At 73.6% G+C, this 57101-nt stretch carries 48 protein-coding genes and 3 tRNA genes (2 of these 51 only partly in view); 36 read left to right on the plus strand and 15 right to left on the minus strand.

Annotated features, from left to right (window positions below; genetic code table 11):
- The 3 genes from ABT263_RS13345 to ABT263_RS13355 all read right to left on the minus strand — a co-directional run.
- Positions 1-214: the 5' portion of an FmdB family zinc ribbon protein gene (locus tag ABT263_RS13345; protein WP_352290629.1), read on the minus strand. 125 nt of this gene lie to the left of the window's left edge; 214 of the gene's 339 nt are visible here — the first part of the coding sequence; the start codon lies at positions 212-214; its stop codon lies beyond the left edge, outside the window.
- Positions 215-485: 271 nt separating this feature from the next.
- Positions 486-1763, minus strand: coding sequence for an MFS transporter (locus ABT263_RS13350; RefSeq protein WP_352290675.1), 1278 nt, complete (start codon positions 1761-1763; stop codon positions 486-488).
- A 437-nt stretch (positions 1764-2200) separates the two neighbouring features.
- Positions 2201-3688 (minus strand): potassium/proton antiporter, encoded by a 1488-nt coding sequence (locus ABT263_RS13355; RefSeq protein ID WP_352290630.1) that lies wholly within the window; start codon positions 3686-3688, stop codon positions 2201-2203.
- Between the two features lie 304 nt (positions 3689-3992).
- Here ABT263_RS13355 and ABT263_RS13360 point away from each other — a divergent pair, with 304 nt between their 5' ends.
- A complete protein-coding gene (locus ABT263_RS13360) occupies positions 3993-6704 on the plus strand; it encodes a penicillin acylase family protein (protein WP_352290631.1) in 2712 nt (903 codons plus the stop codon).
- Positions 6705-6776: 72 nt separating this feature from the next.
- Here the strand turns inward: ABT263_RS13360 and ABT263_RS13365 are convergent, their stop codons facing one another.
- Entirely contained in the window at positions 6777-7352 is a 576-nt protein-coding gene (locus tag ABT263_RS13365) for a 5-formyltetrahydrofolate cyclo-ligase (RefSeq protein ID WP_329489278.1), read from the minus strand.
- A 60-nt stretch (positions 7353-7412) separates the two neighbouring features.
- On the opposite strand from ABT263_RS13365, the gene ABT263_RS13370 reads away from it, so the two are divergent.
- The 8 genes from ABT263_RS13370 (at position 7413) to ABT263_RS13405 (ending at position 13846) form a co-directional block, all read left to right on the plus strand.
- Positions 7413-8282, plus strand: a complete 870-nt coding sequence (locus tag ABT263_RS13370; RefSeq protein ID WP_352290632.1) for a GGDEF domain-containing protein — start codon at positions 7413-7415, stop codon at positions 8280-8282.
- A gap of 51 nt (positions 8283-8333) precedes the next feature.
- On the plus strand, positions 8334-9254 hold the full coding sequence (galU, locus tag ABT263_RS13375) for a UTP--glucose-1-phosphate uridylyltransferase GalU (RefSeq protein WP_352290633.1): 921 nt from the start codon (positions 8334-8336) through the stop codon (positions 9252-9254).
- Between the two features lie 26 nt (positions 9255-9280).
- On the plus strand, positions 9281-10627 hold the full coding sequence (gene glp, locus ABT263_RS13380; RefSeq protein WP_352290634.1) for a molybdotransferase-like divisome protein Glp: 1347 nt from the start codon (positions 9281-9283) through the stop codon (positions 10625-10627).
- A gap of 173 nt (positions 10628-10800) precedes the next feature.
- Positions 10801-11241 (plus strand): cyclic pyranopterin monophosphate synthase MoaC, encoded by a 441-nt coding sequence (moaC, locus tag ABT263_RS13385; RefSeq protein WP_380382281.1) that lies wholly within the window; start codon positions 10801-10803, stop codon positions 11239-11241.
- Positions 11238-11786 (plus strand): MogA/MoaB family molybdenum cofactor biosynthesis protein, encoded by a 549-nt coding sequence (locus tag ABT263_RS13390; RefSeq protein WP_352290635.1) that lies wholly within the window; start codon positions 11238-11240, stop codon positions 11784-11786. The genes moaC and ABT263_RS13390 overlap by 4 nt, the downstream gene beginning before the upstream one ends.
- Positions 11783-12409 (plus strand): GNAT family N-acetyltransferase, encoded by a 627-nt coding sequence (locus ABT263_RS13395; protein WP_329492222.1) that lies wholly within the window; start codon positions 11783-11785, stop codon positions 12407-12409. Before ABT263_RS13390 ends, ABT263_RS13395 begins: the two co-directional genes overlap by 4 nt.
- 150 nt (positions 12410-12559) lie before the next feature.
- Positions 12560-13681, plus strand: a complete 1122-nt coding sequence (gene sepX, locus ABT263_RS13400) for a divisome protein SepX/GlpR (protein ID WP_352290636.1) — start codon at positions 12560-12562, stop codon at positions 13679-13681.
- 91 nt (positions 13682-13772) lie between these two features.
- Positions 13773-13846 (plus strand) — tRNA-Ala (locus ABT263_RS13405).
- Between the two features lie 120 nt (positions 13847-13966).
- On the opposite strand, the gene ABT263_RS13410 is transcribed toward ABT263_RS13405, so the two are convergent.
- The 3 genes from ABT263_RS13410 to ABT263_RS13420 all read right to left on the minus strand — a co-directional run bounded on the left by ABT263_RS13410 (position 13967) and on the right by ABT263_RS13420 (position 16711).
- Positions 13967-14416, minus strand: coding sequence for a universal stress protein (locus ABT263_RS13410; RefSeq protein ID WP_352290637.1), 450 nt, complete (start codon positions 14414-14416; stop codon positions 13967-13969).
- A 94-nt stretch (positions 14417-14510) separates the two neighbouring features.
- A complete protein-coding gene (locus ABT263_RS13415) occupies positions 14511-15389 on the minus strand; it encodes a peptidase (RefSeq protein WP_352290638.1) in 879 nt (292 codons plus the stop codon).
- A gap of 2 nt (positions 15390-15391) precedes the next feature.
- Entirely contained in the window at positions 15392-16711 is a 1320-nt protein-coding gene (locus ABT263_RS13420; protein ID WP_352290639.1) for a VWA domain-containing protein, read from the minus strand.
- 337 nt (positions 16712-17048) lie between these two features.
- Between ABT263_RS13420 and ABT263_RS13425 the strand changes: the two genes are divergently transcribed.
- The 5 genes from ABT263_RS13425 (at position 17049) to ABT263_RS13445 (ending at position 23849) form a co-directional block, all read left to right on the plus strand.
- Positions 17049-17573: a DUF1269 domain-containing protein gene (locus tag ABT263_RS13425; RefSeq protein ID WP_352290640.1), complete on the plus strand. Its 525-nt coding sequence runs from the start codon at positions 17049-17051 to the stop codon at positions 17571-17573.
- 133 nt (positions 17574-17706) lie between these two features.
- The gene (locus tag ABT263_RS13430) at positions 17707-19038 is read left to right on the plus strand and encodes an FtsW/RodA/SpoVE family cell cycle protein (protein WP_329489288.1); all 1332 of its coding nucleotides are present in this window, start codon (positions 17707-17709) and stop codon (positions 19036-19038) included.
- Positions 19038-20546, plus strand: coding sequence for a penicillin-binding transpeptidase domain-containing protein (locus tag ABT263_RS13435; protein WP_352290641.1), 1509 nt, complete (start codon positions 19038-19040; stop codon positions 20544-20546). The genes ABT263_RS13430 and ABT263_RS13435 overlap by 1 nt, the downstream gene beginning before the upstream one ends.
- A gap of 267 nt (positions 20547-20813) precedes the next feature.
- A complete protein-coding gene (locus tag ABT263_RS13440) occupies positions 20814-22307 on the plus strand; it encodes an amino acid permease (RefSeq protein WP_352290642.1) in 1494 nt (497 codons plus the stop codon).
- Positions 22308-22439: 132 nt separating this feature from the next.
- Entirely contained in the window at positions 22440-23849 is a 1410-nt protein-coding gene (locus ABT263_RS13445; RefSeq protein WP_352290643.1) for a glycosyltransferase 87 family protein, read from the plus strand.
- 24 nt (positions 23850-23873) lie between these two features.
- Here the strand turns inward: ABT263_RS13445 and ABT263_RS13450 are convergent, their stop codons facing one another.
- Positions 23874-25640 carry a penicillin-binding transpeptidase domain-containing protein gene (locus ABT263_RS13450; protein ID WP_352290644.1) on the minus strand — a complete coding sequence of 589 codons (1767 nt, stop codon included), beginning with the start codon at positions 25638-25640 and terminating at the stop codon, positions 23874-23876.
- Positions 25641-25811: 171 nt separating this feature from the next.
- Positions 25812-27632, minus strand: a complete 1821-nt coding sequence (locus tag ABT263_RS13455) for a dolichyl-phosphate-mannose--protein mannosyltransferase (RefSeq protein ID WP_352290645.1) — start codon at positions 27630-27632, stop codon at positions 25812-25814.
- Between the two features lie 97 nt (positions 27633-27729).
- Between ABT263_RS13455 and rsmI the strand changes: the two genes are divergently transcribed.
- The 7 genes from rsmI to ABT263_RS13490 all read left to right on the plus strand — a co-directional run bounded on the left by rsmI (position 27730) and on the right by ABT263_RS13490 (position 35763).
- Complete coding sequence (gene rsmI, locus ABT263_RS13460) at positions 27730-28596, plus strand: 16S rRNA (cytidine(1402)-2'-O)-methyltransferase (protein ID WP_329489294.1); 867 nt, start codon at positions 27730-27732, stop codon at positions 28594-28596.
- Positions 28597-28831: 235 nt separating this feature from the next.
- Positions 28832-29257 carry a hypothetical protein gene (locus ABT263_RS13465; RefSeq protein WP_352290646.1) on the plus strand — a complete coding sequence of 142 codons (426 nt, stop codon included), beginning with the start codon at positions 28832-28834 and terminating at the stop codon, positions 29255-29257.
- Between the two features lie 165 nt (positions 29258-29422).
- Positions 29423-31045, plus strand: coding sequence for a methionine--tRNA ligase (gene metG, locus ABT263_RS13470; protein WP_352290647.1), 1623 nt, complete (start codon positions 29423-29425; stop codon positions 31043-31045).
- The gene (locus tag ABT263_RS13475) at positions 31045-31923 is read left to right on the plus strand and encodes a TatD family hydrolase (RefSeq protein ID WP_352290648.1); all 879 of its coding nucleotides are present in this window, start codon (positions 31045-31047) and stop codon (positions 31921-31923) included. Before metG ends, ABT263_RS13475 begins: the two co-directional genes overlap by 1 nt.
- Positions 31924-32035: 112 nt before the next feature.
- Entirely contained in the window at positions 32036-32920 is an 885-nt protein-coding gene (gene rsmA, locus ABT263_RS13480) for a 16S rRNA (adenine(1518)-N(6)/adenine(1519)-N(6))-dimethyltransferase RsmA (protein ID WP_329489298.1), read from the plus strand.
- Entirely contained in the window at positions 32917-33843 is a 927-nt protein-coding gene (locus ABT263_RS13485) for a 4-(cytidine 5'-diphospho)-2-C-methyl-D-erythritol kinase (RefSeq protein WP_352290649.1), read from the plus strand. The genes rsmA and ABT263_RS13485 overlap by 4 nt, the downstream gene beginning before the upstream one ends.
- A gap of 111 nt (positions 33844-33954) precedes the next feature.
- Positions 33955-35763 (plus strand): ABC-F family ATP-binding cassette domain-containing protein, encoded by a 1809-nt coding sequence (locus ABT263_RS13490; protein ID WP_352290650.1) that lies wholly within the window; start codon positions 33955-33957, stop codon positions 35761-35763.
- Between the two features lie 70 nt (positions 35764-35833).
- Here the strand turns inward: ABT263_RS13490 and ABT263_RS13495 are convergent, their stop codons facing one another.
- Entirely contained in the window at positions 35834-37834 is a 2001-nt protein-coding gene (locus ABT263_RS13495; RefSeq protein ID WP_352290651.1) for an FUSC family protein, read from the minus strand.
- A gap of 402 nt (positions 37835-38236) precedes the next feature.
- Here ABT263_RS13495 and ABT263_RS13500 point away from each other — a divergent pair, with 402 nt between their 5' ends.
- The 4 genes from ABT263_RS13500 to ABT263_RS13515 all read left to right on the plus strand — a co-directional run bounded on the left by ABT263_RS13500 (position 38237) and on the right by ABT263_RS13515 (position 43488).
- Positions 38237-38770 (plus strand): DUF2563 family protein, encoded by a 534-nt coding sequence (locus ABT263_RS13500; protein ID WP_352290652.1) that lies wholly within the window; start codon positions 38237-38239, stop codon positions 38768-38770.
- Positions 38771-38813: 43 nt separating this feature from the next.
- A complete protein-coding gene (locus ABT263_RS13505; RefSeq protein WP_352290653.1) occupies positions 38814-40454 on the plus strand; it encodes a WXG100 family type VII secretion target in 1641 nt (546 codons plus the stop codon).
- Positions 40455-40650: 196 nt separating this feature from the next.
- Complete coding sequence (gene mycP, locus ABT263_RS13510; RefSeq protein ID WP_352290654.1) at positions 40651-41985, plus strand: type VII secretion-associated serine protease mycosin; 1335 nt, start codon at positions 40651-40653, stop codon at positions 41983-41985.
- A gap of 162 nt (positions 41986-42147) precedes the next feature.
- Complete coding sequence (locus ABT263_RS13515; protein WP_352290655.1) at positions 42148-43488, plus strand: MFS transporter; 1341 nt, start codon at positions 42148-42150, stop codon at positions 43486-43488.
- A 61-nt stretch (positions 43489-43549) separates the two neighbouring features.
- Here the strand turns inward: ABT263_RS13515 and ABT263_RS13520 are convergent, their stop codons facing one another.
- Positions 43550-44155: a flavodoxin family protein gene (locus ABT263_RS13520; RefSeq protein ID WP_329489306.1), complete on the minus strand. Its 606-nt coding sequence runs from the start codon at positions 44153-44155 to the stop codon at positions 43550-43552.
- A 155-nt stretch (positions 44156-44310) separates the two neighbouring features.
- On the opposite strand from ABT263_RS13520, the gene ABT263_RS13525 reads away from it, so the two are divergent.
- The 4 genes from ABT263_RS13525 to galE all read left to right on the plus strand — a co-directional run bounded on the left by ABT263_RS13525 (position 44311) and on the right by galE (position 46849).
- Positions 44311-44721: a winged helix-turn-helix transcriptional regulator gene (locus ABT263_RS13525; RefSeq protein WP_329489307.1), complete on the plus strand. Its 411-nt coding sequence runs from the start codon at positions 44311-44313 to the stop codon at positions 44719-44721.
- 135 nt (positions 44722-44856) lie between these two features.
- Positions 44857-44929: transfer RNA gene (locus tag ABT263_RS13530), tRNA-Thr, on the plus strand.
- Between the two features lie 170 nt (positions 44930-45099).
- Positions 45100-45768: a LuxR C-terminal-related transcriptional regulator gene (locus tag ABT263_RS13535; RefSeq protein ID WP_352290656.1), complete on the plus strand. Its 669-nt coding sequence runs from the start codon at positions 45100-45102 to the stop codon at positions 45766-45768.
- Positions 45769-45886: 118 nt separating this feature from the next.
- Positions 45887-46849: a UDP-glucose 4-epimerase GalE gene (gene galE, locus ABT263_RS13540; RefSeq protein ID WP_352290657.1), complete on the plus strand. Its 963-nt coding sequence runs from the start codon at positions 45887-45889 to the stop codon at positions 46847-46849.
- Between the two features lie 147 nt (positions 46850-46996).
- On the opposite strand, the gene ABT263_RS13545 is transcribed toward galE, so the two are convergent.
- Complete coding sequence (locus ABT263_RS13545) at positions 46997-47656, minus strand: TetR/AcrR family transcriptional regulator (RefSeq protein ID WP_352290658.1); 660 nt, start codon at positions 47654-47656, stop codon at positions 46997-46999.
- A 118-nt stretch (positions 47657-47774) separates the two neighbouring features.
- On the opposite strand from ABT263_RS13545, the gene ABT263_RS13550 reads away from it, so the two are divergent.
- The 3 genes from ABT263_RS13550 (at position 47775) to ABT263_RS13560 (ending at position 51271) form a co-directional block, all read left to right on the plus strand.
- The gene (locus ABT263_RS13550; protein WP_329489311.1) at positions 47775-48356 is read left to right on the plus strand and encodes an NADPH-dependent FMN reductase; all 582 of its coding nucleotides are present in this window, start codon (positions 47775-47777) and stop codon (positions 48354-48356) included.
- A 313-nt stretch (positions 48357-48669) separates the two neighbouring features.
- A complete protein-coding gene (locus tag ABT263_RS13555) occupies positions 48670-49623 on the plus strand; it encodes a LuxR C-terminal-related transcriptional regulator (RefSeq protein WP_352290659.1) in 954 nt (317 codons plus the stop codon).
- A gap of 61 nt (positions 49624-49684) precedes the next feature.
- Positions 49685-51271 carry a polysaccharide biosynthesis protein gene (locus tag ABT263_RS13560; RefSeq protein WP_352290660.1) on the plus strand — a complete coding sequence of 529 codons (1587 nt, stop codon included), beginning with the start codon at positions 49685-49687 and terminating at the stop codon, positions 51269-51271.
- An 18-nt stretch (positions 51272-51289) separates the two neighbouring features.
- On the opposite strand, the gene ABT263_RS13565 is transcribed toward ABT263_RS13560, so the two are convergent.
- Positions 51290-51787, minus strand: a complete 498-nt coding sequence (locus ABT263_RS13565) for a MarR family winged helix-turn-helix transcriptional regulator (protein ID WP_352290661.1) — start codon at positions 51785-51787, stop codon at positions 51290-51292.
- 111 nt (positions 51788-51898) lie between these two features.
- Here ABT263_RS13565 and ABT263_RS13570 point away from each other — a divergent pair, with 111 nt between their 5' ends.
- A complete protein-coding gene (locus ABT263_RS13570) occupies positions 51899-52723 on the plus strand; it encodes a methyltransferase domain-containing protein (RefSeq protein ID WP_352290662.1) in 825 nt (274 codons plus the stop codon).
- A gap of 27 nt (positions 52724-52750) precedes the next feature.
- Here the strand turns inward: ABT263_RS13570 and ABT263_RS13575 are convergent, their stop codons facing one another.
- Complete coding sequence (locus ABT263_RS13575) at positions 52751-53431, minus strand: TetR family transcriptional regulator (RefSeq protein ID WP_352290676.1); 681 nt, start codon at positions 53429-53431, stop codon at positions 52751-52753.
- A 95-nt stretch (positions 53432-53526) separates the two neighbouring features.
- Positions 53527-54498, minus strand: coding sequence for an acyl-CoA desaturase (locus ABT263_RS13580; protein ID WP_352290663.1), 972 nt, complete (start codon positions 54496-54498; stop codon positions 53527-53529).
- Between the two features lie 237 nt (positions 54499-54735).
- On the opposite strand from ABT263_RS13580, the gene ABT263_RS13585 reads away from it, so the two are divergent.
- The 3 genes from ABT263_RS13585 to ABT263_RS13595 all read left to right on the plus strand — a co-directional run.
- Positions 54736-54809: transfer RNA gene (locus ABT263_RS13585), tRNA-Gln, on the plus strand.
- Positions 54810-54947: 138 nt separating this feature from the next.
- Positions 54948-56405, plus strand: a complete 1458-nt coding sequence (glmU, locus tag ABT263_RS13590; RefSeq protein ID WP_352290664.1) for a bifunctional UDP-N-acetylglucosamine diphosphorylase/glucosamine-1-phosphate N-acetyltransferase GlmU — start codon at positions 54948-54950, stop codon at positions 56403-56405.
- Positions 56406-56606: 201 nt separating this feature from the next.
- Positions 56607-57101: the 5' portion of a ribose-phosphate diphosphokinase gene (locus tag ABT263_RS13595; protein WP_329489318.1), read on the plus strand. It continues 483 nt past the right edge of the window; 495 of the gene's 978 nt are visible here — the first part of the coding sequence; its start codon is at positions 56607-56609; the stop codon falls past the right edge of the window.

A 57101-nucleotide genomic window follows, 5' to 3' on the forward strand; every position in this document is an offset into this window, starting at 1 on the left:
TCGACGACGAGCCGGTGCCCACCGAGCTGGTGGACGAGGATCGGCTGTCGGTCCGGTAGAAGCCGGAGCCCTTGAAGACCACACCCACGGCCGAGAAGACCTTGCGGAGCCGTCCCTGGCAGTCGGGGCACGTGGTCAGCGCCTCGTCGGTGAACTTCTGCACCGCCTCCAGGCCGTTGCCGCACTCGGTGCACTGGTACTGGTACGTGGGCACTTGTCTTCCTCCTGGCACTCTCGCCTGATGAGTGCTAACGATGGTCAATGATGCGGCATTCCGCTGGATCAGTCCAGCGACTCGAATGTGAGATGAGCCGGGGCGCGCCGAAGCACCCGTTCCCGCGCCCGCCGGAAGCCGGCCGCCGAGGGCTGCCGCCCCGGCCCGGACCCGCCGCCCGACGCGGCCCGCCCCCGAGCCGCCCGGGACCCCGAGCCGCCCGGGCCCCCGGGCCACCCCGACCCGGCCCGCCGCCCCCGAGCCCCGCCGCTCAGCCCTTCGCCGCCCCGACCAGCTGCGGAGCCGAGCTCCGGTCGTTCGCGCCCGCGACCACCGTGCTCGCCGCGCCCGGCGCGATCAGCAGGTGCCGCAGCGCGACCAGCGCGACCAGGCCGAGCCCGGCACCGGCCATCGGCACCAGGAACCCCGCCGACGGCCCGTGTCCGTCGATCAGCCGTCCGGCGACCGTGGACCCGGCCGCCAGGCCCAGCCCGATCGCACCGGTCAGCCAGGTGAAGGCCTCGGTCTTGGCGCCGTCCGCGACCAGCGTCTCGACCAGGGTGTACCCGGTGATCAGCGTCGGTGCGATGGCCAGGCCGCAGACCAGCCCGGCGACGGACAGCGCGACCAGGTTGGGCATCGCCCAGAGCGTGGAGCAGCCCACGACCAGCAGCGCGTAGCTGGCCAGCATCCGGTGCCGGGCGGCCCGGCGCCAGGCGACCATGCCGTACAGCACGCCGGCCAGCATCGAGCCGCCGGCGAAGATCCCGTACACGGTGCCGTTGGCGCCGGGCTGGCCGACCGACTCGGTGAACGCGGTGACCGACACCTGCATGGCGCCGAAGACGGTGCCGACGCCCAGGAACGCGCCGGCCAGCAGCCGGACGCCGGGGGAGGAGAGCGCGGAGACCCGGCGGACGCCGGGCTGGTGCGGGTGCCGGGCCGGCGCGGTGCGCCGCTGGGCGGCGAAGGCCAGTCCGCCGACCACGGTCAGCGCGGCCTCGGCGATCAGCCCGGCGGCGGGCGTGACCGAGGTGGCGATGGCGCCGGCGAGCACCGGGCCGATCACGAAGGTGAACTCGTCCGTCACGGACTCGAAGGCGAAGGCGGTGTTGAGCTTGGCGGCCGACAGCGCGGACGCCGAACGCCCGCCGGCCGCACCCTCGGCGGAGAGCTTGGCGACCCAGCGGGACCGGACCATCGCGCCGACCTGCGGCACGCTGGCGCCGGCCGGGGCGGCGGCGAGGAAGAGGGTCCAGACCGGGGCGTGGCCCAGGGCCAGCGCGATCAGCGCGCCGACCGAGACCGCGTGCACGATCACGGTCGGGACGAGCACGGCGGCCTGGCCGTAGCGGTCGGCCAGCCGGCCGGTCTGCGGGCCGATGAAGGCCTGGGCGACGGCGGAGACCGCCGCGACGCTGCCGGCCGTGCCGTAGGAGCCGTGGGTGTCCAGCACCAGCAGGACGATGCCCAGGCTGAGCATCGCGTACGGGAGCCGCGCGGCGAAGGCGGGGGCCAGGAACGTCCAGGCCCCGGGGGTGCGCAGCAGTGCGCCGTACCCGACGCGGGCGGGTGCGCCCTGGTCGGGGGTGGCCCCGGTGCCCGGCCGGGTGTCCGGGAGCGTGTCGGTGGCCAGGGCGGCGCGGGTGTCCGCGGTGTTCTCGACCGTTCGGCGGGCCGTCACGGTCGTCCTTCCTGCTGCCTGGTAGCGCGGAAGGGGCATGGGGTGGCCCCGACGGCGCCGAGAGTCGTCCTCTCGCGCGTCGACCGGGGTAGTTACCGGGCCCGCCCGGCGTGGTTGCCGGGATCCGGGCCGCGGCCGCCGAGCGGTCGCGCCAACTCTGCTTCAGGCAGATGCTGGGGTGTTTCGATCGTTCTGCATATACGCGCGTAGATGACGCGCTACCCCCACCATACAGAGGACATCCAGATCTGTCCCGTCCATCGGAGGTGAACGCTGGACGAACCCCCCCGTGGTCATCGCGGTCACCGCCGCCCGTACAGCCACCCCGCGAGCTTGCCGCCCTTGTCCACGGCCCGCAGCCGCCGCTCGGCGGCCTCGCTGACCTCGTCGGTGGTCACGACCAGCAGTTCGTCGCCGCCGCGCAGCACGGTGGCCTTGTCCGGGACGAAGCTGCTGCCCTCCCGGACCACCAGGGTCACCGCCGCGCCGGCCGGCAGCCGCAGCTCGCCGATCTCCACGCCGGACATCCTGGAACTCGGCGACAGCGCCACCGACAGCAGGTGTCCGTGCAGCTTCTCCAGGGGCGCGGACTCGATGCCGAGGTCCTGGCCCATCGAGCCCTCGGAGATCTTCAGCCACTTGGCGACCCAGGGCAGGGTCGGGCCCTGGAGCAGGGTGAAGACCACGACCAGGATGAAGACGATGTTGAAGACGTCGTGGGCCATCGGCGTGCCGGCCACCATCGGGATGGTCGCCAGCACGATGGGCACCGCCCCGCGCAGCCCGGCCCAGCTGAGCAGCGCCTGCTCGCGGCCGGGCAGCTTGAAGGGCGTCAGCGTGATCACCACCGACAGCGGCCTGGCCAGGAAGACCAGCACGGCGCCGATCACCAGCGCGGGCACCACGGCCGAGCCCATGGTCTCGGGGGTGCAGAGCAGGCCGAGCAGCACGAACATGCCGATCTGCCCGATCCAGGCCAGTCCGTCGGCGAAGCCGCGGACGGCGGGCCCGTGCGGCAGTTTGGCGTTCCCCAGGATGACCGCGCTGATGTAGACGGCGAGGAAGCCGGAGCCGTGCAGCAGCGCGCCGCCGGCGTAGGCGAGCACGGTGAGCGCCAGGACGGCGATCGGGTAGAGGCCGGAGGACGGCAGGGCGACGTGCTTGATCCCGAACGCGCCCAGCTTGCCGACCGTGAGGCCGACCGCGGCCCCGATGGCCAGCTCGGCGACGATCGTGCCGATCAGGACGTACCAGGAGTCGAGTTCACCGGTGGTGGCGAAGGCGACGACGAGGATCACCACGGGGGCGTCGTTGAAGCCCGACTCGGCCTCCAGGAGCCCGGTCAGCCGGTGCGGCAGCGGGACCATCCGCAGCACGGAGAAGACGGCGGCCGCGTCGGTCGAGGAGACGATCGCGCCGAGCAGCATGGACGTCCGCCAGTCCAGGCCGACCAGCCAGTGCGCGCCGGCCGCGGTCACGAAGACGCTGATCCCGACGCCGACCGTGGCGAGCACGGTGGCGGCCGGCATCACGGGTCTGACCTCGCGCCAGCTCGTCTTGAGGCCGCCCTCGGCCAGGATGACGACCAGTGCGGCGTAGCCGATCACCTGGGTCAGCGCGGCGTTGTTGAAGGCGAAGCCCAGGCCGTTCTGGCCGAGGGCGACGCCGATGCCGAGGTAGATCAGCAGGCTGGGCAGCCCCGACCGGGTCGAGATGCGCACGGCGACCACCGCGACCAGCAGGATCACGGAGAATTCGAGGAGCAGCCGGTTCAGGTGGTCGACATTCACGCAGGGGCACCTCGGGCAGGCTGGGGGCGGGCGGGGTGTCTGGTGGCGGTGAGGCCGGGGGGAGCCGACCGGCCGGGGGCGATTGCTCCGCTAGCGGATCGTTACTCAGTCTAACATTTTGCCATATCTTTAGCTTCACCGTTCACACGGGTCCCTTCCCGCCCTCCGCTGACCTCGTCCGATCCCACCGTGAGCGTCCCCCGTGCACGCCCGCCAGTGGACTCGGCCTAATGTGGTCCCCTGTCATGGCCGTGTGCCCTGGACATGCCCGCCCGTCCCCCAGTCGAGGACCGCAAGGACCCAGATGCCCCGCTCGAAGAAGTTCCGGCGCGCCCGTCTGATCGTGATCGTGCTGGTCGTGCTGCTGGTGGCCGGCGCCGGCTACGGCGGCTACCGGGGGGTGGCCGCGGTACGCGCGTCCTTCCCGGAGGTCGACGGCAGCGTCAAGGTGGCGGGCCTGAGCGCGCCGGTCGACGTGAAGCGGGATGCCAACGGCATCCCCCAGCTCTACGCCGACACCCCGGAGGACCTCTTCCGCGCCCAGGGCTACGTGCAGGCGCAGGACCGGTTCTGGGAGATGGACGTCCGACGGCACATCACCGCGGGCCGGCTCTCCGAGATGTTCGGCGACAGCCAGGTCGAGACCGACTCCTTCATCCGCACCATGGGCTGGCGCGACGTGGCGCAGAAGGAGATCGACTCCCAGCTGTCGCCCGAGACCAGGAAGAACCTCCAGGCGTACGCGGACGGCGTCAACGCCTGGCTCGGCGAGCACCCCGGCGGCGCGAGCGCCTCGCTGGAGTACAGCCTGCTCGGCGTGGTGAACGGCGACTACAAGCCGGAGCTGTGGGCCCCGGTCGACTCGGTCTCCTGGCTGAAGGCGATGGCCTGGAACCTCTCGGGGAACCTCCAGGAGGAGATCGACCGCTCGCTGCTCGCCCAGGACTTCAGCCCGGAGAAGATCGCCGAGCTGTACCCGGAGTACCCGTACGCGCGCAACGGCACCATCGTGAAGACCGGCACCGTCTCGGGCGACGCGTACCGCCCGGCGGACGGGGCCGCCCAGTCCGGCCCCACCGCGGGCACCGCGCAGGGCGCGGCCGCGACCAAGGCGATGTTCAAGGACGTCACCGACCGGATCGACGCGATGCCGCAGCTGCTCGGCCGGCAGGGCCAGGGCATCGGGTCCAACTCCTGGGTGGTCGCCGGCTCGCACACCACCACCGGCAAGCCGCTGCTGGCCAACGACCCGCACCTCGGCCCCGGCCTGCCGTCGGTCTGGTACCAGATGGGCCTGCACTGCCGCACCGCCTCGCCCGCCTGCCAGTACGACGTCTCCGGCTTCACCTTCGCCGGTATGCCGGGCGTGGTGATCGGCCACAACAAGGACATCGCCTGGGGCTTCACCAACCTCGGCGCCGACGTCACCGACCTCTTCCTGGAGAAGGTCACCGGCCCGGAGACCTACCTGGTGGACGGCAAGGAGGTGAAGTTCACGCTGCGCAAGGAGACCATCAAGGTGGCCGGCGGCGAGGACCGCACCATCACCGTCCGCACCACCCAGACCGGCGCCCCGCTGATCTCCGACCAGAGCACCGAGCAGCAGAACGTCGGCAAGTACGCGCCGAACGGCGCCTCCGCCCCGGACCGCTCGACCAGCGGCTACGGCGTGGCCCTGCAGTGGACGGCGCTGGAGCCGGGCAAGACCATGGACGCCGTCTTCGCGCTGGACCGCGCCAAGGGCTGGGACGACTTCCGGGCCGCCGCGAAGGACTTCGCCGTCCCCGCGCAGAACCTGATCTACGCCGACGCCGAGAACATCGGCTACCAGGCCCCGGGCAACATCCCGGTCCGCGGCAAGGGCGACGGCGGCTACCCGGCACCGGGCTGGGACTCCTCGTACCAGTGGAAGGGCGCCGTCCCCTTCACCGCCCTGCCCTACAGCCGCAACCCGGCCGCCGGCTACATCGTCACCGCCAACCAGGCCGTGGTCGACCCCTCGTACAAGTACCTGCTGACCAAGGACTGGGAGTACGGCACCCGGGCCAAGGAGATCACCGACCAGATCGAGGCCAAGCTCAGGAACAACGGCAAGATCTCGCCGGACGACATGCAGGAGATGCAGCTCGACAACACCAGCATCCTGGCCAAGACGCTGGTCCCGATGCTGCTGAAGGTGCAGATCGACGACCCGTACGTGCGCGAGGCGCAGGACCTGCTGAAGGACTGGAACTTCCACCAGGACGCCGACTCGGCCGCCGCCGCCTACTACAACGGCGTCTGGCGCCAGCTGCTCAGCCTCTCCTTCGGCCAGAAGTTCCCGGCCGACCTGCGCGCCGAGGACAACTGCCTGCTGGTCCGCCGGCAGACCGACCCGACCAAGCCCGACAGCCGCACCCAGATCGTCACCGAGTGCGGCACCCGTGACCCGGGCAAGGCCCAGCCGGACGGCGGCGACCGCTGGACCGAGGTGGTGCGCCAGCAGCTGGCGAAGCCCGACAGCAGCTGGTGGACGTACATCGACTCGGACCACCACGAGCAGAAGGGCCTCGACAACCTGCTCGCCGAGGCGATGAAGAACGCCCGTCAGGACCTCACGGCGCTGCTCAGCAAGGACGTCTCCACCTGGAGCTGGGGCCGTCTGCACACCCTGACGCTGCGCGAACAGACCCTGGGCAGCGACGACTCCTCGATCGCCTCCGGCTTCGTCCGGCGACTGCTCAACCGCGGCCCGTACCGCCTCTCCGGCGGCTCCGGCGCGGTCGACGCGGCGGGCTGGAACGCGGCGGCGGGCTACCAGGTGGACTGGATCCCGTCGATGCGGATGGTCGTCGACCTGAGCGACTTCGACGCCTCGCGCTGGGTGAACGTGGGCGGCGCCTCCGGGCACGCCTTCCACGACAACTACAACGACCAGACCGACCTCTGGCTCAAGGGCAAGCTGCTGACCTGGGCCTATTCACCCGACGCGGTCGAGAAGTCGGCCAAGCACAAGCTGGTGCTGACCACCGGCTGAGCCGGCCCGCACGGCACGGCGGCCCCGCCCCTCGGACCCCGAGGCGCGGGGCCGCCGTCGTCACCGCGGGCGTCACCCCAGCCGGTGCGGCCCGGACGGGGTGAGGGCGAGGTCCACCGGCAGGTCGTGCGGCTCGGCCGGCACGCTCGCCAGCAGCTCGTGCTCGTAGAGCAGCACCGCCAGCAGCGGTCGCGCCCCGGCCCGCCCGAGCCGGGCCAGCACCCGGTCGTACGAGCCGCCGCCGCGGCCCAGCCGCAGCCCCCGCCGGTCCACCGCCAGGCCGGGCAGCAGCACCAGCGACGCCGTGGTCACGGCCTCCGGCCCGAGCCGGCCGCCGACCGGCTCCAGCAGCCCGCGCCCGGCCGGCGCCAGCGCCTGCGGCCCCTCGTACTCGGCCCAGTCCAGGTCGTTGTCGGCCAGCAGCACCGGCAGCAGCACCCGGACCCCGCGCGCCAGCAGCGCGTCCAGCAGCGGCCGGGTGCCCGGCTCGCTGCCGACCGACACGTACGCGGCCACCGTGGCGCCCGGCTCGGCCAGCGCGCCGGCGTGCCCGGCCAGGGCGAGCGCCGCCCGCTCCCGCTCCACCGCCACCAGCGCCCGCCGTTCGGCCAGCAGCCGTGTCCTCAGCGCGCTCTTCTCGTTGTGCATGGGATCCTCCACAGCTCTGTGCCCGTGACGTCCAGAGCCTGACACGCGGAAGGCGCCCCGATGTCGACCCCGCTGCTGCTCCAGGCCCTGGCCGCGCTGAGCGCCCCGGCGCTGGCCGGCGCCGCCGTGTTCGGCCTGCGGCTGCGCCGGGCCGACGGCGCCGCCGCCGACCGCGAGGCCCGGCTGCGCGAGCGGGTCGCCGAGCTGGAGGCCCGCTGCGCCGAGCTGGAGCGCACCGCCTCCTGCGACCCGCTCACCGGGGTCTGGAACTACCGGCACCTGCAGCTCACCCTGGACCGGGAGATCGAGCGCGCCCGCCGTGCCGAGCAGGCCGACCAGCAGGACGGCCCGCACCCGCTGGCCGTCCTGCTGCTGGACATCGCGGGCTTCGACCGGGTGATCGCCGAACACGGCCGGGCCCGGGCCGACGCGATACTGCGCGACCTCGCCCAGCGGCTCGGCATGGAGATCCGCCGCTCCGACACCCTCGGCCGGTACAGCGGCGAGGTCTTCCTGATCGTGCTGCCGGACACCGGCGCCGCGGGCGCGGCGCACGTCGCCGAACGGCTGGTCTGGTCGGTCCGCCGCCACCTGCTGCTGGACTGGTCCTCCGGCCCGCGCGAGGGCCGCCGCCAGCAGGGCAACGGGCTCACCGCCGCGGTCGGCGTGGCCGTGCTGCCCGAGGACGGTACGCATGCCGCCGTCCTGCTCCGGGCCGCCGACCGGGCCCTGGCCGAGGCCCGCGACGCCGGCGGGGACTGCTGGCGCGAAGCCGCCTCCTCCCGGCCACTCAGCGGCTCCGCTGCCGAGCGTGACCGTTCGGAAAACCCGGGTAGTCTGTCGCCCTGTGCCGGAGAGGCCCCCCTCACCTCACCCGGCGCTTCCCCTTTGCCTGCCACCTTGGCCGGGCCCAGCGACGTGCTGTCATAGCCGGTCAACCGCGCTCGGCCGGGCGTAAACATGCCTTAGTAAGGTAAACGCATGACGACGATCAGCTCCCGAATTCCGGTAACCAAGGCCGTGGTCCCCGCGGCCGGACTGGGTACGCGCTTCCTCCCGGCCACCAAGGCCACTCCGAAGGAGATGCTGCCTGTCGTCGACAAGCCGGCGATCCAGTACGTCGTCGAGGAGGCGGCCTCCGCCGGGCTGTCCGACATACTGATGGTCACCGGCCGTAACAAGCGGGCGCTGGAGGACCACTTCGACCGCGCCTACGAGCTGGAGGAGCTGCTCGCCCGCAAGGGCGACCAGGACCGGCTGCGCCGGGTGCGCGAGTCCGTCGACCTGGCCAACATGCACTACGTCCGCCAGGGCGACCCGAAGGGTCTCGGCCACGCCGTCTCGGTCGCCGAGCAGCACGTCGCCGGCCAGCCCTTCGCCGTTCTGCTCGGCGACGACCTGATCGACCCGCGCGACCCGCTGCTCGCCCGCATGATCGAGGTCCAGCAGGAGCTCGGCGGCTCGGTCGTCGCCCTCATGGAGGTCGACCCCTCGCAGATCCACCTGTACGGCTGCGCGGCCGTCAAGGCCAACGGCTTCGGCGAGGACGTCTTCCAGGTGACCGACCTGATCGAGAAGCCCGAGACCGCCGACGCGCCGTCGAACTACGCCGTCATCGGCCGTTACGTGCTCGACCCCTCGGTCTTCGACGTGCTGCGCGAGACCCCGCCCGGCCGCGGCGGCGAGATCCAGCTCACCGACGCCCTGCGCGAGCTGACCACCCGCGACGCCGAGAGCGGCGGCCAGGTGCACGGCGTCCTCTTCAAGGGCCGCCGCTACGACACCGGTGACCGCGCGGACTACCTGCGCGCTATCGTCCGTCTGGCCTCCGAGCGCGAGGACCTGGGCCCGGAGTTCCGCTCCTGGCTCCGTGAGTTCGTCGCCTCCGAGCTGCAGGACTGACACGCCGACAGAGAGCGAGAGCGCCGATGACCGGGTCCACGGAGAACAGCCCCACCCCCGCCGCAGCCTGCTGCGACGGATCCGCGGACCCGGCACCGGCCGCCCGGCCGGCCCGGCTCTGGACCGTCGACGAGCACCTCGCCGACGTGCTGGCCGCAGTCGGCCCGCTGCCCGCGATCGAGCTCCAGCTGCTCGACGCCCAGGGCTGCCGGCTCGACGAGGACGTGCTCGCCGGCGGTGACCTGCCGCCCTTCGACAACAGCTCGATGGACGGCTACGCCCTGCGCACCGCCGACACCGCCGGAGCCACCGCCGAGTACCCCTCGGTGCTCTCGGTGGTCGGCGACATCGCCGCCGGCGCCGCCGAACTGCCCAGGGTCGGCCCCGGCCAGGCCGCCCGGATCATGACCGGCGCCCCCGTCCCGCCCGGTGCCCAGGCGGTCGCCCCGGTCGAGTGGACCGACGGCGGCAGCGGCACCGGCCGGGCCGCCGACGCGATGGGCGCCCCGGTCGAGGACGAGGAGGTCCGGGTGCTGCGCCCGGTCTCCGAGGGCGCCCACATCCGCCGCCGCGGCAGCGACGTCACCGCCGGCGACCGGGTCCTGGAAGCCGGTACCCGGCTCGGCCCCACCCAGATCGGCCTGCTCGCCGCGATCGGCCGGGGCACCGTCCGGGTCCGCCCCCGCCCGCGCGTGGTGGTGCTCTCCACCGGCAGCGAGCTGGTCCAGCCCGGCGAGCCGGTCGGCCCCGGGCAGATCGCCGACTCCAACAGCTTCACCCTCACCGCCGCCGCCCTGGACGCCGGCGCCATCGCCTACCGCGTCGGCGGGGTGCCGGACGACGCGGAACGGCTGCGCGCCGTCCTGGAGGACCAGCTCGGCCGGGCCGACCTGATCGTCACCAGCGGCGGCGTCAGCGTCGGCGCGTACGACGTGGTCAAGGAGGTCTTCGAGTCCTACGGCGGGGTCGACTTCCGCCGGCTGCGGATGCAGCCCGGCAAGCCGCAGGGCTTCGGCCGGATCGGCGACGGTGCCGGTGTCCCGCTGCTGGCCCTGCCCGGCAACCCGGTCAGCGCCTACATCTCCTTCGAGCTCTTCGTCCGCCCGGTGATCCGCACCATGCTCGGCGCCGCCGACGTCCACCGCCCGGTGGTCCGGGCGGTCTGCCCGGTCGCGCTGCGCTCGCCCGCCGGGCGGCGGCAGTTCCTGCGCGGCCGGTACGCGGCGGCCGACGGCGTGGTGGAGCCGGTCGGCGGCGCGGGCTCGCACCTGGTCGGCGCGCTGGCCAGGGCGGACTGCCTGATCACGGTGCCCGAGGAGGTCACCGAGCTCGCCGCCGGCAGCGAGGTGGACGTCGTCCTGCTCGGCGGCTGACCGGTCCCGGCGACCGGGCCGTCCCGTCCGCTGACACGGCCCGTCCCACGCCCCGGCCGGAGCGAGGAGTACGGTAGCGCGGTATTCGATCTGCGCGCCCCCTGGAGCCACCCGTGACCGCCTCACCCCCCGGCGACCGCCTCACCCATGTCGACGACCAGGGCGCGGCCCGGATGGTCGACGTCTCCGAGAAGGCCACCACCGCGCGCACCGCGGTCGCGGCCGGCCGGGTCAGGGTCGCCCCCCGCGTGGTCGAGCTGCTGCGCGGCGAGGGCGTGCCCAAGGGCGACGCCCTCGCGGTCGCCCGGATCGCCGGGATCATGGGCGCCAAGAAGACACCGGAGCTGATCCCGCTCTGCCACCCGATCGCGGTCTCCGGGGTGAAGGTCGAGCTCTCCGTCACCGACGACGCGGTCGAGATCACGGCCACCGTGAAGACCGCCGACCGGACCGGCGTCGAGATGGAGGCGCTCACCGCCGTCGCGGTGGCCGGGCTCACCGTGATCGACATGGTCAAGGCCGTCGACAAGGGCGCCGCCATCGAGTCCGTCCGGGTGCTCAGCAAGACCGGCGGCAAGAGCGGCGACTGGTTCGCCGCGGGGAGCCCGGAATGACCGCGCCGGGCGCGGGGGCGCCGGCCACGGGGGCGCCGGCGATGAGGGCGCTGGCCGTCACCGTCTCCAACCGCGCCTCGGCCGGCGTCTACGCGGACCGCGGCGGCCCGCTGCTGGCGGCCGGCCTGGTCGCGATGGGCTTCACCACCGACGGCCCCCGGGTGGTGCCGGACGGCGAGCCGGTCGAGGCGGCCCTGCGGGAGGCCGTCGCGGCCGGGTACGACGTGGTGCTCACCACCGGCGGCACCGGCATCTCCCCGATGGACCTCACCCCCGAGATGACCGCGCGGGTGATCGACCGGCAGATCCCCGGCATCCCCGAGGCCATCAGGGCGTACGGTCGCGAGAAGGTCCCGACCTCGGCGCTCTCCCGCGGGCTCGCGGGCCTCGCCGGACGTACCCTGATCGTCAACCTGCCGGGCTCGACCGGCGGCGTCAGGGACGGCCTGGCCGTCCTGGAGCCGCTGCTCGCGCACGCCGTCGACCAGCTCGGCGGCGGGGACCACCCCCGGCCCGACGCACCTGCTTCCGGGAGAGCGCACTGAACGCCGGCTGGCCGGTAGAACTCCACGAGGGGGACGTCGCGCTGCGCCCGATCCGGGGCCGGGACCAGCGGGAGTGGCAGGAGGTCAGCCGCCGCAACCGGGACTGGCTGCGGCGCTGGGAGGCCACCGTGCCGCCCGGCCCGGCCGGCCGGGGCACCGGCCCGCGCCCGACCTACCGGCAGATGGTCCGGTTCCTGCGCGGTGAGGCCTCGGCCGGGCGGATGCTGCCCTTCGTGGTGCTCCACCAGGGCCGGCTGGTCGGCCAGCTGACCGTCGGCGGGATCACCTGGGGCTCGATGTGCTCGGCCAACGTCGGCTACTGGATCGACGAGGCGGTGGCCGGCCGGGGCATCATGCCGGCGGCCGTGGCGCTTTCGGTGGACCACTGTTTCACCACCCTGGGCCTGCACCGGATCGAGGTCTGCATCCGGCCGGAGAACGGACCGAGCCGCCGGGTGGTGGAAAAGCTCGGGTTCCGCTCGGAGGGAATGCGGCCGCGCTATCTGCACATCGACGGCGACTGGCGCGACCACCTGGTGTACGCGCTCACCGCCGAGGAGGTTCCCGAGGGGATGCTGGAACGCTGGCGGACGCTCAGTTCGGCGCGGCGCCCGCGTAATTGAATATATGTTCGAACCAAATATCGATATGGCATCGGCGTGGCGACGGACGGGCACAAATACCGGCAAAATAGTCGGAGAATCAGCTTGATCACACGACACGCCGCGCCAAATTGCTGCCGCGCCTTCCCCGGCGCCCGTACGGTGTGAAACGTGAGCAGTAGCGGCCTTATCTACGCCGTCATCGTAGGGGCCTGGGCCGCCTATCTGGTGCCGATGTGGCTCCGCAGGCAGGACGAGCTCAACGAGGCGCGCCCGACGGAACGCTTCAGCACCGCCATCCGCCTGCTGGCCGGGCGTTCGGCGCTGGAGCGGCGGGCGGCCCGGGCCCTGGGCGACGAACCGCGTGACGACGAGCAGAGCGACGACGGCCCTCCCGTACGGGACGAGGCCGCCCCGGGCGACCCCGGCGCCGGTCCCGACGGCGGTCCCGGTGCCGACCGCGAGGGCGATCCGGGTGCCGGCCGCGACGGCGGCACCGCACCGGAGCCGGAGCGGCTGCCGGAGGCGGAGCCAGAGCGGCCGGCGGTCCGCGCCCCCGAGCGCCCCACCGGTGCGCGGGGCAGGATCGAGCCCCGGGCGCGGCTGCTGGCCCGGCGCCGCCGGATGGTCACCGTCCTCTTCCTGGCCTTCGCCCTCGGCGCGGTCGTCGCGGCGGTGTCCGGCCTCGCCTTCCTCTGGGTCCCGGCCGTGCCGGCGACCCTGCTGACCCTCTACATCGGCCACCTGCGCAAGCTGGAGCGGCTGCGGTACGAGGTGAAGATCGACCGGGTCCGGGCCGCCCAGGCCGCCGAGCGGCTGCGCAAGCGCGAACAGCAGCGTGCCGAGTCCGGTCCGGTCGAGGAGGCGCCGGAGCGGGCCCCCGAGGCCGCGGAACCGGCCGGGCGCGGCCGCTCGCACCTGCGGCTCGCCACCGACCACGACCGGGCCCCGGAGCCGGCGGGTCCGGCGTCCGCCTCGGCACTGGCGGAGGCGACCGAGCACGAGGAGTGGGTCGACGGCATGCGTGAGCGCGGCGCGGCCGGTCCGGACTCCTGGGAGCCCGTCCCCGTCCCGCTGCCGACGTACGTCACGGCTCCGGTGGCGCCCCGGGTCAGCCGGGGCCTCGACCTGTCGGCCCCCGGCACCTGGACGGCCGGCCGTCCGGCGGAGGCCCGGACCGGAGAGGTCCGTACCGGGGAGGTCCGGGCGACCGAGGCGCGCAACACCCCGCTCTTCGACCAGTACGCCGAGCCCGCCGCCACCGAACCCCGCCGGCGCGCCGCCAACGAGTGACCGCCCGGGGGTGCTCCGGCACCCCCGGCCGTCCGGTCCTCCGGGGGTGGTCACGAGCCCCCTCCGAAAGGTGCTAAAGTTTCTTCTCGTTGGGGCTGTGGCGCAGTCCGGTAGCGCACCTCGTTCGCATCGAGGGGGTCAGGGGTTCGAATCCCCTCAGCTCCACCCAACAGGAAGTCCCGCCCGATCGAGAGATCGGGCGGGACTTCTGCGTTGTGCCGGAAGGTGCGGCGGACCGGCGGTCAGCGGGCCGTCTCGGGCCGGGAGTTGGGTCTGTGACGATGATCACCTGACCACCACGACGGTGCACGGGGCGTGGTGCACGCAGTACTGGGTGACGGTGCCGAGGGCGGCGCCGGGCGGCGCGGCGCGGCCTCGGCTGCCGAGGACGAGCACGGCGGCGCCCTCGGCGGCGCCGGTCAGCGCCGGACCGGGCGCGCCGGCCTTGAGGTGGCGCCGGACGGCGGAGGGCCCGGCCGAGGGTCCGGCGGAGGACAGTGCGGCGGCCAGGGTCTCGTCGAGGATCCGCGCGGCGTGCCGCTCGGGGCCGAAGCCGTCCAGGGCGGGCGGGACGAGGCCGTGCTCGCCCAGCAGGCAGGGGAACTCCCACACGGTCACCGCCTCCAGCGGGCCGCCGGTGACGGCGGCGAGCCGGGCGGCCCAGCGGACGGCGGCGTGGGAGAGCGGGGAGCCGTCCACACCGACCACGATCCTGCCGTCCGGCTGCCGGGTCATCTTTCGAGCGTAGAGCGGTGCCGCCGGACCGGCGAGACGGCCGAGGGCCGGCCGGAGAGGCTCCGGCCGGCCCTCGGGAGGGTGTCGGGTGCCGTCAGGGCTGGCCCGAGCCCGCGTACGGGCCCGGCTGCGGGGCACCGGCCTGCGGCGGCACGGAGCCGTAGCGGGCCGGCCGGCGGCCGCGCGGGTGGCGGGTGAGGGTGTAGCCGGCGACCCCGGCCAGGGCCGCCAGCACGCCGCCGGCCAGGGTCCAGAACCACCGGCTGTTCCAGCCGGAGAACCAGCCGGTGTACCAGTGGTCCTCGGCCTCCTCGGGGGCGGCCGCCTTGGCGGTCGCGGCGCCGCCGCCGACCGGCGGGACCAGCGGGGCCTTCAGCTCCCCGCCCTCCGGCTGGGCGTTGTCGGCGTCGCCCTTGGCACTGACGTGCAGCTGGACGGAGGCGGCGAGGCCGAGGTCCGGCTGCGGGGCGTCGGCGAGCGAGAGCCGTACGTAGTAGGTGCCGGGCAGCGGGTCCCCGGACCAGGGCTCGGCCCAGGAGCGGACCTCGCGCAGCGTGCAGCTGAGCGCGAGCGAGGTGGCGGCCGGGTCGGCGGTGGCGTTCTGGGTGCCGGCGGTGCAGGACTGGCGGCGGCGCAGCCCGTCGAACACCTCGACGCTCCAGGTCTGCGGGCCGTGCCGGTCGGCGGAGGGGGCCAGGCCGACGGTCAGGCCGACCGTCGCGGTCTGGCCCTCGGAGGCGCCGAACGCCCAGTACAGGTAGTCGCCGGTGGAGGCGGCGACGTTGGCGTCCTGGCCGGGGGCCAGGTTGATGGCGGTCAGGAAGGACGTTCCGGCCTTGGTGGCCGGGGCGGGCGTCCCGCTCGCGCTGGCGGAGGGGGACGGCGAGGCGGCGGAGGCCGCGGGGGCCGCCAGCACCAGGGCGGGGAGCAGGGCGAGCGCGGCGAGCGCGGCGCGGGTCGTCGAGGTACGCATGGTCAGTTCTCCCGCCAGACAGCGATCCGCCAGCGTGCGATCCAGCCGAACAGCAGGCCGGTCAGCAGGCCGGCCAGGGTGAGCACCAGCAGCAGGATCCAGCCGCGGCCGAGACCCATCGCCGGGCCGTCCGGGGCGGGCGAGGCGGCGGACAGGTCGACCGTCAGCTCCAGCGGCAGCCCGGGGTCGGCCTGGACGCCGGGCAGGGCGGCCAGCGAGTTGCTGACGACCAGGCAGACGGTGGTCTCCGGCTTGCCGCTCGGCGAGGCGGACGGCGTCGGGGAGGCGTAGCCCTTGGAGTCGTCGGTGGACCAGCGCAGACCGGTGGAGATCACGTCGGTCCGGCCGCTGCCGGCGTCGGTGCCGCGGACCAGCTCCTGGCCGGTGGCGCTGGTGGCCTGGAGCAGGACGCCGTAGTCACGGGCGACACCGCGGTCCAGCGCGACGCTGACCGAGGCGCGCAGCTCCTGCCCGGCCTTGACCGGGACGCGGTAGACCCGGTGCTCGGAGAACTTCTCCCGGTCGCTGTAGACACCGGGGGTGAGGACGGGCGCGCTCTCGCACTTGTCGGTGCCCGCCGTCTTGACCGGTGCCACGGTGTAGGTGTCGTTGGAGCGGTCCACCAGCTGCTTCACCTTGTCGGTGAGCTGCTCCTGGGTGCGGACGTCGGTGTAGGTGCCGCCGGTCGCGTTGGCGATGCAGAGCAGCTGCTGGCGGGTCTTGTCGTCGTGCGCCAGACCGAGGGTGTCGATCACCAGGTGGATACCCTGGGCGGCGAGCTCACGGGCCACGTCGCACGGGTCCGGCGGGGCGCAGGAGTCCTCGCCGTCGGTGATCAGCACCACCCGGCGGGTGGTCTCGCCCTTGCCCAGGTCCTGCGCGGCACCGCGCAGGGCCAGGCCGATCGGGGTCCAGCCGGTCGGGCGCAGGGTGGCGACCGCGGTCTTGGCCTCGACCTTGTTGGTCTTGCCGACCGGGAAGAGCTGCTTGGTGTCCAGGCAGCCCTGGGCCTTGTCAGCCTCGCCGGGGACGTTGGCGCCCAGCGTGCGGATGCCGAAGTCGGTCTCCGGGGGCAGGGCGTCGATCACCTCGTTCAGGGATTGCTGGGCCACCGCGATGCGGCTCTTGCCCTGGATGTCGGTGGCTCGCATCGAGCCGCTGACGTCCAGGACGAGGTCGACCCGGGGGGCTTCCTTGCCGGCGTTGCCGGCTGATGGTTCGTCGGCATGGGCGGGCAGGCCGCTGAGCAGCGCGCCGCCTGTTATCGCCAGGGCGGCCAGCAGGCTGCCGAGCCTGGCCTTCGGGCGTCGTCCGGTAGTCACCCGCCCGATCCTAGGGATCATCAGTTCTCCATGGCCAACGCGGTCCGGTGCACGGGCCGCCGGACTCCGGCGCGAACTCCCGGGCGCCGGTGGGACATCGGCCGCCGGATGCCCAGGCGTGCGCCGCCCGGGTCGGGGCGGGCGCCGGTCGGACGGCCGGCGGCGGGTGCGGTGGCGGGGCCGGGCGGCGGTGCGGGTGACGGCGGGCCGGTTCGACGGGGCGGGACACACCGGACGCAAGAGCCCATATCTGCGGATAGCGCTCGTTAGGGTGACGAACCGGGGCACCGGCGCCCGCGCCCGGCCGGTACGTCCGACGGATTGGAAGGACCAGCGCATGAGCAATCTCTTCGCGATCGCCTACCCGGATCTGGCCACCGCCCAGGCGGTGCGCAACGAGGCGGTCGGACTGCAGACCCAGAAGCTGATCGACCTGGAGGACGCGGTCGTCGTGGAACGCCGCGAGGACGGCAGGATCAAGCTGCACCAGCAGGTCAGCACCACGGGTGCGGGCGCCGCCTCGGGAGCGCTCTGGGGCGGCGTCATCGGTCTGCTGTTCTTCATGCCGCTGCTCGGCGCGGCGGTGGGCGGCGCCGCCGGCGCGGCGGTCGGCGCCTCCACCGACATCGGGGTGGACGACGACTTCATGCGCGAGGTCGCCCAGCACCTCCAGCCGGGCACCGCCGCGGTGTTCCTGCTGGTCCGCCGGGCCACGGCCGACAAGGTCGTGCCGGCGCTGGCCCGCTACGGCGGCCGGATCATCCAGACCTCGCTCTCCGCCGGGGCCGAGGCCGAACTCAGGGCCACCGTCGAGGCGTCCCGGGTGCAGCCCGCCCCGGCCTCCGCCCCGGCCTCCGCCTGAGCCGCACCCGCCGGACCGGACGGCCGGTCCGGGGCGGACGGGCCCGGTCGCCCGGCCGCCCCGGCCGTCGTTCCGTCAGCAGCACACCCGCGCAGCAGGACACCCAGGACGGTCCGTGGCGACACCCTCCGCCGTGACGAGAACCGCCGGCCGGCCCCGCCGGACGGTGCGGACCCGGCGCAACACCGAGCTCGCGCTGGTCCTGGCCGCCGTGCTGATCGCCGTCCTCGGCTACGCCGAGGTCGGGGTCAACATCGACGGCACGGTCCCCGCCGACGCCGCCGAGTACGGCGCCGCGCTCGGCGTGCTCGCGCTGCTGGCGCACGCCGTGGTGCGCTGGCGGGCGCGGTACGCCGATCCGCTGCCGCTGCCGATCGGCGTGCTGCTCAACGGGATCGGACTGGTCGTCATCTACCGGCTGGACCGGGCCACTCCCGGCGGCGGCGCGGCCCCCACCCAGCTGCTCTGGTCCACGCTCGGGGTGGCGCTGTTCATCGCGGTGGTGGTGCTGCTGCGCGACCACAAGCGGCTGCGGCGCTACGCGTACATCGGTGCCCTGGTGGCGCTGGTGCTGCTGGTGCTGCCGATCTTCTTCCCGCCGGTGTACGGCTCGCGGATCTGGATCACCGTCGGACCGCTCTCGTTCCAGCCGGGCGAGTTCGCCAAGATCCTGCTGGCGGTCTTCTTCGCCGCCTACCTGGCGGTCCACCGGGACGCGCTGGCGCTGACCGGCCGCCGGGTGCTCGGGTTCCAGCTGCCGCGCGGGCGGGTGCTCGGGCCGGTCCTGCTGATCTGGGCGGCCTTCGTGGGCGTCCTCGTCCTGGAGACCGACCTCGGCACCTCGCTGCTCTTCTTCGGCCTCTTCGTGGTCATGCTCTACGTGGCGACCGCGCGCAGCGGCTGGATCGCCATCGGGCTGTTCCTGGCCGCGGTGGCCGCGGTCGGGGTCGGCTGGCTCTCGCCGCATGTGCACAGCCGGGTCAACGACTGGCTGGACCCGCTCGGCTCGATCGCCGAGGGCCGGGGCGCCAACCAGATCGCCCAGTCGCTGTTCGCCTTCGCCTGGGGCGGGGAGCTGGGCAGCGGCCTCGGCAACGGGCACTCCGTGCTGATCGGGTTCGCGGCCAAGTCCGACTTCATCCTCGCGACCATCGGCGAGGAGCTGGGGCTGACCGGGCTGATCGCGCTGTTCCTGCTGTACGCGCTGCTGGTCGCCCGGGGCTTTCGCACCGGCATCGCGCTGCGGGACCCGTTCGGCCGGCTGCTCGCGATCGGGCTGGCGTCGATCGTCGGCCTCCAGGTGTTCGTGGTGGCCGGCGGGGTGCTCGACCTCATCCCGCTGACCGGGATGACGCTCCCGTTCGTCGCCCAGGGAGGCTCCTCGGTGGTCACCAACTGGATCATCGTCGCGCTGCTGGTGCGGATGAGCGACATCGCCCGCCGCCCGTCCGCGGGGGAGGTCTGATGGTGCTCGGCCGCTCCCGGGGCGGCGGGCCGCAGGGCCGGCCGGGGATCTCCGTCACCGGCCGCCGCGCGGGCACCTTCTGCCTGCTGCTGACCGTGGCGCTGTGCGTCCAGGCCACCCGGGTCCAGGTGTTCCGGGCCGACGAACTGGACCACAACCCGGCCAACCAGCGGCTCACCATCGAGCGGTACTCCCAGCCGCGCGGCAACCTGCTGGTCGGCGCCGACAGCGTCACCGGCTCCGAACCCACCGGCGGCCGGTACGACTACAAGCGCACCTACACCGACGGCCCGCTGTACGCCGCCGTCACCGGGTACTCCTCGCAGGCCTACGGGAACACCCAGCTGGAGGGGACGGAGGACGACCTGCTCTCCGGGACGGACAGCCGGCTGGCGAGCTGGGCGGTCTGGGACGCCGTCGCCCGCAAGCAGAACCCCGGCGGGGACGTCTACACGACCATCGACCGGGCCGCCCAGCAGGCCGCGATGCGCGGACTCGGCGGGCAGCAGGGCGCGGTCGCCGCGATCGAGCCCGCCACCGGCCGGATCCTGGCACTGGCCAGCACCCCCTCGTACGACCCGGGCAGCTTCGCGGGCTCCTCCGCGGCCGACCAGGAGGCCTGGAACCGGCTGCAGGCCGACGCCGACCAGCCGATGCTCAACCGGGCGCTGCGCCAGACCTACCCGCCCGGCTCGACCTTCAAGGTGGTCACCGCGGCGGCCGCGCTGCAGCACGGCGTCGTCACGGACCCGGACGCGCCGACCGGCGCGCCCTACCCGTACGTCCTGCCGGGGACCACCACGCCGCTGGTCAACGACACCCCGGCGTGCGACGAGCCGGGGCAGTCGCTGGACACCGCGATGGTCCACAGCTGCAACAGCGTGCTGGGCTACCTCGGGGTGCAGGTCGGGCTGGACCGGATGGTGGAGACGGCCGCGAACTTCGGCTTCAACGACCCGAGGCTGGACGTCCCGGTCCGGCCGGCCCGCTCCAACTTCGACACCCGGATGAACGAGTCCCAGCTGGCGCTCTCCTCGATTGGCCAGTTCGACACGGCGGCCACCCCGCTGGTGATGGCGATGGTCGCGGCCGGGGTCGCCAACGACGGCGCCGTGATGCGTCCACAGCTTGTGGACAAGCTGACCAAGCAGGACGGCACCACCGTGCAGCTGATGCGCCCGGCCGCGTACCGGCAGGCGATGAGCCCGGCGGTGGCCGGGCAGGTGCAGCGGCTGATGACCGACGTGGTGGAGAACGGCACCGGGCGCAACGCGCGGATCGGCGGGGCGGTGGTCGGGGGGAAGACCGGCACCGCCCAGCACGGGGTGGACAACTCCGGGACGCCCTACGCCTGGTTCATCGGGTGGGCCAAGCCGGCCGGCTCCGGCGCGGTGGCGCCGGTGGCGGTCGCGGTCGTGATCGCGGACAGCGACGCGACCGATGTCACCGGCGGCGCGCTGGCGGCACCGATCGCCCGGTCGGTGATGCAGGCCGTTCTCGGGCGGTGAGGGGTGGAGCGGCCCGTGCGCCGGGGGCACGTCGCTGACCTGCGGCTTAGCGGCTCGTTCCAAGATCCGCCGTTTGCGAAGTGTCCGGTTTGTGCATGCCAGTGCGACGATTCGTACAATGCGCACCGCGCGACTGTTCGTTTGCGACACTGGTGCATTCGCGGGGTACTGTCCCATCTTTGTTCGGTTGGTCCCCGATGGCACCCCACGGCGCGTCGAGTGACCGGCCGCTAGGACACCCTCCCTCGCCCAGCAAGGATCCTCGTTTTGGCCAGCAACGCCCTCGGCGCGCGCCTGTTGCGGCGCAAGCCCGTCTCGACCCTGATCGCCGAGAGCGAGGGCCGCGACGGCCTTCCCGCCGGTGCGCCCGAGGAGGGCGGACGCTCCGGTATCCACCTGCGCCGCACGATCGGCCTCTGGCAGCTGTCCTCGATCGGGATCGGCGCCACCATCGGCACCGGCATCTTCTTCGTGCTCAGCACCGCCGTGCCGTCGGCCGGTCCGGCCGTGATCCTCTCCTTCGTGATCGCCGCGGTCACCGCCGGCCTCACCGCGCTCTGCTACGCCGAGATGGCCTCCGCGATCCCGGTCTCGGGCTCCTCGTACTCGTACGCCTACGCCACCCTCGGCGAGGGCGTCGCGTTCGCGGTCGGCATCTGCCTGCTGATGGAGTACGGCGTCTCGGCCTCCGCGATCGCGGTGAGCTGGGCCGAGTACCTCAACAAGTTCTTCGACCTGGCCTTCGGGTTCAAGATCCCCGAGGCGGTCTCCGGGGCGCCCGACAGCACCCACTGGTTCAACCTGCCGGCCCTGCTGCTGGTCGCGATGGTCTGCACCCTGCTGATCCGCGGCGTCAGCGAGTCGGTGAAGGTCAACGCGGCCATGGTGGGCATCAAGATCCTCATCCTGCTGCTCTTCATCGGGGTCGGCCTGACCGGCTTCCACTCCGGCAACCTGACCCCGTTCATGCCGCTGGGCATCGGCGGCGTCCAGGTGGCGGCCTCCAGCATCTTCTTCTCGTTCATCGGCCTGGACGCCGTGTCCACCGCCGGTGAGGAGGTCAAGAACCCCCGCCGCACCCTGCCGATGGCGATCATCATCTCGCTGGTCGTGGTCACCCTGCTGTACATCCTGGTGGCGCTGGCCGGCATCGGCGCGCAGCCCTGGGAGAAGTTCGACGGCCAGGAGGCGGGCCTCGCCCAGATCCTCCAGGACATCACCGGCCAGAGCTGGCCCGCCATCGTCTTCGCGATCGGCGCGATCATCTCGATCTTCAGCATCACCCTCGTGGTGATCTACGGCCAGACCCGCATCCTGTACTCGATGGGCCGCGACGGCATGCTGCCCAAGCGCTTCGCCGAGCTCTCGCCGCGCACCGGCACCCCGGTCTGGAACACCATCGTGGTGGGCCTCGGCGTCGGCGCGCTGGCCGCCTTCATCCCGCTGAACGTCCTGGCCGACATCACCAGCCTGGGCACCCTGATCGCCTTCTCGGTGGTCTCGGTCGGCGTGATCATCCTGCGCCGCACCCAGCCCGACCTGCCGCGCGGCTTCAAGGTGCCCGGCTACCCGGTCGTCCCGCTGGTCAGCGTCGGCTTCTGCGTCTACCTGATCACCGGCCTGCACGCCGACACGTTCCGGGCCGGAGCGATCGCCCTGACGCTCGCCGTGGTCGTCTACTTCGGCTACAGCATGAAGCACTCCAAGCTGGAGAAGGCGGCGCGGCCGACCGACGCCACGGCCGGCAACCCGGCCGGCTGAGATTCGCGTACCGAGCACCCGCGGACGGGGCCGTCGAAGGGCGAATGCCACTCGACGGCCCCGTCCGTGCCACCGCAGACTCCCGGCCCGGAGATGGCGACACGGCGTGGCCCCCGCCCATAACCTTCCACCATGGTGAGCACCCGCACGCCCGGCTACTCCCGCCCGCGCGGCCGCTTCACCGGCCGTGGGGCCGCGCCGGCCCCGCCCGCAGAGGCCGGCCCGCCGACCCGACGAGACCGTCCGCGCGGTACGGCGGCGCCCCGGCCGTTCCCCCGTCAGCGTGGTGACCGGTCCACCGGCACCCCGCCCGATCGGCTGAACCCGACCCGGCTCGCCGCGCTGCGGCGCGTCCAGCTGTTCGGCTGCCTGGTGGCGGCCGGCTGGGCGGCGGCCTTCCCGCTCGTGTCGGACCTGCCCAACCAGCGGCTCTGGGGGACCGTGGCGGCCCCCGCGTACGCCCTCGCCGGGCTGTTCTGCCTGGTCCTGCCGCGCCGGTGGGCGGCCCGTGCGGCCGCCGGGGTCGCCCTCCTGGGCGCCGTCCTGGTGCCGCTGGCGCTGCTGGCGCTGCAGGGGCGCCACCAGTCCGAGGTGATGGTGGTCGAGCGCTCGGCGCACCTGCTGCTCACCACCGGCAGCCCGTACCTGCCGCACCCGGTGGTGGTCACCGACTACAACCCCTACCTGCCGGCGATGACGCTGTTCGGGATGCCGCGTGCCCTGGTGGGCAGCGGCAATCCGGTGGCGCAGGTGGTGGGGGACGCCCGGATCTGGTTCGCGCTGACCTTCCTGGCCTGCCTGCTGGCCAGCTGGCGGCTGCTGCGGCCGTCCCGGGACCGGGCACCGCTGCTGCCGCTGGCGGTGCTCACCGCCTCGCCGCTGATCGCGCTGGCCCTGGCGGTCGGCGGGGTGGACCTGCCGCTGATCGGGGTCTGCTGCCTGGCCATGGCCCTCGCCGAACGGGACCGCACCATCGGCGCCGGGCTGGTCCTCGCCCTGGCCTGCACCCTGAAGTGGACGGCCTGGCCGGCGCTGCCGGTGGCCGTCCTGCTGCTGTGGCGGCTCTACGGGCGGCGCCCGGCGGCCCGGGCCGGACTGACCGCGCTCGGTGCCGGCCTGCTGGTGATCCTGCCCTCGGTGCTGGTCAGGGCCGACGAGCTGCGCGAACAGGTGGTGCGGTTCCCCCTGGGGCTGACCGCGATCCAGACGCCGGCCGGCAGCCCGCTGCCCGGCAAGGTGCTGGCCGGGTTCGGCCCGACCGGGCACACCGTGTCGCTGGCGCTGATGACGGTGGGCGGGCTGGGGGTGGCGATCTGGCTGCTGGCCCGGCCGCCGGTCTCCGCGATCGCCGCCGCCGACCTGCTGGCGGCGGGGCTGGCGATCGCGTTCACGCTGGCACCGGCCGGGCGCTTCGGCTACCTGGCGCTGCCGGCCGTCCTGGTGATCTGGCCCCGGCTGGCCGCCCGGCGGTGGAGCGGGAGCCCGCCGGTGCCGGCCGGCTGCCTGCTGACCCTGCCGGAGCCGGCGCTGCCCCGGGGCTGACCGCGGGGCGGCGCCGGCCGGGCGTCAGCGGTTGCCGGCCGCCTTGATGACGGCGGCGACGGCCGGGCCGGCCGCGTCGGCGCCGTGGCCACCGGCCTGGACCTCGGCGGCGACGGCGATGTTGCCCCGGTAGGCGGTGAACCAGCTGTTGGTGGTGTCCATCCCGGCGACCTCGGCCGAGCCGGTCTTGGCACCGGCGTTGTCCGAGATGCCGGCCATCGCGGCCTTGGCCGTGCCGTCCTTGGCGGTGGCGGCCATCATCGCCTTCAGCTTGGCGTCGGCGTCCGCGGAGAGGTTGCGGGCGGCCTTCTGCTGCGGCAGGTCGGCGACCAGGATCGGCTGCTTGAACTCACCGCTCTGCACCGTGGCGGTGATCGAGGCGATGGCCAGCGGGTTCATCTGGACCTTGCCCTGGCCGATCGACTGCATGGCCTGCTCGTCCTTGTTGGCGCCCGGGTCCGGCACCCGGCCGTCGACGTTGGGCAGGCCGGTCTTCCACTCCAGGCCGATGCCGAAGACGTCCTTCGCGGTGGCACCGAGGGTGGCCGGCTTGAGGCTGGCCAGGCCCTGGTCGATGAAGGCGGTGTTGCAGGAGATCATGAAGTCCTGCTGGAGCGTGTTGTTCGGGTAGGCGTCCGGGAACGAGTTCGGGATCGCCTTCGGGTTGCTGCTCTTCACCGGACAGGCGACCGGGGTGTCCGGGTTGACGCCGGCCTCCAGCAGGGCCGCCGAGGTGACGATCTTCATCGTCGAGCCCGGGGCCAGCAGGCCGACGAAGGCCCGGTTCTGGCCGGTGGCCGGCGCGTTGGCGAAGGCCAGCACCTGGCCGGTGCTCGGCTCGATGGCCACGATCGAGCCCTGCTTGCCGCCGAGGTCCGCCATCGCCTTCTCGGCGGCGGCCTGCACGGCGTTGTCGATGGTGACCTTGAACGGCTTGGCCGGCTTCGGCTCGACGATGGTGAACAGCTTGTCGGTGACGCCCTTGCCTGCCGCGTCGGTGATCACCACGCCGCTCCCGGCGTCGCTCTGGTCCTTGGTCGGGTCGGCCTGGAGGAGCTTGCGGGCGTTGTCCTGGAGGGTCGAGATCAGCGCCGGGGTGATCGAGGCGCCCTGCAGCGCCTTGCCGTTGCGGTCGACCACGTTGCCCGCGGGGGCGAAGACCGGCTGGGTGGCGATCACCTCGCCCGCGGTCAGGTGCGGGTGGATCACCGACGGGGCCCAGTGCACGGCCGGGGTGTTGTCGCTCATCTTCACGACGCCCAGGAAGCCGTTGTAGTCCCAGACCCGGTTGGTGCCCTCGAACTCGGCGCGGGCCTTGAAGCCCATCAGCACGCCGGAGGGGGCGGCGGAGGCGGAGGCCGACGGGGACTCGGTGCCCGCCGCGGTCGGCGCCGCGGAGCCGGTGGCGGCCGGGGGCTTGGCGGCCGGCGAGGGCGTGCCGGTCGCGGAGGCGAAGGCGGCCGGGGTGGCCGGGCCGGACGGCGCGAGGGTCAGCGCGCTGGGCTTGACCTGGTCCTTGAACGCGGTCAGCGCGGCGGTCGCGGCCGCCGGGTCGTCGGTCAGCCCGGCCGCCTTGGCGATGTCACCGGCGGCCCAGGCCTCCAGGAAGTCCTTGGCCCCGGCGGCGGCCTGCTCGGCGCTGGGAGGCTCGGCGACCACCGTGCGGGCCTTCTTGGCCTCGGCGGTGTCGGAGCCGCCCGACCCGACGAGGCTGTAGGCCCCGTACCCGCCGCCCGCGAGCACGGCGACGGAAACGCCGGTGATGATGCCGATCTTGGCGCCTCTGCGCATGGTGCTGTTCCCCCAAGGGTCTGGCGACTGGCCGCAGCCGGAGGTGGCCGGATACGCGTTCGGTGACCAGCCTAGGCAGCCGAACTCGGTGCGCCGACGAAACGCCCGGGTCTTGTGACGGATCTGGTACGTGTCGCGCACCACGTCGGTACGGTTCCCGCCCCGGGACCGTCAGATCCAGGTGTTGAACCACATCCGCTTGCGCCAGTCGTCCATCGGGATCGTCTGCCCGGTGTACAGCGGGTAGAAGAAGAGGAAGTTCCAGACGATCAGCAGCACCAGCAGCCCGGCCGCCGCGGAACCGATGATCCGCCGGTCGCGGGACGCCCCGGCCGGCCCGATCAGGGCGCCGACCAGCATCGTCACGGCGAGCACCAGGAACGGCACGAAGGCCACCGCGTAGAACAGGAAGATGGTCCGCTGCTGGTAGGCGAACCAGGGCAGGTAGCCGGCGGCCAGGCCGCAGAGCACCGCGCCGGCCCGCCAGTCGCGCCGGGCGGCCCAGCGCCACAGGCAGTACACCAGCGCCACCGCGCCGGCCCACCAGAGCAGCGGGGTCCCGATGCCCAGCACCTCGCGGGCGCAGTCGCTCGCGGTGCAGCCGGCCTGGCCCTGCTTCGGGGACTCGTAGAAGAAGGAGACCGGTCGGCCGAGCACCAGCCAGCTCCACGGGTTGGACTGGTAGGTGTGCGGATCGCTCAGGTGGGTGTGGAAGTCGTACACCGTGGAGTGGTAGTGCCAGAGCGCCCGCAGGCCCTCCGGGATCCACGGGAACGCGGTGTCCCGGCCGACCGCCCAGTCCCGGCCGTAGCCGCCCCGGCCGGGCACGGTGCTGCTGGCGAACCAGCCCCACCAGGAGGTCACGTAGACCACCGCGGAGACCACCACGACCGAGACGAAGGCCGGCACCACGTCCCGGACCAGCGTCCACAGGTACGGGCGGCCGGCGCCCGCCAGCCGACGCGAACCGGCGTCCCAGAGCACGGTCAGCACACCGAAGGCGGCGGCCACGTACAGGCCGCTCCACTTGGTCGCGCAGGTCAGGCCGACGCAGACGCCGGCCGCGATCCGGTACGGGCGCCAGCCGAGGTTCAGCCGTTGGGCCAGGGCGGAGTCCGCCACACCGCCCAGGCGCGCGACGATCCTCGCCCGGGTGCGGTCGCGGTCCAGCAGCAGGAAGCCGAACGCGGCGAGGATCCAGAACATCACCACCAGGTCCAGCAGCGCGGCCCGGCTGAGCACGAAGTGCAGGCCGTCCACGGCGAGCAGCAGACCGGCGACGCAGCCCAGCAGGGTCGAGCGGAACAGCCGGCGGGCGATCCGGGCCACCATCAGGATCGACAGCGTGCCGAGCAGCGCCACCGCGAACCGCCAGCCGAAGGGGTTCATCCCGAACAGCTGCTCGCCCGCGCCGATGATCCACTTGCCGACCGGCGGATGGACCACGTAGCTCGGGTCCGGCCGGTACGGCACCGCCGACCCCGCCATGATCTGCTCGTTGGCGCCGTCCGGCCAGCTGATCTCGTAGCCGCCGTGCCAGAGCGCGTACGCGTCCTTGGCGTAGTACGTCTCGTCGAAGATGATCGCGTTCGGCTCGCCGAGGCCGCTGAACCGGAGCAGTCCGCCGAACAGGGCCACCAGGAGCGGGCCGAGCCAGCCGGCCCAGCGGCAGAGCCAGGACCAGAGCGGCGCCGGCACGGCTACGCCGAGCCGCAGCAGGACCGGGGAGGGGGCGACCCGGGCCGGCGTCACGCCCGGGCCGTCCGGCATCGGCGGCACCAGCCGCTCGGCGAGCGTGGCCTTCGGCGGCGGGGTGTAGCCGTGCCGGGCCAGGCGCCGCAGCCAGGACGGATCCGGGCGCTCCTCCTCCCCGGACGCGCGCGGGGCGGGGACGGCGGGGGACGCCTGGTCCGTCAGGACCGGCACGCCGACGCCACCCTGCGCGGTGTGGTCTGTACCAGTGGGCGTCTGCGCCGCCGTGTCGCCGTTCATCCGCCACATCGTAGGGGCGCTTCCTCCGGGGAGGACGGCTCCCTCCGAAGCTGCCCGAATCGTCACCAAAAACACCCGGGGCCCGGTTACTGCAAGGATGGGGCCCGTGACAGGAGTACTCGTTCTCGCAGGCACCCCCATCGGCGACGTCTCGGACGCCCCGCCCCGGCTGCTCACCGAGCTGGCCACGGCGGACGTGATCGCGGCCGAGGACACCCGGCGGCTGCGCCGGCTCACCCAGGCGCTCGGGGTGACCCCGGCCGGGCGGGTGCTCTCCTACTTCGAGGGCAACGAGGTCGGCCGCACCCCCGAGCTGGTCGAGGCGCTGCTGGGCGGCGCCCGGGTGCTGCTGGTGACCGACGCCGGGATGCCGTCCGTCTCCGACCCCGGCTACCGGCTGGTGGCCGCCGCGGTGGCCGCCGACGTCAAGGTCACCGCGGTGCCCGGCCCGTCCGCGGTGCTCACCGCGCTGGCGCTGTCCGGCCTGCCGGTGGACCGCTTCACCTTCGAGGGCTTCCTGCCGCGCAAGACCGGGGACCGGGCGCGCCAGCTGGCCACGGTCGCCGCCGAGCCGCGCACCATGGTCTTCTTCGAGGCCCCGCACCGGATCGCCGAGACGCTGGCCGCGATGGCCCTCGCGTTCGGCGCCGACCGCCCCGCCGCGGTCTGCCGCGAGCTGACCAAGACCTACGAGGAGATCAAGCGGGGCCCGCTCGGCGAGCTGGCGCAGTGGGCCGCCGACGGGGTCCGGGGCGAGATCACCGTGGTGGTCGCGGGCGCCCCGCCGGCCGCCCCGGCCGAGCTGACCCCGGCCGAGCTGGCCCGCCGGGTGGCCGTCCGGGAGGAGGCCGGGGAGCGCCGCAAGGAGGCGATCGCGGCGGTCGCGGCGGAGCTGGCGCTGCCCAAGCGGGAGGTGTTCGACGCGGTGGTGGCGGCCAAGAACACGCCGGCCGGCCCGGCCTGAAAGCCGCAGGTGCCGGGGGTGACGGGGGCGCGTACCTTGGAGTGAAGGCCCCGGTAAACGCCCGCCGAGCTGAAGCTTTGGCCGTGGTTCTCGGTCAGGATCCACCCTTTCGTATAGGGATTCCCAATCCGCGTCCAAGTCTTCACAAGAGGGGCATCGGCCGGGGCGGTCCGGGCATTTCCTGGGATGGAAAGACCCAGCCGGGCGAGCGCCCGGCGGGCGCTGGGAGACTGCTATGAGCGAGACGATCGGTAGCCCCCGCGGTGGCAATGCGCTGAGCGACCCCGGCCTGACCGGCCGGCCGCAGACCCCTGTCGAGACCGTCCGGGAGGCCTACTCCTTCGCCTGCCTGAGCTGCGGATACGGCTGGGAGCAGGCGTATGACATCGAGCACCACATGGCCCGGGACGGGCACGTCGTGTTCGAGTACCACGCCAACGGTGTCCGGGTGCCGTCGCCGCTGCTCAAGCCGACCTGCCCGGGCTGCGGCGGCCACACCGTCCGGATCATGCGCGAGGGCCGGGTGGCCAGCGCGGACAAGTCCTGGCAGCACGCCCCGGGCTACTCGGCGCACGCCGAGCCGGCCGGTGCCCAGCCGGTGGCCGCGCCCGCCGCGCCGCGCGGACGCCTGGCCCGGCTCTGGGCGCGCGTGACGGGCTGAGCCCGGGAGGACGGTTCGGCGGCCGGTCGGCGGACCGACGGCCGGACGACCCGGTGGAGCGGGAGCCGACCGGGGACCGGCGCGAGGCGCCGACGGGCGGGCGGCGCCGGCCCCCGGCGGGCACGGGTCGAGGGCCGCCCCCGTACCCGATTAAGCTTGCCGACCATGGCGGCCACTGCAGAACACAGCACCACCGGGGACGCGACCCCGGCGTACTACGTCACCACCCCGATCTACTACGTCAACGATCGCCCGCACCTGGGCCACGCCTACACCACCGTGGCGGGCGACGTGCTGACCCGCTGGCACCGCCAGCGCGGCGAGAAGGTCTGGTACCTGACCGGCACCGACGAGCACGGTCAGAAGATCCTGCGCACCGCCGAGGCCAACGGCGTCACCCCGCAGGAGTGGTGCGACAAGCTGGTCGAGGAGGCGTGGAAGCCGCTCTGGCAGCACCTGGAGATCGCCAACGACGACTTCATCCGCACCACCCAGGAACGGCACACCGACCGGGTGCAGGAGTTCGTCCAGGACCTCTACGACAAGGGCGAGATCTACAAGGGCGGCTACTCCGGCCCGTACTGCGTCGGCTGCGAGGAGTACAAGCTCCCCGCCGAGCTGCTGGACGGCGCCACCGAGGGCGAGAAGCTCTGCGCCGTGCACAAGCGGCCGGTCGAGTGGCTGGAGGAGGAGAACTACTTCTTCCGGCTCTCCGCCTACGGCCCGAAGCTGCTGGAGTTCTACGCCGCGAACCCGGACTTCATCCAGCCCGCCTCGGCCCGCAACGAGGTGCTGCGCTTCGTCGAGCAGGACCTCAAGGACCTCTCGATCTCCCGCTCGACCTTCAACTGGGGCGTGCCGCTCCCCTGGGACGAGAAGCACGTCCTCTACGTCTGGGTCGACGCGCTGCAGAACTACATCACCGCGGCCGGCTACGGCACCGACCCGGAGCGCTTCGCCGAACTCTGGCCGGCCTCCGTGCACCTGGTCGGCAAGGACATCCTGCGGTTCCACGCGGTGATCTGGCCGGCCATGCTGATGGCCGCCGGACTGCCGCTGCCCAAGCGGGTCGTCGCCAACGGCTGGCTGATGGTCGGCGGCGAGAAGATGTCCAAGTCCAACCTGACCGGCATCGCCCCGCAGGACCTCACCTCGCACTTCGGCGTGGACGCCTACCGCTACTACTTCCTGCGGGCCATCCCGTTCGGCACCGACGGCTCGTTCTCCTGGGAGGACTTCACCGCCCGGTACACCTCCGAGCTGGCCAACGACTTCGGCAACCTGGCCTCCCGGGTGGCGGCCATGGTCGGCAAGTACTTCGACGGGGCGCTGCCGGCCTCGCCGGCCCACGGCCCGGCCGAGCAGGCCGTCGCGGACGGGCTGACGGCGGCGGTCGCGACCGCCGACCGGAAGATCGGCGAGGAGCTGGACTTCGCCGGCGGCCTCGCGGCGGTCTTCGAGTTCGTCAAGCAGGTCAACGGCTACCTCACGGAGCAGGCGCCCTGGAAGGTCGCCAAGGACGAGTCCGAGGAGGGCCGGGCGCGCCTCGCGACCATCCTCTACACCGCCGCCGAGGCGCTGCGGGCCACCGCCGTGCTGCTCAACCCGGTGATGCCGGCCACCGCCGAGAAGCTCTGGGTCTCGCTCGGGGCCGAGGCCGCCGGTCTCGGGGCGCTGTCCGCGCAGACCGTCGCCACCGCGGCGGACTGGGGCCGGCTGCCCGCCGGCGCCACCGTCACCAAGGGCGAGATCCTGTTCCCGCGCCTCGAAGAGAAGCCCGCCGCCTGATGGCGAAGAAGGACGACGAACGGTCGACGCCACCGCCGCTGCCCGCCCCGCTGGCGGTGGCGGTCGCCGACTCGCACACCCACCTGGACATGCAGTCCGGCACCCCCGCCGAGGGCCTGGCGCGCGCCGCCTCCGTCGGCGTCACCACCGTCGTCCAGGTGGGCTGCGACGTGCCCGGCTCGCGCTGGGCCGCCGATCTGGCGGCCGAGTTCGAGCAGGTGCACGCGGCCGTCGCCCTGCACCCCAACGAGGCGCCGCGGATCTTCCTCGGCGACCCGGACGGCTGGTCCGGGCAGCAGCGCCCGGCCGGCGGCGCCGCCGCGCTCGACGCCGCCCTCGCCGAGATCGACGCGCTCGCCGCGCTGCCGCAGGTCCGCGCCGTGGGCGAGACCGGCCTGGACTACTTCCGGACCGGTCCCGAGGGCGTGGAGATCCAGAAGGAGTCGTTCCGTCGGCACATCGAGATGGCCAAGCGGCACGACAAGGCCCTGGTGATCCACGACCGCGACGCCCACGAGGACGTCATCGCGGTGCTGCTGGCGGAGGGCGCCCCCGAGCGGACCGTCTTCCACTGCTACTCCGGCGACGCCGCGATGGCCAGGACCTGCGCCGAGCACGGCTGGTACCTGTCCTTCGCCGGACCGGTCACCTTCAAGGCCAACCAGCCGCTGCGGGACGCCCTCGCCGCCACCCCGCCGGACCGCGTGCTGGTCGAGACCGACGCGCCCTTCCTCACCCCGCACCCGTACCGCGGCCGCCCCAACGCGCCGTACCTGATCCCGGTCACCGTCCGCTCGATGGCCGCGACGCTGGGGCTGCACGAGGACGAGCTGGCCACCGCCATCGCGGCGAACACGGCCAGGGCCTTCGGGTACTGAGCCGACCGGACCGGGCGTTCCGCCGGGCCATGCGCGCCGCCGCACCCGGTGGTGAGCGCCCCCGCCGCGGTGGCCGAACCCCGGGGGCTCCCCGCGCCCGTATCCTTGGCGCGTGAGCACCACCGATCCCACCTCTGACATCCACCTGCTGGGCGCCGCCGACGTGCGGGAGCTGGCCGCCGCGTTCGGTGTGAAGCCGACCAAGCAGCGCGGGCAGAACTTCGTCATCGACGGCAACACCGTCCGGCGGATCGTCCGGGCGGGCGGGGTGACGGCCGAGGACTCCGTGGTGGAGGTCGGGCCCGGGCTCGGGTCGCTGACGCTGGCGCTGCTGGAGGTCGCGCGGCACGTCACCGCGGTCGAGATCGACCCGGTGCTGGCGCGGCACCTGCCGGACACCGTCGCCGCCCGGCTGCCCGGCAAGGCGGACGCCTTCGACCTGGTGCTCAGCGACGCCATGGAGGTCACCGAGCTGCCCGGCCCGCCGCCCACCGCGCTGGTCGCCAACCTGCCCTACAACGTCGCCGTCCCCGTGCTGCTGCACATGCTGGCGACCTTCCCCAGCATCGAGCGCACCCTGGTGATGGTGCAGAGCGAGGTCGCCGACCGGCTCGCCGCCAAGCCCGGCAACAAGGTGTACGGCGTCCCCTCGGTCAAGGCCAACTGGTACGCCGAGGTGAAGCGGGCCGGCGCCATCGGGCGCAACGTGTTCTGGCCCGCGCCGAACGTCGACTCCGGGCTCGTCTCGCTGATCCGCCGCGATCCGCCGCGGACCACCGCGAGCCGCACCGAGGTGTTCGCCGTCGTCGACGCCGCGTTCGCCCAGCGCCGCAAGACCCTGCGCGCCGCCCTCGCCGGCTGGGCCGGCTCCCCGGCCGCGGCCGAGCAGGCGCTCGCCGGCGCCGGCATCGACCACAAGCTGCGCGGCGAGATGCTGACGGTGGAGCAGTTCGCCGCCATCGCCGAGCACAAGCCCGTGAAGCCGGAGTCCGAGTGATCACGGTACGCGTCCCCGCCAAGGTCAACGTCCAGCTGGGAGTCGGCGGGCTGCGCGCCGACGGCTTCCACGACCTGGCCAACGTCTTCTTCGCGGTCGCCCTCGGCGACGAGGTGACGGCGAGCGCCGCCGGGCCGGGCGAGGGCGTCACCCTCACCTGCTCCGGCCCCGACGCGGCCGCCGTCCCGCTCGACGACAGCAACCTCGCCGCCCGCGCGGCCCGGCTGCTCGCCGCCCGGCACGGCCTCGGCGAGCCGGACGTGCGGCTGCACATCGCCAAGGCCATCCCGGTGGCCGGCGGGATGGCCGGCGGCAGCGCCGACGGCGCCGCCGCCCTGGTGGCCTGCGACGCGCTGTGGGAGCTCGGCACCCCCGCCGGGACGCTGCTGGAACTGGCCGCCGAACTCGGCTCCGACGTGCCCTTCGCCCTCCTCGGCGGCGTCGCCCTGGGCCGGGGACGCGGCGAGATCCTGGACCCGCTGCCCGTCACCGGGACCTTCCACTGGGTCTTCGCCGTCGCCGACGGCGGACTCTCCACCCCCGCCGTCTTCCGCGAGTGCGACCGCCTCCGGGAGGAGGCCGGCACCGGCTCCGGCGACACCGAGGTGCCCACCCCCGACGCCGACCCCGCCCTGCTCGCCGCCCTCGCCGACGGTGACCCCGTCGCGCTGGCCGGCGCGCTCGCCAACGACCTCCAGTCGGCCGCCCTCTCGCTGCGCCCGTCGCTCGCCGCCACCCTGCGGGCCGGCACCGAGGCCGGCGCCCTCGGCGCCCTGGTCTCCGGCTCCGGCCCCACCTGCGCCTTCCTGGCCAAGGACGCCGAGGCGGCGGCCGCCGTCGCCGAGGCCCTGCGCGCGTCCGGCACCTGCCGCACCGCGCACGCGACGTACGGCCCGGTCCCGGGGGCGGGCGTACTGCCGTAGCGGGCCCCGCCGGCTTCCCCGTTAGGCTGGGGAGATCGGGGCGACCCCGAATGGGGTGCGTACCGGGAGATCGGCGCGGCCCCGACCGCCGAATCCAGGAGCGCAGCACACGTGGCCGTCAACCTCGCCACCATCGAGTCCGTCACGAAGGTCTACGGCACCCGGGCCCTTCTGGACGGGGTCAGCCTCGGCGTCAGTGAAGGGGACCGGATCGGCGTCGTCGGCCGCAACGGGGACGGCAAGACCACCCTGATCCGGATGCTCGCCAAGCTGGAGGAGCCGGACGGCGGGCGGATCACCCACGCCGGCGGGGTGGAGATGGCCGTCCTCACCCAGCACGACTCGCTCGACCCGAAGGCCACCATCCGGCACGAGGTGATCGCCGGCCGGGCCGACCACGAGTGGCTCGGCGACGCGCGGATCCGCGACATCATCGAGGGCCTCTTCGGCGGCCTCGACCTGCCCGGCTTCGCCGAGGGCCTGGACACCGTGATCGGCCCGCTCTCCGGTGGCGAGCGCCGCCGGATCGCCCTCGCCAGGCTGCTGCTCGGCTCGCCGGACCTGATCGTCCTGGACGAGCCCACCAACCACCTCGACGTCGAGGGCATCGCCTGGCTCGCCAAGCACCTCCAGAACCGCCGTTCCGCGCTCGTCTGCGTCACCCACGACCGCTGGTTCCTGGACCAGGTCTGCACCCGGATGTGGGACGTCCAGCACGGCGCGGTGCACGAGTACGAGGGCGGTTACTCCGACTACGTCTTCGCCCGCGCCGAGCGCACCCGGATCGAGGCCACCGAGGAGCAGAAGCGCCAGAACCTCGCCCGCAAGGAGCTGGCCTGGCTGCGCCGCGGCGCCCCCGCCCGGACCTCCAAGCCGCGCTACCGGATCGAGGCCGCCAACGCCCTGATCGCCGACGTGCCGGACCCGCGGGACAAGAGCGAGCTGATGAAGTTCGCCAACGCGCGGCTCGGCCGCACCGTGTTCGAGCTGGAGGGCGTGACCGTCACGGCCGGCCCGAAGCTGCTCCTGGAGAACCTGACCTGGCAGCTCGGCCCCGGTGACCGGATCGGCCTGCTCGGCGTCAACGGCGCCGGCAAGACCTCGCTGCTGCGGGCGATGCGCGACGCGTACGCCTCGGAGGGCGACGTGCAGCCCGCCTCCGGTGTGATCAAGGTCGGCAAGACGGTCCGGCTGGCCTACCTCTCGCAGGAGGTCGCCGAGCTGGAGCCGGAGACCCGGGTGCTGCAGGCGGTCGAGCAGGTGCGCTCCCGGGTGGACCTCGGCAAGGGCCGGGAGATGAGCGCCGGCCAGCTCTGCGAGCAGTTCGGCTTCGGCAAGGACAAGCAGTGGACGCCGGTCGGCGACCTCTCCGGCGGCGAGCGGCGGCGGCTGCAGCTGCTCCGGCTGCTGATGGACGAGCCCAACGTGCTGTTCCTCGACGAGCCCACCAACGACCTCGACATCGAGACGCTGAACCAGCTGGAGGACCTGCTCGACGGCTGGCCCGGCTCGATGGTCGTGATCAGCCACGACCGGTTCTTCATCGAGCGCACCACGGACGTGGTGCACGCGCTGCTCGGTGACAAGAAGCTGCGGATGCTGCCCAACGGCGTCGACGAGTACCTGGAGCGGCGCGCCCAGATGGCGGCCGCCGCGGTGCCGGCGGCCGCGGCCGGCGTCGTGGCGGCGGCGTCGGCCGGCCCGTCCGCCGGGGACACGCGGGCGGCGAAGAAGGAGATGCAGAAGCTGGAGCGGCAGATCGCCAAGCTGGACCAGAAGGAGGCCAAGCTGCACGCCCAACTGGCCGAGCACGCCGCCGACTTCTCCAAGGTCGCGTCGCTGGACACCGAGCTGCGCGGTGTTCGGGAGGAGAAGGAGGAGCTGGAGATGAGCTGGATGGAGCTGGCCGAGCAGGTCTGAGGGCCGGTCGGGTCGGTCGGGGACGTGTGGCCGGTGGGCCCGGTCAGCCCGGCCGGCCCGGTCAGCCCGGTCAGCTTGGTCGGCCTCGGTCGCCGAGGAGCGTTTCGAGTTCGTCCGCCGCACGGCCCAGCGCGCTGCGCGCCGGGTCGTGCGGCCGGGTCGGACGGGCCGCCGGCCGGGTCGGCGGCCGGTGCGCGCGGGCGGCCGCGGTGAGGTCGTCCAGGGCCCGCCGGACCCGCTCCACCTCGCCCGGGTCGGGGACCCGGCCGCCGTACCGGATCTGTGCCGCGTACGCCGCCACGGCGCCGCTGAGGCGCTCCAGCGCGGCGGTCGCGGGCAGCCACCGTTCGGCGAGCCGGCCGGTGGGCGGCGGCTCCGTGAGACCCTGCTGCACCTCCCGGCGGGCGTCGGCGAGGGCGCGGTAGGCGGTGCGGCGGAGCCAGACCTCGGCGACCGGGGTGGCGGGGGCGTGCGCGGTGGCGAGGGTTTGGGTGGCGGCGGCCGGGATCGGCCGGGCCCCTCCGGTGACCGAGGCGAGGTAGGCGTGGAGCGCGGCCGTCGCGTCGACCAGACGGGGCTCGATCCGGTGGCGCGGGCGTTCCGGCCAGAGCAGGTAGCCGAACAGCAGCACGGTCGCACTCGCGAGCGCGGTGTCCAGGACCCGGGGCCAGAACTCGGCCGCGCCGCTCTGCCCGCCGAGCTGGAGCAGGATCAGGGCCATCGGGGTGATGGCGACGGTGTTCAGGCCGTAGTGCGCCGCCGTCGCGTACGGCAGCAGCGCCACGCAGAGCGCGGCGATCACGGTCAGCGCCCACGCGTCGGTGGTGAGCAGGAGCACCCCCGCCGTCACCGCCACCCCCAGTACGGTGCCGACCGAGCGGCTGACCGCGCGCAGGAACACCGAGCCGAGGTCCGGCTTGAGCACGAACGCGATCGTCATCGGCACCCAGTAGCTCTTGCTGAGCGGCAACGAGGCGGTGGCGGCCGAGCCGACCGCGATGCAGAGGGCCACCCGCAGGCCGTACCGGACCGACTCCCGGGAGAGCAGCCGCACGCGCAGCCGCCACGGGTCCGGGGGCGGCGGTGGCGCCGTCCCCAGGGCGGCCTCGCGCCCGGCGACGGTCTCGGCGGCCGCCCGCAGGGCCGCGTCCAGCGCCTGCCGGGACGGCGTGTCGGGCTGCCAGTCGGGCACCGCCACCTCGCCGCCGCCGCGCTCCACGGCCCGGGCGAGGAGCCCGGGGACGGCGGCGGCCTCCGGCGGGACGGGCCGCCAGGCCCAGAGCAGCCCGCTCGCCGCCTCGGTGGCCGCCAGCGCCGCCTCGTACATCCGGCGGAGCCGGACGGTGCGGGGGGCCTCGGGCACCCCGGGGCGAGGCGGCGGGAGGAGGTCCTGGAGCTGGTTCAGACGGGCCGTCAGGACCTGGCGGGACGCGGCGCCCCGCGGGGTGCCCAGGTCGGCCAGGGTGGCGCCGAGCGCGTCGTACGCGGCGGCGAGCGCCCGGGTGCGCGGGTCGGCGCGCGGGCGGCGGTGGCTGCGGCCCGGCAGGCCGAGCAGGACCACGAAGGCCGCCCCGGCCAGCATCATCGGCGCGGCCGCCCACCACGGCCGGGCGAGCGGCATTCCGCTCCCCAGCGCGGCGGAGACCAGCAGCAGCATCCCGGCCGCGGACCCGCGCGGCCCGGTGGCGCTCAGCGCCCCGGACACGAACGCCGTGGCGGTGAGCGCCGCACCGATGGCCAGGGCGGTCGACAGGAGCCCCCGGGGGTGGAACTCCTGCAGGGCGGTGCCGATCAGCATGCCGAGCGCGGAGGCGGACACCGCCGAGGCGATCCGCGCGGCGCGCAGCCGGGTGGGCTCGACGCGGTCGTTCATGGTGGCGTGCATCGCGCCGAGACCGGCGAAGACGCCGAGGTCCAGGTGGTGGGTGAGCAGCCCGAGCGCGAGCGGCACCGCCATGCCGACCACCGCGCGCACCGTCGGCGCGAGCGGCAGCGGGGGCCGGGCCGGGCGGGCGGCCCGCGCCCACCACGGGGTGCTCCGCCGTACGGGACCGGACGACCGGGACGGCACGTGATCACATCCATTCCGCTGCGGGCCGCCTCGCACGCGGGTGGGCGGGGCGGAGGGTCGCTGCTGTGCGACATTGCGCGGCAGATGAGGTCGTACCCGGCCGAACCGGACCCGGCCAGTCTAGCGGTCGGCCTGGGTGGGGCCGCCGGGGCCTGTACGTGTCAAGTTCGTACCGATCGCACACCCCTGGGGCACCGGCCCTGCCGACCTGACGGAGCGGGTGGCTACGATGGCTCAGGCGACTGCTGTCCGGACGGCGGGCGGCACGCCGAGTACGACTGTAAGACCGAGAAGTTGACGGTGTGTTGCGGTGCGGCGGCCCACGGGCCGCCCCGCACGCGGGGGAGAGGTGGATTTGCGGTGGCTGACGCACCTGTAGGCGGAGAAGCCGGGACGAACGGCGTGACGGCGCCTCCGGACGACAAGCCGTTCACGCTCGGGACCCATGGCGGCGGCTGGTTCGGCGGCATGTTCGGCGTGGTCGACAACGTCGTCCGGGCCGTGGAGACGAACGTCAGCGCCTCGGCGCTGGTGTCCGCCTTCGGAAGCAAGAACGTCAAGATCGAGCTGGACACGCTGACCGCCTTCGCGAAGAAGATCGAGGCGCTGCTCCAGGCGATGGAGGGCTCGGAGGCCGCGCCCTACAAGCTCCAGGAACAGCGGCTGCACGCGGACAACTTCGGCAAGGGCTTCACGCAGTCCACCGACCTGACGGCCGCGTACGGGAAGACCCACGACGCCCTGGTCAAGCTGCACAAGGACTTCGTCTCCCAGATCGAGGCGATGAAGACGGCGGTCGCGCAGACGGCGGGCAACTACGCCGGCAACGAGGAGAACACCACGGCCGCCCAGCAGGCGGTCGCGAAGAACGCCGGTGTGGTCAACCCGGCGGCGGGGCCGAACGGGCCGGGCCCGACGAGTGCCCAAGGACTCTGACGGTGGTGCAGGTCGAGACTTTGAGTGACACGGGGAGTGAGTGATGGCAGGCGGAACGGACTTCGAGGGCAAGCAGCACGAAGAGCTCAAGGCGATGGTCGCGAGCACCGACCCGGCGAAGGTCCTGAGCCGGGGTACGCAGCTCACAGCAGCCGGAAAGGTGCTGAAGGAGCTCAGCGCAGCTCTCAAGGCTCACGTCGACCAGATTCAGTGGGAAGGGCCGGCAGCCGAGAGTTTCAAGACCTGGGCCGGGAACTTCCACAAGTCTGCGGCGCTGCTCGGTGACTACTCCACCGGCGCCGGTGACGCGATGCACCAGGCGGGAGAGGCGCTCAGTACCGCCAAGACCGCGGTGCCCGACGTCCCCAAGACCGAGGTCGAGACGGTCAACAAGCACAACCGCCAGCCGTGCCCCACCATCACTCCGGTGCTGGAGATCAAGTACGGCGGTGTGGGCAGTTCCGCCGACCAGATCATGAAGAAGGTCGACTCGAACTGGGTCACCGCGACCGAGGCCGCGGCGGCGAAGAAGAAGGTCGACCAGGAGCACCAGGAAGCCATCAACCAGATGGTGAAGCTGGCGCAGGCCTACGAGGCGGCGACCACGAAGCTGAACTCGCTCGAAATGCCGAGTCTGCCCGGCGTGCCGGGCGGTGACGGGGTGCACGGGAGCGAGGACGTCCCGGTCGGTGGCGGTGGCGGCGGAACGGGCTCCAGCCATTACGTCCCCAACCCCAACGGGGGCGGCGGCGGTGGCGGGAGCTACAGCCCGCCGCCCGGGGGCGGAGGCGGCGGCTCGGTGACCCCCCGTCCGCCCGCGCCGGTCCCGACCGGGCCCGGGCACATCGACCCGGTCCCGCCGCGCCCCAGCCCGACGCCGGTGCCGCTGCCGGGTGACCCGGGCATCCCGGGGCCGACGCCCGACCCGTCGTCTCCGGTGATCCACCGACCGGGGACCGGCATCGACAGTGTGCCCACCCTGCCGACCTCTCCCACCGGTCCGGTGGCGCCGACCGGGCCCGGCGGTTTCCCGCCGAACGGCCCGGGAGGTACGCACGGGCTTCCGGTCGGCCCCGGCGGTCAGCCCGGCGGGCCCCTGCCGTTCAACCCCTTCGGCCCCGGTGGCGGTTCGCTCCCCCCGAAGGGGAGCAGCCCGACCATTCCGACCTCGGGCCGGACGAACCCGTTCGGTGGCGGTGGCGGATCGGTCCCCCCGAAGGGAACCCCGTCCGGGCTGCCCGGCGGCGGACAGCCCTTCGGATCGCGTGAGGCCCAGGGCGGCAGCGGTCGGTCCGCGGCCGGCAACGGCATGGGCGGTTCGGGCGGCGGCATGCACCCGGGCATGGGCGGCGGTCACGGTGGCGGAGCCTCCGGTGGCAGCTCGCGCGGTCGGGGCCTGACCTCGACCACTGGTGGCACGGTCGGCGGGACCAAGGGTCCGGCCGCGGGGGGTGCGTTCACTCCCGGTGGCACGGGTCTGCGGAGCCGGGCGGGTGCCACGGGCGGTGCGGGCGGGGAGAACGGGCCGCGCTCGGGCCAGAACGGCATGGCGGGCGGTCCCGGCATGTCGGGTCACGCGGGCAAGAGCGAGCGCGACCGTCGCAAGCGTGCGGACTACCTGCACGAGGACGAGGAGACCTGGACGAGCGGTACGCCGCAGAGCAATCCGGGCGTGATTGAGTAGGACTGTGACGACTGCCCGGCCACTGGGCTCCCCCGGTGGCCGGGCAGACCTGTCCGGGGCGGCTCCCGGGCGACGGGGAGATCAACGAGGAGTGGTGATGCGGCGGACGGACGTATGGGGACGCGGGCGCGGGTTCGCCGCTGTGTTGTTGGCTGCGGGTGTGATCGCGGGGCCGGCCACGCTGCCTGCCGCCGCGGTGGATTCGATCCGCGCGCAGCAGTGGCATCTGGACGCCATGAAGGCGCCGGAGATGTGGAAGACCACCAAGGGCGAGGGCGTCACCGTTGCCGTGATCGACGGCGGGTTCAAGCTGGACCACCCGGACCTGGTCGGGCAGTTGCTGCCGGGGAAGGACTTCAGCGGCCTGCCCGGCGGGATCGGGGATTTCAAGGACGGCCACGGCACCGGGATCGCCAGTCTCATCGCAGGGACCGGCAAGGGGATGGGCGGCCAGGGTGCCTACGGCCTGGCCCCGGGGGCCAAGGTCCTGCCGCTGAAGATCAAGAACGACTCCAACGCGGGAAGTGTCAGTACTTCCGACTTTCTCGACCGGATCGGCCAGGCCATCACCTACGCGGCGGACCAGGGGGCCAAGGTCATCAACATCTCCCAGGCCGGCCCCGCTCTTCAGGCTTCCTCCGAATCCGTTGCCTCCGTGAACAGCGCGATCACCCATGCCGTTGCCAAGGGCTCACTGGTGGTGGCGGGCGTGGGCAACTCCGCGCAGGCGGGCAACCCGGTCGAGTACCCGGCTGCACTGCCCAGCGTGGTCGGCGTGGGAGCGATCGATCAGAACATCACGACCACGGCGGAATCGGAGCAGGGGCCGCAGGTCGACCTGGTCGCCCCCGGTATCGACATGTACGACGCCTGCACCGGAGCCTCGGGGTACTGCAAGACCCACGGGACCTCCGATGCCACGGCCATCGTCTCCGCCTCGGCGGCGCTGCTCTGGTCCGTCCACCCCGACTGGAGCGCCAATCAGGTGCTCCGTGTGCTCATCAACACGGCGGGCAAGCCCGCGGACGGTTCCAACCGCAATGACGGCATCGGCTACGGTGCGGTCCGGCCCCGGATCGCGCTGACCACGCCGGGGGACCCGGGGCCGGCGGACGTGTCGCCGATCCCCGAGAAGGCCGTCGAGGCCCCCCCGGCTTCGCCGTCGGCCGCCCCGTCGCCCTCGGCGAGCGCGTCCACCGGTGCTTCGGCGGCGGCGAGCGCGCCGCAGACCGCGAACAGTGCCCCCGTGGCGGCCCCGCCGGCCGCGCAGCCGCCCGCCGCCGAGGCGTCCGACTCCGGCAGTGCGCTGCCGATCGTCGTCGCCGTGGTGGTCGGGCTGGTGCTCGTGGCGGGCGTGGTGTTCCTGGTGCTGCGCCGGCGCGGGGCGGCCAGCGCCGCGCCGGCCGTCGAGGCGCCGCCCGCTCCGGTGGGCTACCCGCAGGCTCCGCCGCAGGCCGGGCCCGGGGTGCCGCCGGGGCCGCCGTCGTACGGGCCGCCGGCTCCGCCGAGCGACAATCCGTACGCCCGCTAGGGGAGACGGTCCGACTGCCCGGCCGCTGGGGTGAGCCCCGGTGGCCGGGCAGTCGTCGTCGGTGGTGGCCGTGGTGCGGGGCGGGCGTGAGGTGCCGGTTGTGCGCCGTCGTCACCCGGGTGGGCGCTGTCGCGGGGGTGCGGGGGTCGCCAGGGTGGCGGTATGGATACGCAGGAAGCCCGCCGGTCGGCGCAGTTGCGCAGGGCCGCGGCGGCGGCGCTGATCGGTACGGCGATCGAGTTCTACGACTTCTTCATCTACGGGACGGCGGCCGCGCTGGTCTTCGGCGGGGTGTTCTTCCCGGGCCTGGGTACGGTGGGAGCGCTGTTGGCGGCGTTCTCGGTGTACGCGGTGGCGTTCCTGGCCCGGCCGCTGGGGGCGGTGGTGTTCGGGCACTTCGGGGACCGGCTGGGGCGGCGGGCCACCCTGGTGGTGTCGCTGCTGCTGATGGGCCTGTCGACGGCGCTGGTCGGTGTGCTGCCGGGGTACGGGGCGTGGGGGTGGTGGGCGCCGGCGGCGCTGGTGCTGCTGCGGGTCTGCCAGGGCGTCGGGCTCGGCGGGGAGTGGGGCGGGGCCGCGTTGCTGATCGCGGAGAACGCGCCGGCCGGGCGGCGCGGGCGGTACGGGGCGTTCCTGCAACTGGGGCCGACCATCGGCTTCGCGCTCGCCAACGGCATCTTCCTGGTGCTCCAACTGGCGCTGAGCGAGCGGTCGTTCCACGGCTGGGGCTGGCGGGTGCCGTTCCTGGCGTCGCTGGCGCTGGTGGCGATGGGGCTGTTCGTGCGGCTGCGGATCGAGGAGACGCCGCTGTTCCGGGCCGGTGAGGTGCGGACGCGGCCGCCGGTGCTGGAGGTCCTGCGCGGCCACTGGCGGACGGTGCTGATCGGCTGCGGGGTGATCACCGTCGGGTACGCGCTGTTCTACCTGACCACCACGTACGCCCTGGCGTACGCGACGACCGGGCTCGGGGTGCCCAGCACGGTGGTGCTGTCGATGCTGCTGACGGGCGTAGCGGGCCAGGCCGTGACGGTCTGGGTGAGTGCCCGGCGCAGTGACCGGTGGGGGCGCCGGCGGATGCTGCAGGGGGCGACGGGGCTCGCGGTGTTCTGGTCGCTGCTGCTGTTCCCGCTGCTGGAGACGGTGAGCCGGCCGCTGATGTTCCTGGCCCTGGCCGGGTCGATGGTGGTGCTGGGATGCCTGCTCGGGCCGCTGGCGGCGTACCTGCCGGAGCTGTTCCCGACCCGGGTGCGGTACACCGGCGCCGCGCTGACGTACAACCTGGGCGGGGTGGTGGGTGGTGCGACGACGCCGCTGATCGCGACCAGGCTGACCGACGCCTACGGGACGGCGGAGCCGGTCGGCTGGTACCTGGCGGCGCTGGGGCTGGTGTCGCTCTGCTGCCTGCGGCTGCTGCCGGAGACCAGCGGTACGGACCTCGCGCTGGCCGGGGCCGACGGCGGACGCCGCCGGGCGCCCGCCCTGGGGGCGGACCCGGCGGCGTAGCGCGCGGTGGTGCTGCCGGCCCCGGTGGGCGGCTCGGCACCCCGGGTGACTCAGCTCACTGTCAGGCGGCGACGGGGGTCAGGGCGGCGCGGCCGGCCAGCAGGATCGCGGTGTGCTTGGCGACGCGGTCACCGAGGTGCTCGGCGGTGGCGATGTCGGCCAGGTGGACGGCGTCGGTGCCGCCGTCGGACGGGGTGGAGGCGGCGGCCCCGGCGAAGAAGCCGAGGCGGTTGAGGTCGTGCTCGGTGCCGGTCGAGGAGTTCCAGCCCGGCTTGAGGCCCAGGTTGACCCAGTTCATGCCGTGCTGGGCGGCGAGGGTCTGGAAGAAGCCGAGGGTGCCGGACTTGTCGCCGCTCTTGGAGGCGGAGTTGGTGAAGCCGGCGGCGACCTTGTCCAGCCAGGCGTCGCCGAACCAGCGCTTGCTGCTGGCCTCGGCGAAGACGTGGAAGGCGCCGGAGGCGGTGCCCATGTAGGTGGGCGAGCCGAAGACGATCGCGTCCGCGGCGTCCAGCCGGGCCCACTGCTCCTCGGTGATGGTGTCGACGGCGACGGTGACGACCTCGGCTCCGCTCGCGGCGGCGCCGCGGGCCACGGCCTCGGCGATGACGGCGGTGTGGCCGTAGCCGGAGTGGTAGGCGATGGCGACGGTGGGGCGGATGGCGGTCATGGCTGGGTGCTCCTCGGTGGGACGCGTGAAAGGGAACGGCAGGGGAGGCCGGGGACGGCGGCTGGGCGCCGCCCCGTCCAATGGTCTCCAATGTAGACTAGGTCTCCAGAAGTTACCAAGAATGGATTGGAGACCGAAGGGCTACCCTGGAGGGCATGACGACGCAGGAGCGGTCCCCGGCCGGGCCGGAGCAGGCCCAGGACCTCGATGTCTTCGCCCAGCTCTGTCCGAGCCGCGCCATGCTCGCGGACCTGGCGGACAAGTGGACGATGCTGATCCTGATGAGCCTCGGCGAGTTCGGTCCGCAGCGGTTCTCCGAGCTGCAGCGCGCGGTGGACGGGGTCAGCCGCAAGATGCTCACCCAGTCGTTGCGCACCCTGGAGCGCAACGGCCTGGTGCGGCGCACGGTGTACCCCGAGACGCCGCCGCGGGTGGTCTACGACCTGCTGCCGCTCGGCCGGGAGCTGTCCGCGCTGCTGGCGCCGGTCGGTCGCTGGACGGAGGAGCGGACCGCGGAGATGCTCGCCGCGCGCGAGGTGTTCGACGGGGCTCACCCCGACGCCTGACCGGCTGTACGACGCCGTCGCGGCGCCCTCGGGCGGAGGGTCGGCGAGGGGGTCGGATGTCCTCGATCGGGTGGTCGGAGCCGATTTCCCTTCCGGGCCGTCGGCCGTGTAATGTCTTCCTTGTTCGACCGGTTCGCCCCTATAGCTCAGTCGGTAGAGCGTCTCCATGGTAAGGAGAAGGTCTGCGGTTCGATTCCGCATGGGGGCTCAAAGTGAAAGACCCTCGCCCAACGGCGAGGGTCTTTTTCGTGTCCGCCCGCCGTCGCCGGGCCGGAGGCGGGCTAGCGGGCCGGGTGCCGAATGCGCTGTGATGGTGCGTCATCGGCCGCCCGCCCCACCGGGTGCGGGCGCGGGCCGGACCCCGACGGGGAGGGTGTCATGGGCGTTCGACTCGTGGTGGTCGACGACCACCGGCTGCTGGCCGAGGCGCTGGCCACCGCGCTCCAGCTGCGCGGTCACCGGGTGCTCGCGGTCGGCTCGCCGGCCGGGTCCGCCGCCGACCTGGTGGCCGGGCGCCGGCCCGAGGTGTGCCTGCTCGGGGTGGCCGGTCCGGCCGATCCCGGGGCCTTCGACGGGCTGCGCCGGATCCGCCGGGAGCGGCCCGAGGTGGCCGTCATCGTGCTCGGTCCGGTCGGTGAACTGCGGGGCGTGGCCGGTGCGTTCGCGGCGGGCGCGGCGGGCTACGTGCCCAGCGACGAGCGGATCGAAGTGGTCGAGCGGGCCATCGGGCGGGCCCGGGCCGGGGAGGCGGCGGTCGCGGTGGACGTGCTCCGGGGCGCCTTCGACCAGTTGCTGCGCCCGGCCGCGGAGCCGGACGACGAAGCGCTCCGCCTGCTGCGGCTGCTGACCCGCCGTGAGGTGCAGGTGCTGGCCCGGATCGCGGACGGCGAGGACACCGCGGCGATCGCCGCCGGGATGCGGATCGCGGCGAGCACCGCCCGGACGCACGTCCAGCGGGTGCTGATGAAGCTCGGCGCGCGGACCCGGCTGGAGGCGGCGGCGGTGGCCGCCCGGACGGGACTGCTGGAGCGGATGGCGCGGGGTTGAGCGGGCGGTCCGGCCGGCGGTCCGGAGCACTCCCGCGGCCAGGGACAATAGGCCCCAGTCGTATGTACGTCACCGATGGCCGCCCACCGGCGGACCATCGCCCGCTGGAGGTCTCATCATGAGTAAGTACCTGGTCACGGGTGGCGCCGGCTATGTCGGCAGCGTGGTCGCCGCCCACCTGCTGGAGGCGGGACACCAGGTCACCGTCCTGGACGACCTCTCCACCGGCTTCCGCGAGGGTGTGCCGGCCGGCGCCGAGTTCGTGCGGGGGCGGATCCAGGAGGCGGGCGAGGTCCTCGACGCCTCCTTCGACGGGGTGCTGCACTTCGCGGCCTCCTCGCAGGTCGGCGAGTCGGTCGCGGACCCGGAGAAGTACTGGCGCAACAACGTGGCCGGCTCGCTGGAGCTGATCAGCGCGATGCGCGCGGCGGGCGTGCGCAAGCTGGTGTTCTCCTCCACCGCCGCCACCTACGGCGAGCCGGAGTCGGTGCCGATCGCCGAGACCGCCCGCACCGCGCCCACCAACACCTACGGCGCCACCAAGCTGGCCGTCGACCACCTGATCACCAGCGAGGCCGTCGCGCACGGCCTGGCCGCCGTCTCGCTGCGCTACTTCAACGTGGCCGGCGCGTACGGCGCCTACGGCGAGCGGCACGACCCCGAGTCGCACCTGATCCCGCTGGTCTTCCAGGCCGCGCTCGGGCAGCGCCCGCACATCGCGGTCTACGGGGACGACTACCCGACCGAGGACGGCACCTGCGTCCGCGACTACATCCACGTCGCGGACCTCGCCGACGCCCACCTGCTGGCGCTGGACGCCGCCGAAGCGGGCGAGCACCTGATCTGCAACCTCGGCAACGGCAGCGGCTTCTCGGTCCGCGAGGTCATCGAGTCGGTCAAGCGCGTCACCGGCCGCGAGATCCCGGTGGTCACCGCCGAGCGCCGCGCCGGCGACCCCGCCGTCCTGGTGGCCTCCGCCGAGCGCGCCCACCAGAAGCTCGGCTGGACCCCCAAGCGCCCCAACCTCGACGACATCGTCGCCGACGCCTGGAACTTCACCCTGGAGAAGAACGGCCTCTAGGCCTCGGCCCGCGGTCGTCGGCCCGTGCCGTGAACGAAGCGCCGCTCCCCACCCCGGGGGCGGCGCTTCGCCGTTCCCGTCGCTCGCCGGTGCGCCGGTGGTCAGTGCGTCGGTCTGTCGGTGGTCAGTGCACCGGTCTGTCGCTGGTCAGTGCGCCGGTCGCGCGGCATAGGCGCGCAGGAAGGCCCGCACGCCGGTGGTGACGAGCTCCTCGGTCTCCGCCGGGGCGAGCGGGAACGCCCCCCAGTAGGAACGCTGGGTGATCTCGCTGCCGACGAGCAGGACGAAGTGCTGCGCGGCGCGCTCCGGATCGGGGACGTCCAGCAGTCCGCGGTCGGCCAACCCGCCGAACCGGAAGCCGAGTTCGACCACGGCCCGACGCGGCCCGGCGGCCTGCCAGGCCTCCAGCAGGTCCTTCGGGAGGTGCGCCGCCTCGGCGTTGATCTGCCGGACCAGCGCGAAGTGGTCGGCGAACGCCGTCAGCGATCCCACCCAGGCCAGGCCCAGCGCGACGAGGTCCGACTCCAGGTCGGTGACCTTGGCCAGGTGGCGGTCGATGACCTCCAGCTGGGCGTTCCCGACCTGTCCGGTGCTCTCCTGGACGACGGTCCGGAAGAGCAGCTCCTTGCCGGTGAAGTGGTTGTAGATGGTGCGGGTGGACACCCCCGCCTCGGCCGCGATGGCGTCGATGCCGGCGCGGGAGTAGCCGTCCCGGCCGAAGACCGTCCGGGCGGCCCGGGTGATGGCCTGTCGCTTCTCGGCCAGTCCTCGGCGGGGCGCGGTCGGGGTGTCGTTCTCACCGGTCATCGAGGGGCTCCCGAGAAGTTTGCCATAAGCGTTGTACCTATTGCCATGAACGTTGTACTTTACCTGACGGGCCGTCCGATCGGGCGGTGACCGCAGAGACCAACTCCCGGAGACCGTCATGTCCGAGACCCCGTACCGCGTCGCCGTCATCGTCGGCAGCAACCGCCCGGGCCGCGTCGCGCCCACCGTCGCCGAGTGGTTCGTGCGCACCGCCGGGCAGCGGGCCGATCTCGATCTCGATGTCATCGACCTGGCCGACCATCCGCTGCCGCACCTGGGCGAGGAGCCCACGGCCGAGCAGGCCGAGTGCCTCGCCGCGCTCTCGCCCCGGCTGGCCGCCGCCGACGCGTTCGTGGTGGTCACACCCGAGTACAACCACAGCTTCCCCGCCGTGCTGAAGAACGCGATCGACTGGCACCGCGCCGAGTGGCAGGCCAAGCCGGTCGGCTTCGTCTCGTACGGGGGCCTCGGCGGCGGGCTGCGCGCGGTCGAGCAGCTCCGGCTGATCTTCGCCGAGCTGCACACCGTCACCGTCCGGGACTCCGTCAGCTTCCACAGCGTCTGGGGCGCCTTCGGGGAGGACGGCGAGCCCGTCGACCCGACCGTCCCGACCGGCGCCGCCAAGGGCATGCTCGACCAGCTCACCTGGTGGGCCCACGCGCTGCGGGACGCCCGCGCCGTCCGCCCCTACGGCGCCTGACCGGCCGCCGGTCGCCGGGCCGCCCGGGCCGCCCCCTCCACGGCGTCGCCCGGGCCGCCACCACCCCGGTCACCGCCGCCCGCCGGGAGGCGCCGCCGTCGCCGAATCACGCCAAGTCCGCACCTCCTGACGAAACTTCACCAAACCCCCACCGGGCCGTCCCCCACCCCGTACGCTGATTCCGGTACCGGTGGGGGTCGGTGCTTTGGTCCTCCCGGGAGCCGGGGGGTGGGCGGCGGAGCAGGACCCGGGCCACGGCGGTGGTCCGCGCCGGCGCCCCGGGCGCAGCTCGGCCGAACAGGGGGGAGTGACGATGGGGCGGATCCGCGTCCTGGTGGTCGACGACCACCGGATCTTCGCCGAGGCGCTGGCTGCGGCGCTCGCCGCCGAGCCCGACGTGGAGGTCGGCGCGGCCGGCAGCGCGGCCGCCGCCGAGCGCGCCCTGGAGCGTGCCGCCACCGAGGGCCGGTCCTTCGACGTCGTCCTGATCGATGCCGACCTCGGTGCCGACGCCGACGGAGCGCGCACACCGCGCCAGCCCGGTGCCGACCCGCCCGAGGCCCTGCGACGGCGCCCGCCGGTGACGCTGCCCGCGCCCCGCCGCCCGGCCGCCGCACCCGGGCCGCCCGCCGGCCCCGGTGTCCCGGCCCGCGGCGCCCCTGCCGCGGCCTGCCCGACCGCCCCGTACCCGCCCGGGCCGTATCCGCCCGACCGGTACCACGCCGCCCCGGCGTCCGACGGGATCACCCTGCTCGCCCGGGTCCGCCGCCACCATCCCGCGCTGCGGGCGATCGTCCTGGCCGCCGCCGACGACCCGCTGCGCGCCGCCCGCGCCCTGCACGCCGGCGCCACCGGGTGGGTGGCCAAGGAGAGTTCACTGGCCCGCCTGCTGGCCGTGGTCCGGGGCGTGCTGCGCGACGAGACGCACCTGCCGCCCGCCCTGCTGACCGGTGTCATCCGGGAGCTCACCACCGCCCGGCGGGACCGCACCGAGAGCGAGCGCCTGGTCGACACGCTCACCCCCCGGGAGAAGCAGATCCTGCGCTGCATGGTGGCCGGCCTGGGCCGGCAGGCCGTCGCCGAACGGCTCTACCTCTCCCCGCACACCGTGCGCACCCACATGCAGAACGTCCTCGGCAAGCTCGGGGTGCACTCCACCCTGGCCGCCGTCGCGGTCGCCCGGCGGGCGGGCGTCAGCCCCTCCGAGCCGGCCGCGCCCACTGCCCCGCCGTCCGTCGCCTCGACCACAGCTCCCGGCGCCGGCTGATCCGCCCGTCACACCCAGGTACCGGCTCAGGTCCGTCAGGTCAGGGAAATCCGGAGGACAGATGTCGCCGCACAGCACTTCCGCACGCCCGCACGCAGCCCGGTCCGGCCCGGGCGGGGGCGGGGAGGCCCCTTCGCCGGCCGCGGCCACCCCGGCCGCGACACCGCCGACGGGCCTGCGCACGCTGGTCGTCGGAGCCGGTGCGGCCGGGACGGCGCTGGTCCGCGACCTCGGCCGGACACCGGAGTTCGGCCTCGACCCGATCGGCCTGCTCGACGACGACCCGGCCAAGGCGGGCCGGGTCGTGGGCGGCGTCCCCGTCCTCGGGACCCTCGCCGAGCTCACCGAGCTCGCGGTCCGCCACCGCGTCCAGGTGGTCGCGCTCGCCATCCCCGGCCTGGCCCCGCAGCGGGTCCGGGCGCTGGCGACCGCCGCCGCCGCGGCCGGCGCCGCCGTCCGCTACCTGCCGTCCTTCCTGGCCGCGCTGCGCCGCGAGGTGGTCGGCTCGGACATGCGCAGCCTGGACGTCAACCGGCTGATCGGGCGGCACGAGGTGCACGTGGTCTCCGCCGACGTGCGGGACGTGATCGAGGGCCGCCGGGTGCTGGTGACCGGGGCCGGCGGCTCGATCGGCAGCGAACTCTGCCGCCAGGTCCACGCGTTCAATCCGAGCGCGCTCTACATGCTGGACCACGACGAGTCCAACCTGCACCGGCTCCAGCTGGAGATCTGGGGTGAGGCGCTGCTGACCGACGAGTCCCTGGTGATCGCGGACATCCGGGACCGGCCGCGGATCCAGCAGATCTTCCGCGATCTGAAGCCCGAGGTGGTCTTCCACGCGGCCGCGCACAAGCACCTTCCGCTGCTGGAGCGTCACCCCAGCGAGGCGGTCAAGTCCAACGTGCTGGGCACCGACCACCTGGTGGAGGCGGCGCTGGCCACCGGTGTCGAGCGGTTCGTGCTGATCTCCACCGACAAGGCGGCCGATCCGACCTCGGTGCTCGGCGCCAGCAAGCGGCTGGCCGAGCTGATCGTGCAGGCGAACGCCCGGGACGCGCGCAACCTGGGCACCGGGGTGTTCTCGGCGGTCCGGTTCGGCAACGTGCTGGGCTCGCGCGGTTCGCTGCTGTCGGTGCTGGCCGAGCAGTTGCGCAGCGGCGTCCCGGTGACCATCACCCACCCCGATGTGACGCGGTTCTTCATGACCATCGAGGAGGCCGTCGGTCTGGTGCTGGAGTCCGGCCGGATGGCCCGCGGCGGTGAGGTGTTCGTGCTCGACATGGGCGATCCGGTGCGGATCGTCGACCTGGTCCACAACTTCGCCGAGCAGGTGCAACTGGGCCGGGACGAGGTGGAGATCCGCTTCACCGGGCTGCGGGCGGGCGAGAAGCTGAACGAGGCGCTGTTCTCGGAGGGCGAGGAGCGGCTGCCCACCGCGCACGCCCGGATCTACGCGACCGCGGCCGAGTGCGGCGGCGGCCCCGAGGACCTCGCGGGCGGTCTGACCGGTCTGTACGCGGCGGCGGTCGGCAACAGCGACGGGGAGGTGCGCCGGCGGCTGGCCGAGCTGCTGCCCGGCTACCGCACCGCGGAGGCCGAGCCGGCCCCGGTGCCCGCCTTCAGCTCCCCGTACCCGGACGGCTTCTGACGGCGGACCGGGCGGCGGTCAGCTCGGGATGTTGTCGAAGGGGGCGACCAGCTGCCGCAGCAGTCCGGCGAGTTCGCCCTGCTGGGCGCCGGTGAGCTGGGCCAGCAGCTCGCGTTCGTGGGCCAGCAGCCCGGCGAGCGCCTGGTCGGCCCGGTCGCGGCCGTCCTCGGTGAGCCGGACCAGCACGCCGCGCCGGTCGTCCGGGTCGGGCAGGCGCTTGACCAGGCCCTTGCCGGTGAGTCGGTCGATCCGGTTGGTCATGGTGCCGGAGGTGACCAGGGTCTGGGTGAGCAGCTGGCCGGGGGAGAGCTGGTAGGGGGAGCCGGCGCGCCGCAGCGCGGTCAGGACGTCGAACTCCCAGGGCTCCAGGCCGTGCTCGGCGAAGGCCGTCCGGCGGGCGCGGTCGAGGTGCCGGGCGAGTCGGCTGACCCGGCTGAGTACCTCAAGTGGTTCCACGTCGAGGTCGGGGCGCTCTCGGCGCCATGCTGCGACCAGGCGGTCGACCTCGTCCTCCATGACGATCAGTGTATCGGGGGATGTGTCGATGTGAAGTCTCTTGACATCGAGAAATGTAACGTGGAACCTGCGACTGGATATCTTGATGTCGAGATACTTGCGAGGCCGACCATGAGCACCCCCGTCTGGGACCCGGAGCAGTACCTGCGCTTCGCCGACGAACGGACCCGCCCGCTGCGCGACCTGCTCGCCCGCGTCCCCGTCCTCCCGCACGAACCGGCTGCCAGGATCCTGGACATCGGCTGCGGCCCCGGCAACTCCACCGCCGTCCTGCGCGAACGCTGGCCCGGAGCCCGGATCACCGGCCTCGACAACTCCGCCGAGATGCTCGCCACCGCCCGCGCCGAGGGCGAGCCCACCGCGGACTACCTGCTCGCCGACGCCCGCGGCTACGACCCGGACCCGGCCGCACCGGACCTGATCGTCTCCAACGCGGCGCTGCAGTGGATCGGCTTCACCCCGGAGCACGGGGCCGCCGGCCCCGCCGGGCACCTCGACCTGCTGCCCCGCTGGGCGGCGGCGCTGGAGCCGGGCGGCGTGATCGCCTTCCAGGTGCCCGGCAACTTCGACTCGCCCAGCCACACCCTGCTCGCCGGGCTCCGCCGCAGCCCCCGCTGGCGGGACGCCCTGGGCGAGGGCGCCACCCGGGCCGGCGTCCACGAACCCGGCGCCTACCTGGCGGCCCTGGCCGGGGCCGGCTGCGCCGCCGACGTCTGGGAGACCACCTACAGCACCCTGCTCCCCGGGGCGGACCCGGTCCTGGAGTGGGTCAAGGGCACCGCCCTGCGGCCGGTGCTGACCCGGCTCACCGACCCGGCCGAGCGGGCGGCCTTCCTCGCCGAGTACGGCGCCCTGCTCCGCGAGGCCTACCCCGCCGGCCCGTACGGCACGGTCTTCCCGTTCCGGCGGATCTTCGCAGTCGGGGTGAAGCGGTAGCGGCCGGAGGGTGGCGGCGGCCCGGGCCTAGGACTTGCGGTCGCCGACCAGCTTGGGGTGCCGCTCCATCCCCTCCAGGCCGTGCCAGGCGAGGTTCACCAGATGGGCGGCGACCTCGGCCTTCTGCGGCTTGCGCACCTCCAGCCACCACTGGCCGGTCAGCGCGACCATGCCCACCAGCATCTGCGAGTACATCGGGGCGAGGCGCGCGTCGAAGCCCCGCGCCTTGAACTCCAGGCCCAGGATGTCCTCGACCTGCGTCGCGATGTCGCTGATCAGCGAGGCGAAGGTGCCGGTCGACTGGGCCACCGGGGAGTCCCGGACCAGGATCTTGAAGCCGTCCGTGGACGTGTCGATGTAGTCCATCAGCGCGAACGCCGCCTGCTCCAGCAGCTCCCGCGAGTGCCCTCCGGTCAGCGCCCCCGTCACCATGTCCAGCAGCAGCTGCATCTCGCGGTCCACGACCACCGCGTAGAGCCCCTCCTTGCCGCCGAAGTGCTCGTACACCACCGGCTTGGACACCCCGGCCCGCTCGGCGATCTCCTCGACCGAGGTGCCGTCGTAGCCGCGCTCCGCGAACACCGAGCGGCCGATCTCCAGCAGCTGCTCCCGCCGCTGCTTCCCGGTCATCCGCACCCGGCCGCTGCGGCGGCGGCCCGCGGGCGCGGCGGCGCCCGCCGGGGCAGCGGCACGCGGACGGGCCTGCACCGGATCGGGTGCGGCGTCCGTCCGCGGGCTCTCGTGGCCGCCTGTGCTGTCTGCGCTGCTCCCGTTCACCCCTACATCATGCTGCAGGCGAGCCCTCATGCGGCGCGGCGGGCGGCGATCCGCTGCGCGTCCGGCCAGCGGACGTCCCGGGCCCAGCCGGCCAGCTCGAACCAGCGGATCAGCCGGGCCGAGGAGTCGACCTGCCCGCGCAGCACGCCGTGCCGGGCCGAGGTCGGGTCCGCGTGGTGCAGGTTGTGCCAGGACTCGCCGCAGGAGAGCACCGCCAGCCACCAGACGTTCCCGGAGCGGTCGCGGGAGCGGAACGGGCGGTTGCCGAGCGCGTGGCAGATCGAGTTGATCGACCAGGTGACGTGGTGCAGCAGGGCGACCCGGACCAGTGAACCCCAGAAGAAGGCGGAGAGCGCACCCTGCCAGGAGAGCGTGACCAGCCCGCCGACCAGCGGCGGGATCAGCATCGAGAGTGAGGTCCAGAGCCAGAACAGCCGGGAGATCCGCCTTATGGCCGGATCGTCCACGAGGTCCGGCGCGTACTTGAGCTGCGGGGTCTGCTCCTCGTCGAAGAGCCAGCCCATGTGCGCCCACCAGAGGCCCTTGAGCAGGGCCGGGACGGTCTCGCCGTAGCGCCACGGCGAGTGCGGGTCGCCGTCCTTGTCGCTGTACCGGTGGTGCTTGCGGTGGTCGGCCACCCAGCGGACCAGCGGGCCCTCGATGGCCAGCGACCCGGCCACCGCGAGGGCGATCCGCAGGGCCCGGTTGGCCTTGAAGGAGCCGTGGGTGAAGTAGCGGTGGTAGCCGATCGTGATGCCGTGGCAGGTGAGGAAGTACATGACGGTGGCGATCGCGAGATCGGTCCACCCCAGGCCCCAGCCCCAGGCCACCGGCACGGCCGCCAGCAGGGCGGCGAACGGTACGGCGATGAACAGCCCGAGCGCGACCCGCTCGGCGAGGCCCTGCTTCTCCCCGCCGCGGGTGGCGGAGAGCAGGGTCGGGGCGGGATCGATGGAGTGCGCGGTATCGGCGCGCGCCTCGCCGGCCTGGATGGTCATGGGTGTCCCTTGAGGGCAGGGGTGGAGGTTACGTCTGCGTAACCTACGGCATCGTAGGTTGCGTTCGGCCGTCAGGGGAATACGTGGCCGCGGGCGGCTCGGCGTATTTCACCCGACTGGATGGACAACGCCCGGGATCCGCGCGGGCCGGGCCGGCCGCGCCGGGGTGGTGGAGCTATGCGGCCGCAACCCTTAGGCTGTGTCGGAGCGCCTCGGGCGCTGCGAGTTGATGACCGATCCGCCGTGGTGTAATGGCAGCACAGGGCCCTTTGGAGGCCTTTGTCTGGGTTCGAATCCTAGCGGCGGAGCCAGCGGGCGCTCTGTTTCGGGCGCATCCCCCGCCCCCCGGTATTGTCGGGGCTGCTCGGCGGACTGTGCGAAGGCGACCGGCCTGGGTCCCGGCCGGGCTGCACTGCCCTCTCTGTGAACCGACTGAGGAGCCTCCCCCCGTGAGTGCCAATTCGCCTGCCGCCGTTGTCGTGCTTGCCGCCGGTGGCGGGACCAGGATGAAGTCGAACAGCCTGCCCAAGGTGCTGCACGAGGTCTGCGGGCGGTCGCTGGTGGGCCATGCGGTGGCGGCAGCACAGGAGTTGACCCCGCAGCAGCTGGTCGTCGTGGTCGGGCACATGCGGGAGAAGGTGCAGGAGCACCTGGGGGCGCACTACCCGGCGGCGCGCGCCGTGGTGCAGGAGGAGCAGAAGGGCACCGGGCACGCCGTCCGAACCGCGCTGGAGGCCCTGGCGGCCGACGGCGTGGAGCTGGACGGCACGGTGATCGTCACCACCGGGGACGCGCCGCTGCTGACCGGCGCGACGCTGGCGGCCCTCGCCGGCGCGCACGCCGAACAGGGCAACGGCGTCACCGTCCTGACGGCCGTCGTCCCGGACCCGTTCGGCTACGGGCGGATCCTGCGGGACGAGGCGGACGGCGCCGTCGCCTCGATCGTCGAGGAGAAGGACGCCTCGGACGCCCAGCGGGCGGTCGACGAGATCAACTCCGGGGTCTTCGCCTTCGACGCCAAGCTGCTGGCCGAGGCGCTGTCCCGGGTCACCACCGACAACGTCCAGGGCGAGGAGTACCTCACCGACACCCTGGAGATCCTGCGGACGGCCGGCCACCGGGTCGGCGCCGTGGTGGCCGCGGACTACCGCGACATCCTCGGCATCAACGACCGGGTGCAGCTGGCCCAGGCCCGGCGCCTGCTGAACGACCGCCTGCTGGAGCGGGCGATGCGCGCCGGCGTCACGGTGGTGGACCCGGCGACCACCTGGTTCGACGTCCAGGTGTCCTACGAGCCGGACGCGGTGGTCCTGCCGGGCACCCAGCTGCAGGGCCTCACCCATCTGGGCGAGGGCTGCGAGGTGGGCCCGAACTCGACGCTCAAGGACACCCGGATCGGCGCCGGCGCGCGTGTGAGCAACACCACGGCGGACGGCGCCGAGGTGGGCGACTTCGCCACCGCCGGCCCGTACGCCTACCTGCGGCCGGGGGCGAGGCTCGGGCGCAAGGCGAAGGTCGGCACCTACGTCGAGGTGAAGAACTCGGAGCTGGGCGAGGGCGCCAAGGTGCCGCACCTGTCCTACATCGGGGACGCCACCATCGGCGAGGGCAGCAACATCGGCGCGGCCTCCGTCACGGTGAACTACGACGGGGTGAACAAGCACCGCACGGTGATCGGGGCGCACTGCCGGACCGGCTCGGACAACATGTTCATCGCCCCGGTGACGGTCGGTGACGGCGCCTACACCGGGGCCGGCTCGGTGATCACCGGCGACGTTCCGCCCGGCGCGCTGGGCGTGAGCCGGGCGCAGCAGCGCAACATCGCGGGCTGGGTGGAGCGCAAGCGCCCCGGGACCGCATCGGCGCAGGCCGCGGCTGCCGCGACGGACGGGGCCGCGGAGGTCTGACGGGCCGGGTGGGAGTCCGAGGGGCGGTCCCGGGGCGGACGGTTTCCGCACGGGCGCGTAACCTTGGGGACATACGTGCGCCACTGGGCTTACCGCCCGTGTCCAGGCGTACCGACATTTCCCCGACCCCTATCGCCAGCGGGCTCGTGCCTGCCTGCGGTGCGGACGGGTTCAGCGTCAGCAACGCGAGGAGACGGTGCAGTGAGCGGGATCACGACGTCGGGTGAGAAGAAACTCAAGCTCTTCTCCGGCCGTGCCCACCCTGAGCTGGCGAGGGAGGTGGCCGAGGCGCTCGGGACCGAGCTGGTCCCGACCAAGGCCCTGGACTTCGCCAACGGTGAGATCTACGTCCGCTTCCTGGACTCCGCGCGCGGTGCGGACTGCTTCGTGATGCAGAGCCACACGGCTCCCATCAACCAGTGGATCATGGAACAGCTGATCATGATCGATGCTCTGAAGCGGGCCTCGGCCCGGAGCATCACCGCGATCCTGCCGTTCTACGGGTACGCCCGCCAGGACAAGAAGCACCTGGGCCGCGAGCCCATCTCGGCCCGTCTGATCGCGGACCTGCTGGCCAGCGCCGGCGCGGACCGGATCATGGCGGTGGACCTGCACACCGCGCAGATCCAGGGCTTCTTCTCCGGTCCGGTGGACCACCTGTTCGCGCTGCCGCTGCTGGCGGACTACGTGGGCGAC

Source organism: Kitasatospora sp. NPDC001603 (assembly GCF_040298365.1).
In the GTDB taxonomy this organism is placed as follows: Bacteria; Actinomycetota; Actinomycetes; order Streptomycetales; family Streptomycetaceae; genus Kitasatospora.

Excerpts from the sequence above, each read along its gene's own strand:
- ABT263_RS13360 (WP_352290631.1), top strand. The coding sequence starts at position 3,993 with ATGCCCCGCTCGAAGAAGTTCCGGCGCGCCCGTCTGATCGTGATCGTG.
- ABT263_RS13365 (WP_329489278.1), bottom strand. The coding sequence starts at position 7,352 with ATGCACAACGAGAAGAGCGCGCTGAGGACACGGCTGCTGGCCGAACGG.
- ABT263_RS13370 (WP_352290632.1), top strand. The coding sequence starts at position 7,413 with ATGTCGACCCCGCTGCTGCTCCAGGCCCTGGCCGCGCTGAGCGCCCCG.
- galU (WP_352290633.1), top strand. The coding sequence starts at position 8,334 with ATGACGACGATCAGCTCCCGAATTCCGGTAACCAAGGCCGTGGTCCCC.
- glp (WP_352290634.1), top strand. The coding sequence starts at position 9,281 with ATGACCGGGTCCACGGAGAACAGCCCCACCCCCGCCGCAGCCTGCTGC.
- moaC (WP_380382281.1), top strand. The coding sequence starts at position 10,801 with ATGGTCGACGTCTCCGAGAAGGCCACCACCGCGCGCACCGCGGTCGCG.
- ABT263_RS13390 (WP_352290635.1), top strand. The coding sequence starts at position 11,238 with ATGACCGCGCCGGGCGCGGGGGCGCCGGCCACGGGGGCGCCGGCGATG.
- ABT263_RS13410 (WP_352290637.1), bottom strand. The coding sequence starts at position 14,416 with ATGACCCGGCAGCCGGACGGCAGGATCGTGGTCGGTGTGGACGGCTCC.
- ABT263_RS13415 (WP_352290638.1), bottom strand. The coding sequence starts at position 15,389 with ATGCGTACCTCGACGACCCGCGCCGCGCTCGCCGCGCTCGCCCTGCTC.
- ABT263_RS13425 (WP_352290640.1), top strand. The coding sequence starts at position 17,049 with ATGAGCAATCTCTTCGCGATCGCCTACCCGGATCTGGCCACCGCCCAG.
- ABT263_RS13435 (WP_352290641.1), top strand. The coding sequence starts at position 19,038 with ATGGTGCTCGGCCGCTCCCGGGGCGGCGGGCCGCAGGGCCGGCCGGGG.
- ABT263_RS13445 (WP_352290643.1), top strand. The coding sequence starts at position 22,440 with ATGGTGAGCACCCGCACGCCCGGCTACTCCCGCCCGCGCGGCCGCTTC.
- ABT263_RS13450 (WP_352290644.1), bottom strand. The coding sequence starts at position 25,640 with ATGCGCAGAGGCGCCAAGATCGGCATCATCACCGGCGTTTCCGTCGCC.
- ABT263_RS13455 (WP_352290645.1), bottom strand. The coding sequence starts at position 27,632 with ATGAACGGCGACACGGCGGCGCAGACGCCCACTGGTACAGACCACACC.
- rsmI (WP_329489294.1), top strand. The coding sequence starts at position 27,730 with ATGGGGCCCGTGACAGGAGTACTCGTTCTCGCAGGCACCCCCATCGGC.
- ABT263_RS13465 (WP_352290646.1), top strand. The coding sequence starts at position 28,832 with ATGAGCGAGACGATCGGTAGCCCCCGCGGTGGCAATGCGCTGAGCGAC.
- metG (WP_352290647.1), top strand. The coding sequence starts at position 29,423 with ATGGCGGCCACTGCAGAACACAGCACCACCGGGGACGCGACCCCGGCG.
- ABT263_RS13475 (WP_352290648.1), top strand. The coding sequence starts at position 31,045 with ATGGCGAAGAAGGACGACGAACGGTCGACGCCACCGCCGCTGCCCGCC.
- ABT263_RS13505 (WP_352290653.1), top strand. The coding sequence starts at position 38,814 with ATGGCAGGCGGAACGGACTTCGAGGGCAAGCAGCACGAAGAGCTCAAG.
- ABT263_RS13515 (WP_352290655.1), top strand. The coding sequence starts at position 42,148 with ATGGATACGCAGGAAGCCCGCCGGTCGGCGCAGTTGCGCAGGGCCGCG.
- ABT263_RS13520 (WP_329489306.1), bottom strand. The coding sequence starts at position 44,155 with ATGACCGCCATCCGCCCCACCGTCGCCATCGCCTACCACTCCGGCTAC.
- ABT263_RS13525 (WP_329489307.1), top strand. The coding sequence starts at position 44,311 with ATGACGACGCAGGAGCGGTCCCCGGCCGGGCCGGAGCAGGCCCAGGAC.
- ABT263_RS13535 (WP_352290656.1), top strand. The coding sequence starts at position 45,100 with ATGGGCGTTCGACTCGTGGTGGTCGACGACCACCGGCTGCTGGCCGAG.
- galE (WP_352290657.1), top strand. The coding sequence starts at position 45,887 with ATGAGTAAGTACCTGGTCACGGGTGGCGCCGGCTATGTCGGCAGCGTG.
- ABT263_RS13545 (WP_352290658.1), bottom strand. The coding sequence starts at position 47,656 with ATGACCGGTGAGAACGACACCCCGACCGCGCCCCGCCGAGGACTGGCC.
- ABT263_RS13550 (WP_329489311.1), top strand. The coding sequence starts at position 47,775 with ATGTCCGAGACCCCGTACCGCGTCGCCGTCATCGTCGGCAGCAACCGC.
- ABT263_RS13555 (WP_352290659.1), top strand. The coding sequence starts at position 48,670 with ATGGGGCGGATCCGCGTCCTGGTGGTCGACGACCACCGGATCTTCGCC.
- ABT263_RS13560 (WP_352290660.1), top strand. The coding sequence starts at position 49,685 with ATGTCGCCGCACAGCACTTCCGCACGCCCGCACGCAGCCCGGTCCGGC.
- ABT263_RS13565 (WP_352290661.1), bottom strand. The coding sequence starts at position 51,787 with ATGGAGGACGAGGTCGACCGCCTGGTCGCAGCATGGCGCCGAGAGCGC.
- ABT263_RS13570 (WP_352290662.1), top strand. The coding sequence starts at position 51,899 with ATGAGCACCCCCGTCTGGGACCCGGAGCAGTACCTGCGCTTCGCCGAC.
- ABT263_RS13580 (WP_352290663.1), bottom strand. The coding sequence starts at position 54,498 with ATGACCATCCAGGCCGGCGAGGCGCGCGCCGATACCGCGCACTCCATC.